The organism is Streptomyces sp. NPDC002044, from assembly GCF_040296725.1.
Taxonomy (GTDB): Bacteria; Actinomycetota; Actinomycetes; order Streptomycetales; family Streptomycetaceae; genus Streptomyces; species Streptomyces antarcticus.
In genome coordinates this window covers 1-44,202 of record NZ_JBEOXU010000044.1, presented here as the reverse complement: position 1 = coordinate 44,202, position 44,202 = coordinate 1, and the positions used below count along the sequence as shown (strand labels likewise).

Here is a 44,202-nt window from a genome sequence, read left to right as displayed (position 1 = left end):
ACACGGCCCAGCTCCGCGCACGCACGAGGCACACCATCCAGCCCCGCCGGCGTTTGAGGCGCCACCCCCAGCCCCGCCGGCGTTTGAGGCGCGGGGTCCGGGGCGGAGCCCCCGGCAACGGCGCCGCACCACCCCAGTCCCGCCACACACACGGCCCAGCTCCGCGCACGCACGAGGCACACCATCCAGCCCCGCCGGCGTTTGAGGCGCGGGGTCCGGGGCGGAGCCCCTGGCAACGGCGCCGCGGGTCGGGCGTCAGCGCCCGCTCGGACTCGGCTCCGGCGCCGGGGGCGGCCCGGGAACGGCCGCGGACTCCCCCTCGGCAGGCGCCGGAAGCATCCCGGCAGCCCCCACCGACGCCGAGCCCGAGACCGGGCCCGAAGCCGACACAGGCACAGGCCCCGGCACCGGCACCGGCACCCCACCCCCCGGCCGAAGCCGCCCGGCCCGCGCCCCGAGCCACACCAGGAACGCGGTCGGCAGGAACACCGCGTCAGCGGTGATCATCGCCAGCGAGAAGAACGGCAGGCCCAGCAGCACCGCGATCCCGGCGTGCTCCAGCATCATCACCGCCAGCAGCACGTTCTTGATCCGCCGGTTGAACAGCGTGAACGGGAACGCCACCTGCACCGCCACCGTCCCGTACGACAGCAGCATCACCAGCGTCCCACTGCCCGCCACCAGCGCCGACAGCCCCGGCCACGGCGCGAAGTAGTCCAGCCCCAGCGGGTAGTACAGCGCGGTCCCGTCCTGCCACCGCGAGCCCTGGATCTTGTACCACCCGGCCGTCGCGTAGATCAGGCAGACCTCCGCCATGATCACCAGCATCCCCGCGTTGTGCAGCAGGTTCGCCAGCACGTCCAGCGCCGCCCGGCCCTCGCCCTCCGCCTCGTACCGGTCGACCAGCCACCACAGCGCGGTGGCGACCCACAGCGTCGCGAAGGCCGCCAGCCAGCCGTAGCCGAACCGCCCGGTGGCCGCGCCGTAGGCGAGCGCCGCGCCCAGGACGCCCCACAGCACCGGCCCCGCGGCGCCGGCCGACGCCGAGCCGCGCGTACGGGCCCTGCGTGCGTCCAGCGACCACACCTGGGCGCACCGCGTGAGCACCAGGTAGATCGCCATCAGGTGGATGACGTTGTCCCCGCCGTCCCCCATGAAGACGCTGCGGTTCTGCAGCGACAGCACCCCGATCATGAACACCACGGAGGTGCCCCTGGTCCGCCACCCCAGCATCAGCGCGACGCTCGCCAGCGCGGACACCGCGTAGACGATCTCGAACCAGAGGGTGGAGTCGGACCACATCAGGACCGTGAAGGCCCGGTTCGAGGCGATCAGCCGCTCCGCCAGCCCGAAGCTCCACGGCCCGTCCGGCCCGTACAGCTCGGCCCGGTTCGGGAACTCCCGGAGCAGGAAGAAGAGCCAGGTCCCGGCGAAGCCGATCCGGATGACGGCGCTCTGGTACGGGCCCAGGGCCTGCCCGGACACCTTCGCCAGCGCCCGCCCCGCCGAAGCCCTGAAACGCCCGGCCGACGCCCTCAAACGCCCCGCCGAGGCGCCGAACCGCCCACCCGAGCCCCCGCCCGAGCCCCCGCCCCGCCCCGCCGGGGCCTGCGGCCTCACACCGTCCACCACGGCAGCTCCCGGTAGTACGTCTGGGTGTCGGTCGTCTCGGTGCTCCACTCGGGCGCGGGAACCGCCCGCGTCGCCGAGCGCAGCTGGATCCGCAGGACGTGCCCGTCCCGATGGTCCCGGCCGATCCGGTCCATCGCGATGCGCCGCAGGTACTCCTCGGACAGCTCGCCGCGCTCGCCGCTCGGCACGTTGTCCGCGTCGTGTGAGCCCGTGAAGAAGTCCCAGGCCCGCCGCAGCTCGTTCTGCTCCGTGTGGCTCGGGAGCAGGCTGTGGCGGATCGCCGCGCCGTCCTCGGCGGACAGGTCGCGCCAGCCGGTGGTGATCAGGTCGCCGCCGCCGGTACGCACCTGTGCCCGTACCTCGACCGCGATGTTCTGCTGGAGCGGGTTGGGCGCGAAGAGCTTCCAGTTCTGTTCGAACTCGGGGTAGATCCAGCCGTCGACCGTCCGCGCGTGCTGCCGGCTGACCGTATTGGCGGGGGCCACGTGCAGGAAGACCAGAGCCAGGTGGGAGCAGGCGGCCACGGCGACCGCCCCGAGGGCGAGGGCCGCGACGACCCGGTACGGGGTGCTCAGACCGGCGATTCCGGGAGCTCTCGGAGGGGGCGGGAGCGGAGGCTGAGGAGGGGGCGGGAGCGGAGGCTGAGGAGGGGGCTGAGCAGCGCCCTCGGCGGGCTCTCGCTCGTTCGAATCCATCCCGCCCCGATCATCGTCCGTCCACAGGGTTCACCACAGAGGTTGACACCCTACGGCCCGCCGTCTCACCATTGAAGAGGATGAACCGAACGATCGGTCGGTCGGGCGGACGGCAGACTCAGACAGGGAGCCGGGATGACGGCAGTGACCCCGGACACGGGCCACGGCACGGGACGCGACACGGACCTCGGGCGGCTCGCCGCCGCCTTCGACGCCGCCGTGGCGGCGGACGAGCGCGTCGAGCCGCGCGACTGGATGCCCGAGGAGTACCGCGCGACCCTGGTCCGCCAGATGGCCCAGCACGCCCACTCCGAGATCATCGGCATGCAGCCCGAGGCGAACTGGATCACCCGCGCGCCCTCGCTGCGCCGCAAGGCGATCCTGATGGCCAAGGTCCAGGACGAGGCGGGCCACGGGCTGTATCTGTACAGCGCCGCCGAAACGCTGGGCACCAGCCGTGACGAGCTGCTCGACAAGCTCCACGCGGGCAAGCAGAAGTACTCCTCGATCTTCAACTACCCCACCCTGACCTGGGCGGACGTCGGCGCGATCGGCTGGCTCGTCGACGGCGCGGCGATCACCAACCAGGTGCCGATCTGCCGCTGCTCGTACGGGCCCTACGCCCGCGCCATGGTCCGGATCTGCAAGGAGGAGTCCTTCCACCAGCGCCAGGGCTTCGAACTGCTCATGGCCCTCTCGCAGGGCACCGAGGCACAGCACGCGATGGCGCAGGACGCGGTCGACCGGTGGTGGTGGCCGTCCCTGATGATGTTCGGCCCGCCGGACGACGCCTCGTCGCACTCGGCGCAGTCGATGGCCTGGCGCATCAAGCGCCACTCCAACGACGAGCTGCGCCAGCGCTTCGTGGACATCGCCGTCCCGCAGGCCGAGTCGCTGGGCCTGACCCTGCCCGACCCGGACCTCACGTGGAACGAGGAGCGCGGGCACCACGACTTCGGCGCGATCGACTGGGCGGAGTTCTGGGACGTGCTCAAGGGCAACGGCCCCTGCAACGCGGAGCGGATCGGCCGGCGGCGCGCGGCGCACGAGGAAGGCGCCTGGGTGCGCGAGGCGGCGGCGGCCTATGCGGACAAGCAGGCCGCGAAGGACAACGGACAGACCGAGGAGGCACGGGTATGACGCGGAACTGGCCCCTGTGGGAGGTGTTCGTGCGTTCGCGGCGCGGCCTGTCGCACACGCACGCGGGAAGCCTGCACGCCCCCGACGCGGAGATGGCCCTGCGCAACGCCCGCGACCTCTACACCCGGCGCGGCGAGGGCATCTCCATCTGGGTGGTGCCCTCCACCGAGATCACCGCCTCCTCGCCGGACGAGCGGGACCCGTTCTTCGCGCCGTCCGCCGACAAGCCCTACCGGCACCCCACCTTCTACGACGTCCCGGAGGGGCTGAGCCACCTGTGACCGGTACCGACACCACCCGCGCGACCGCCCCCGACACCACACGCGGCACCGCCCCCGGCACCGGCACCGGCCGCGAGACCGTCCGCGACATCCCCGCTGCGGCGGCCCTGGCCCTCGGGGACGACGCGCTGATCCTCTCCCACCGCCTCGGCGAGTGGGCGGGCCACGCCCCCGTCCTGGAGGAGGAGGTCGCGCTCGCCAACATCGCCCTCGACCTGCTCGGCCAGGCCCGCGTCCTGCTGTCCCTGACCGGCGACGAGGACGAGCTCGCGTTCCTGCGCGAGGAGCGCTCCTTCCGCAACCTCCAGCTCGTCGAGCAGCCGAACGGCGATTTCGCCCACACCATCGCCCGCCAGCTCTTCTTCTCCCTCTACCAGCACGAGCTGTACGGGGAACTGGCCCTGGGAGACGGCCCGTTCGCCCCCCTCGCGGCGAAGGCCGTCAAGGAGACCGCCTACCACCGCGACCACGCCGAGCAGTGGACGCTGCGGCTCGGCGACGGCACCCCGGAGAGCCGCGCCCGCATGCGGGCCGCCCTCGACGCGCTGTGGAGGTACACCGGCGAGATGTTCCAGCCCGTGGAGGGCCTCGGCGACCTGGACTGGGCCGCCCTGGAGGCCCGCTGGCTGGCCGCGGTGACCGCCCTGCTGGAGCGGGCCGGGCTCGCGCTGCCCGAAGGACCGCGCACCGGGGCGTGGGCGGCCGGAGCCGGCCGGCAGGGCCTGCACACCGAACCGTTCGGCCTGCTCCTCGCGGAGATGCAGCACCTGCACCGCAGCCACCCGGGGGCATCGTGGTGACCGGCGCCGGGACGGCCGCGACGACCCGCCTCGAAGCCGAACTGGCCGAACTGGCGGGCTCCGTCCCCGACCCCGAGCTGCCCGTGCTCACGCTCACCGAACTCGGCGTCATGCGCGGGGTGCGAATGTGCGAGGACGGCCACGTCGAGGTCACCCTGACCCCCACCTACACCGGCTGCCCGGCCATCGAGGCCATGTCCGCCGACATCGAGCGGGTTCTGAACGACCACGGCATCCCCGAGGTGCGCGTCACCACCGTCCTGGCACCCGCCTGGTCCACCGACGACATCACCGCCGAAGGACGCCGCAAGCTGGCCGAGTTCGGCATCGCCCCGCCCCGGCCGCACGCGGCCGGCGGACCCGTCCCGCTCACCCTCTCCGTGCGGTGCCCGAACTGCGGCTCCACCGACACCGAGCTGCTCAGCCGCTTCTCCTCCACCGCGTGCAAGGCCCTGCGCCGCTGCGTCACCTGCCGCGAACCGTTCGACCACTTCAAGGAGCTGTAGATGGCCGAGGCACCCCGGCCGGCCGCCCGGCACGGCGCGTTCCACCCGCTCACGGTGGCCTCGGTCGAGGGCCTCACCGAGGACGCGGTGGCCCTGGTCCTCCAGGTGCCGGACGGGCTGCGCGCCGAGTACCGGCACGCCCCCGGCCAGCACCTGACCCTGCGCCGGACCACCCCCGAGGGAGTGCAGGTCCGGCGCACGTACTCGATCTGCTCCGCCGCCCCGGCGCCGGACGGCCCGGGCCCCGAGCTGCTGCGGGTCGGGGTGCGGCTGGTGGACGGCGGTGAGTTCTCCACGTTCGCCCACAAGGAGATCACCGCCGGCGACGTGCTCGACGTGATGGTCCCGGCCGGCCGGTTCGTCCTGGACCCGGCCGCCGCCCCGCCCGGCGGGCATTACGCCGCGATCGTCGGCGGCAGCGGGATCACCCCCGTGCTGTCGATCGCCGCCAGCCTGCTGGCCGCCCGGCCCGACGCCCGGTTCTGCCTCGTGCGCGGTGACCGCAGCGCCGCGTCGACGATGTTCCTGGAGGAGGTCGCCGACCTCAAGGACCGCTACCCCGCGCGCTTCCAGCTCGTGACGGTCCTCTCCCGCGAGGAGCAGGAGGCCGGGCTGCCCTCCGGACGCCTCGACGAGGAGCGGCTCGCGGCGCTGCTGCCCGCCCTGCTGCCGGTCGCCGAGGTGACGGGCTGGTACCTGTGCGGGCCCTACGGCCTGGTGCAGGGCGCGGAGCGGGCGCTCGGCGCCCTCGGCGTCGCCCGGAACCGGGTCCACGAGGAGATCTTCCACGTCGAGGACACGGCGGCGCCCGCCCGTCCGCCGGCCCCGGACGCACCCGCCCACGGGCGGGTCACCGCCCGGCTCGACGGCCGCTCGGGCACCTGGCCGGTCCGCGACGGCGAATCCCTGCTGGACGCGGTGCTGCGCAACCGCGCCGACGCCCCGTACGCCTGCAAGGGCGGCGTGTGCGGCACCTGCCGGGCCTTCCTCGTGACGGGTGAGGTACGGATGGAACGCAACTTCGCCCTCGAAGCGGAGGAGACCGAGGCCGGCTTCGTCCTGGCCTGCCAGTCGCACGCCGTGACGGAGGAAGTGGAGATCGACTTCGACCGCTGACCCGCACCCCTCCCCGCCCCCGGTCAGCAGGTCCGGCACCAGGCTGTGCATTTTCAAGAACTTGTTCTATCTTGACGCACCGTCAGGACAGGATGGACCGGGTGCGCGCGGGAGGACAGGCAGTGGACTTCACCTTCACCGAGGAACAACAGGCCGCCGTCGAGGCGGCGAAGGCCGTGTTCGCGGATGTCGCGCCCGACAGCGTGCCGAGCCCCGCGCTCACCCCCCGGGCCGTCGCACAGGACTTCGACCGCCCGCTGTGGGCCAGGCTCGCCTCGTCCGACCTGCTGAGCCTGGTTCTCGCCGAGGAACACGGCGGCGCCGGTCTGGACGCCGTCGCCCTGTGCCTGGTGCTGCGCGAGGCCGCCGGGGTGCTGGCCCGCGTACCGCTGCTGGAACACTGCGCCACCGCCATGGCCGTCCAGGCCCACGGCAGCCCCGAACTGGCCGCCGCCCTGCTGCCCGGCGCCGGGAACGGGACGCTCGTCCTCACCGCCGCCGCCCACGGCCGCACCGGCCACGACCCGGCCGAACTGGCCGTCACCGCCCGCCGGGACGGCGCCGACTGGACCCTGGAGGGCAGCCAGACGGCCGTCCCCTGGGCGCAGAACGCCGACTGGATCGCCGTACCAGCCCACACCGGCGAGGGAGAGGCCGTCCTCGCGCTCGTCCCGCGCACCGCAGATGGCCTGGTCCTCGCCGAGCAGTACTCCACCAGCGGGGAGCGCCTCGCCGAACTGGCCCTGGACGGCGTACGGGTGCCCGCCACGCACCTCATCGAGACCCCCGGCGCCTGGGAGCGGCTCCGCCAGCTCCTCGCCACCGGGACCTGCGCGCTCGCGCTCGGTCTCGGCGAGCGCGTGCTCACCATGACCAGCCAGTACACCGCCAAGCGCGAGCAGTTCGGCTTCCCGGTCGCGACCTTCCAGGCCGTCGCCGTCCAGGCCGCCGACCGCTACATCGACCTGCGGGCCATGGAGGTCACCCTCTGGCAGGCCGCCTGGCGCCTCGACGCCGCGACCGGCACGGCCGGCGGGCCGCTGCCGATCGCCGGCGACGTGGCGGTCGCCAAGATCTGGGCTTCGGAGGGAGTGCGCCGGGTCGTGCAGACCGCACAGCACCTGCACGGCGGATTCGGCGCCGACACCGACTACCCGCTCCACCGCTACCACGCGTGGGCCAAGCAGCTGGAGCTCCAGCTCGGCCCGGCCGCCGCGCACGAGGAGGCCCTGGGCGACCTGCTGGCCGCCCACCCCCTCACCTGAGGGCCGGGGGCGGCCCGGGGACGGGCACGATCCGGAAGGGACGGCCAAGGGCGAAGCCCGGCCTAGAGCACGAAGGCCGGGTTCCCGGTGTCCGTCACCATCGGGCGCCCCGCCCCGTCCCAGGCCTGCATCCCGCCGTCGATGTTGACGGCGTCGATGCCCTGGCGGACGAGGTACTGGGTGACCTGCGCGGAACGCCCGCCCACGCGGCACATCACGTGCACGCGGGCGCCGTCCGGGGCGGCCTCCGTCAGCTCGCCGAAGCGGTGCACGAAGTCGCTCATCGGGATGTGCAGAGCGCCCTCGACGTGGCCGGCCGCCCATTCGTCGTCCTCGCGGACGTCGAGGACAAAGCCTTCGGAGGGCACCGCGGCGGCGTCCACCGAGGGAAGCGGTCCGAAGTTCATGCGTCGCCTTCTCTCATCACAGATGGGGATGCCAACCTATCGGACCGGACCCCTTCCGCCCGCCGGGGCCGTGACCCCGCCGGACCCCGCCGGCGCCGGGCCGAAGACCCGGCCGCCACCGGGCAGCGCCGCGTCACGCGTCCTCAGGGAGCGGCGAGACCGGCGAGCTCCGCCTCGCGCTCGGACACCTGCGCCAGCAGCTGTTCCGCGATCTCCTCCAGCAGCCGGTCCGGGTCCTCCGGGGCCATCCGCAGCATCGAGCCGATCGCGCTGTCCTCCAGGTCCTTGGCGACCAGCGACAGCAGCTCCTTGCGCCGCGACAGCCACTCCAGCCGTGCGTACAGCTCCTCGCTCTCGCCCGGCTCCGCCCGCTCGGGCGCCGGACCGGCCGCCCACTCCTCGGCCAGCTCGCGCAGCTGCTGCTCCTCGCCCCGCCCGTACGCGGCGTTCACCCGCGCGATGAACGTGTCCCGCCGCTCCCGCTCCGCCTCGTCCTGGGCGAGGTCCGGGTGGGCCTGGCGGACCAGCTCGCGGTACAGACGGCGCACCTCCTCCGAGGGACGCACCCGCTGCGGCGGCCGCACCGGCCGGTCGGTGAGCATCGCACCGGCGTCGTCGGAGATCCCGTCGGAATCCATCCAGTCGTGGAACAGCTCGTCCACGCCCGGCATCGGCATCACCAGCGCACGTGCCTCCTTGGCCCGCCGCAGGTCCTCCGGATCGCCGGTACGGGCCGCCTTCGCCTCGGCGATCAGCGCGTCCAGTTCGTCGAGCCGCGAGTACATCGGCCCGAGCTTCTGGTGGTGCAGGCGGGAGAAGTTCTCGACCTCCACCCGGAAGGTCTCCACCGCGATCTCGAACTCGATCAGGGCCTGCTCGGCGGCCCGCACGGCCCGCTCCAGGCGTGCCTCGGGACGGTCCGCGCCGGAATCACCGGGGGCCGCCGGCACGGGCTGCTCAGGCTGGTCGGTCTGTTCGGTCTGCTCGCTCACGCGGCCAGCCTACGGCCCGCCCGGCCGGGCGGTGTTTCACGTGAAACACCGCCCACCCCGCGAAGCCCCCTGCCCCGAAGCCCCACCCCGCCGGCCCCGCGCCGTCAGACCCCTGTCTCCGCCGCGATCCGCCCCGCCCGCACCGCCGCGACCAGGTCGGCGTGGTCCGCCTCGGTCCGGTCGGCGTAGGCCACGGCGAAGGCGGCCACCGCTTCGTCCAGCTCCTCGTTCTTCCCGCAGTACCCGGCCAGCAGCCGGGGGTCGGCGCTGTGCGCGTGGGCCCGCGCCAGGAGCGCCCCGGTCATCCGCCCGTAGTCGTCGAACTCCTCGGCGGTCAGCGCCGCCGGATCCACGCTGCCCTTGCGGTTGCGGAACTGCCGTACCTGGAAGGGCCGCCCCTCGACCGTGGTCCAGCCCAGCATGATGTCCGACACCACCTGCATCCGCTTCTGGCCGGCCACCACCCGGCGGCCTTCGTGCTCCTGCGGCGGGGCGGGGAACCCCAGGGCCGGCAGGTGCGGCAGCAGGACCGAGGGCCGCGCCTCCTTCACCTGGAGCACCAGCGGCTCGCACCGGTGGTCCATGAGCAGCACCACGTACGAGCGTGTGCCGACGCTCCCGGTCCCCACCACCCGGAAGGCCACGTCGTGGATCGCGTACCGGGCCAGCAGCGGCAGCCGGTCGCCCGTCAGCGTCTCCAGGTAGGGGCCCAGCGCGGCCGCCACGGCCGCCGCCTCCGCGTCCCCGACCCGGCGCAGCACGGGCAGCGCGTCCACGAACCGGCAGCTGCCGTCCTCCGCGGCCGCGGTCGACCTCGCGGCGAACCGGGCGGAGGTGTTGTTGCGGGCCTTCCGCGACACCCGCTCCAGCGTCCCCAGCAGATCCCGGGCATCGGCGTGCGAGACGAGTTCCTCGTCCGCGATGGCGTTCCAGGCGTCCATGGCGGGCAGCTTGGCCAGCAGCCTCATGGTCCGCCGGTAGGCGCCCACCGTGTCCCGCGCCGCCGCCCGGCAGGTGTCCTCGTCGGCTCCGGCCACCCGTCCGGCCAGCACCAGCGAGGTCGCCAGCCGCTTCACGTCCCACTCCCACGGGCCGAAGACGGTCTCGTCGAAGTCGTTCAGGTCGATGACCAGCCGGCCGTGCACGTCCCCGTACAGCCCGAAGTTCGCCGCGTGCGCGTCCCCGCAGATCTGTGCGCCGATCCCGGTGACCGGGCCGCCGGACAGGTCGTGCGCCATCAGCCCGGCCGCCCCGCGCAGGAACGCGAACGGGTTCGCGGCCATCCGCCCCACCCGTATGGGAGTCAGCTCGGCGACCCGGCCGGCGTTGGACTCCTCCACCGCCCGCACCGCGTCCGGGCGGTCGCCCGGCGCCTCGAAAGCGGCGTGCGCCGAGCGCGGCACCCGTCCGCGCAGCGCCTTGCCGTGCTCCTTCGGCGATCCGTCCGCCACCCTCGGCGCGAACCCCTCCACCTGCGGTATCCGCTGCCCCGCTGCCGCCGTCATGTGCGCCGCCCCACCAGTCCATTCGATCGCCAGAACGGGCTGACCGTACCGACAGCCCGGTGCCCCTGGCCAGCATCTCCACGCCGGCGCCCGGCCGGGGACCCGTCAGGGCCCTACAGCCCGGCGTCCCTGGCCAGCAGCGCCGCCTGCACCCGGTTCTCGCAGCCCAGCTTCGCCAGGATCCGGCTCACGTACGTCTTCACCGTGGCCTCGCTCATGTGCAGCCGCCGGCCGGCGTCCGCGTTCGACAGCCCCTCCCCGAGCAGCGCCAGCACCCCGCGTTCCCGTTCGCTCAGCTCCGCCACCTGCCGCCGGGCCTCCTCGCCCCGCACCGCCGCCCGCCCCGAGGACAGCTGGTCCACGACGTGCCGCGTCGCGCCCGGCGAGAGGTACGCGTCGCCGGCCGCGGCCGCCCGCACCGCCCCGATCAGCTCGCCCGGCGCCGAGTCCTTCAGCAGGAACCCCGCGCCGCCCTGGCCCAGGGCCCGCAGCACGTTCTCCTTCTCCCCGAAGGTCGTCAGGATCAGCGCCCGCACCGCCGGAACCGCCCGCTTCAGTTCCCCGAGCGCGGTCAGCCCGTCCATCACGGGCATCTGGATGTCCAGCAGCACCACGTCCGGCGCGTGCGCGCGGGCCAGGTCCACCGCCTCCCGCCCGTTCGACGCCTCCGCCACCACCTCGATGTCCGGTGCCGAGGTCAGGATCATCCTGATCCCGGCCCGGATCAACGGCTCGTCGTCCGCGATCACCACGCGGATCACTTCGGCTGTCACCCGAACTCCTACTGCTTGACCTGGTAGGACTGCTTGTCGACGAGCTTGCCGTCCTTGAAGCAGAAGCGGAACGCGATGTCGGTGGTCAGGTCCGGCGCATCCTCCGTCGACAACAGCACCAGACAGTTCGACCCCTCCGGCCGCGGCGGTCCCTTCCGGTCCATGCCGCCGGTGAAGATGCTGTCCCCGTCGGGCAGCCGGTCGCGGACCGCCTGCTCCGTCTCGCCCAGCCGCACGGCGTCGTACTCGCCCCGGTCGATCATCGCGTTGTTCACCGACCCCACCAGCATCACCACACCCGCCACCAGCGCGATCAGCAGCACCACCACGGCCGCGGCCGTGATCCCGCAGCCCAGCGCTATGCCGCCGGTCCGGCTGTGGGCCCGTACGGCCAACTCCCGGTCCACCACCGACCAGTCCATCGGGGAGTCGCCCTTCGGGCCGCCCGCCAGGACCCCCTGCCCGAAGTCGTCGGCCACCTCCGCCGCCCCGGCCGGCCCGGCACCGTACGGGAGCACTCCCGCGACCCGGAACCCGCCGCCCTCGACCGCGCCCGCGTGCACCATCCCGCCGACCAGCCGGGCCCGTTCGCGCAGCCCCGTCAGCCCCTGCCCACCGGACACGACCTCGCCGGCCCCCGGTCCGGCCGCGACGCCGTTGGCGATCTCCACCACCAGCGAGTCGTCCTCGTACCGCAGCTCCACCGCGATCGACGCCCCCGGAGCGTGCTTGTACGCGTTCGTCAGCGCCTCCTGCACGATCCGGTACGCCGCGTGGTCACAGGCCGCGACGAGCTCCCTCGGCTGCCCCGACGTCGTCAGCCGTACGTCGGTCCCCGCGCCCCGCGCCGCCTCCACGACCCCCGCGATCCCGGCCACGCCGCGCGCCGGGGACTGCGCCTCCTCCAACGGCACCGGGGCCTCCACCCCGTCGCGCATGATGCCGACGACCTCACGCAGCTCGTGCATCGCCGCCACCGACGCCTGCCGCAGCACCCCCACCACCTCGCGCTGGCGATCGGTCAGCTTCGGATCCACCTCCAGCGCCCCGGTGTGCACCGAGATCAGCGCCAGCTGGTGGCCCAGGCTGTCGTGCATGTCCTGCGCGATCCGCTGCCGCTCCCGCAGCCTCGCCTGCCCCGCGACCATGGCCCGCTCCCGCAGCAGCTGCCCGTTGCGCTCCTGGAGCGCCCGCAGCAGCGTCCGGCGCTGGGACCAGTACCGGCTCGCCAGACCCGGCACCACCGTCGCCACGAGGAACATCAGCGTGGAGAAGACGATCACGAGCAGCGGCCGCATCTCGTCCCACTGGGACAGCACGCTGAAACCGGCCGCCGCGAGGAAGGCGAGGGTGAAGGCGGCCAGCGCCCGGCCCACCCCGACGATCCGGCGCCCCGCGGACCAGCCCAGCAGGATCGTGACCAGGAACACTCCGGGCAGCACGCTGCTCGCCGCCGAGCCGACGACGAGGGTGGTCCCGGGGAACCGCCGGCGCAGCAGGGTCAGCACCACGACGACCACGGCGCTCACCAGCATCCGGCGCCCGGACCCGTTGTCGAGTTCCTCGATGCCCAGTCCCAGCACGGCCAGGACACCGGCCAGCGCCAGATCGCCGGCCACCATCCGCCGGGTCCAGGGCTCCGGTCCCCTCAGCCGGTCCCAGCCGGCCCGCGTCTTCCCCATGACATCCACCCGACGACCCTAGACACCCGTGTCCGCCGCCGACCGCCCTCTTTCGTCGCGCCCGCCACGACGAAAGTCTGAAGTCCGGACGGACGACGGGGGGAAAGAAAGTCCGGGCCCCGGGGAAACACGAAACGGCCGCCACCGCTTTCGCGATGACGACCGTTTCGCCGATGTGGGCGAGGGGGGATTTGAACCCCCACGTCCCGAAGGACACTGGCACCTGAAGCCAGCGCGTCTGCCGTTCCGCCACTCGCCCGAGCAGCACCCCAGTGGATCTTCCCTTGCGGGCCGTTCCCCTGGCGACGTCGAAAGATTAGCACGTGGAAGGGGGTGGATTCACATCCCTTTCCCCGGCCCCCGGGACCCCGCCGGGGACGGCCCCTCCCGCACTCAGCCCCCGGTGCGGGACACTGTCCCTGGCACGCCCCTACGATCGCTTGTGAGGACCAACACTCCTCCACACAGGACCGATGGGGAACCAGCCGAATCCGCCACGCGTGGATACGATCAGTAAGCAGTACAGGGCGACAACGACGGAGGAGGTGCCCCATGGGAGTCCTGAAGCGGTTCGAGCAGCGACTCGAAGGTCTGGTGAACGGCACCTTCGCCAAAGTCTTCAAGTCCGAGGTCCAGCCGGTGGAGATCGCCGGCGCCCTCCAGCGGGAGTGCGACAACAACGCCACCATCTGGAACCGCGAGCGGACCGTCGTCCCGAACGACTTCATCGTGGAGCTGAGCGGCGGCGACTACGACCGCCTGAGCCCCTACTCGGGGCAGCTCGGCGACGAGCTCGCGGGCCTCGTCCGCGACTACGCCAAGCAGCAGCGCTACAGCTTCATGGGCCCCATCAAGGTCCAGCTGGAGAAGGCCGACGACCTCGACACCGGGCTCTACCGGGTCCGCAGTCGCACCCTCGCCTCCAGCACCTCGCAGCCGCAGGCCCCCCAGGGCGGCCCGGCAGCGTCCCAGAACCAGCAGCAGGGCGGCTACGGGTACCCCCCGGTCGCCGCCCCGCCCATGCCCGCGGGCCCGCCTCCGGGCGGCGCCGCAGGACGGCGGCCCGCCTCCGGCGGAGCCGCTCCCGCGCCCTCCCCGGGCGGCTCGCGACGGCACTGGATCGAGATCAACGGCACCCGCCACCAGATCTCGCACTCCACGCTCGTACTCGGCCGAAGCACGGAAGCCGACGTGCGGATCGACGACCCCGGCGTCTCGCGCCGGCACTGTGAGATCCGGACCGGAACGCCCTCGACGATCCAGGATCTAGGGTCCACCAACGGCATCGTGGTGGACGGGCAGCACACCACCCGCGCTACGCTCCGCGACGGCTCGCGGATCGTCGTGGGCAGCACCACCATCATTTACCGGCAAGCCGAAGGGTGAAGCGGGGGCAATGTCAGAGCTGACCCTGACGGTCATGCGGTTGGGTTTCCTAGCCGTTCTGTGGCTGTTCGTCATCGTGGCCGTCCAGGTCATCCGCAGCGATCTCTTCGGTACGAGAGTGACGCAACGCGGCTCCCGCCGAGGCGGCGCCGCCGCCGGTGCCCCGCAGCAGGGGGGCCGCCAGGCGGCGCCACCCCAGCAGCGCCAGCGCCGTGGTGCGCCGACCAAGCTCGTCGTCTCCGAGGGCACCCTCACGGGCACCACGGTGGCCCTCGCGGGCCAGACGATCACGCTGGGCCGCGCCCACGACTCGACGATCGTGCTGGACGACGACTACGCGTCCAGCCGTCATGCCAGGATCTACCCGGACCGTGACGGGCAGTGGATCGTCGAGGACCTCGGCTCCACCAACGGCACGTATCTCGACCGGAACCGGCTGACCACTCCGACGCCCATTCCGCCGGGAGCGCCGATCCGCATCGGCAAGACCGTCATCGAGCTGCGGAAGTAGTACGAGAATGAGCGAGCGGAGCGAGCGAGCCGCGGAGATCCGTCCCACTGTGGAAACGGACCCGCGCGCGCTCCCGACCGGAGGGTGGGCAGTGTGGCTCGAGACCGGTTGTACCCGGAGGCAGCGTCGACAGGGCAGGTGCGCATGAGTCTGTCCCTGCGGTTCGCTGCCGGATCGCACAAGGGCATGATCCGCGAGGGGAACGAGGACTCCGGCTACGCCGGCCCACGTCTCCTCGCGATCGCCGACGGCATGGGCGGCCAGGCCGCCGGCGAGGTCGCCAGCTCCGAGGTGATCTCGACCCTCGTGCAGCTCGACGACGACGTCCCGGGCTCCGACATCATCACCTCGCTCTCCACCGCCGTGCAGCGGGCCAACGACCAGCTGCGCGCGATGGTCGAGGAGGATCCCCAGCTCGAGGGCATGGGCACCACCCTGACCGCCCTGCTGTGGACCGGCCAGCGCCTCGGTCTCGTCCACGTCGGCGACTCCCGGGCCTACCTGCTGCGCGACGGCGTCCTCACGCAGATCACCCAGGACCACACCTGGGTGCAGCGCCTCGTCGACGAGGGCCGCATCACCGAGGAGGAGGCGACGACCCACCCGCAGCGCTCCCTTCTGATGCGCGCGCTCGGCAGCGGCGACATCGTCGAACCCGACCTCTCCATCCGCGAGGTCCGGGCCGGCGACCGCTACCTGATCTGCTCCGACGGGCTGTCCGGCGTGGTCTCCCACCAGACCCTGGAAGAGACCCTCGCCGACTACCACGGCCCCCGCGAGACCGTGCAGTCCCTGATCCAGCTCGCGCTGCGCGGCGGCGGTCCGGACAACATCACCTGCATCGTCGCCGACGTCCTCGACACCGACAGCGGCGACACGCTCGCCGCCCAGGTGAGCGACACCCCGGTCGTCGTCGGTGCGGTCGCCGAGAACCAGCACCAGCTCTTCGACGGCGGCAACGCCATGCACACCCCGGCCGGCCGCGCCTCCGGGCTCGGCCGTCAGGCCCCCCCGCCCGCCGGCTCCTTCGGCCCGCCCGGCAGCGGTGAGGCCCCCGGCTACGGGTACGCGGACCCCGGCCAGGGCGGCGGCGGCTACGGCAGCTTCGGCGAAGCCGACGGCTACGACTCCGACTCCGGGTACGAGGACACGTACGACAAGCCCCGCAGGCGCCGCAGCAAAGGGCGCAGGTGGACCACCCGTACGCTGATGCTGCTGCTCGTCGCGGGAGTCGTCGGCGGCGGCCTCTACGCCGGCTGGCGCTGGACGCAGACCCAGTACTACATCGGCGTCAAGGGCGACCACGTCGCGCTGTTCAAGGGCATCAGCCAGAAGCTCGGCCCGGTGGAGCTCTCCAAGGTGGAGACCGACCGGCCCGACATCGAACTGAAGTACCTGCCGCCCTTCAAACTGAAGCTGGTCCAGGCCACCATCAGCGAGAGCAGCCTCGACGGCGCACGCGAGAAGATCGACGACCTCGGTCTCCAGGTGTCCGCCTGCAAGAAGGACGAAGAGCGCCGCAACGCCGAGGCGCAGAACCAGACACCCGCCGCCGGCCTGACTCCCGCGGAGCAGCAGCTGGTCGGCCTGTGCGGAAAGCAGTAGACACACGCGGGCGCAGGGGGCCTGCCACACCATGAGCGTTGTCACCAACACGACCACCATCGGCGCCATCGAGCTGCCGAGCCGGCGGAACACCGAGCTGATGCTGCTCGGTTTCGCCGTGGTCATCCCGATGTTCGCCTACGCCAACGTGGGTCTCGCGATCAACGGCAAGCTGCCGCCCGGCATGCTGGCCTACGGCCTCGGCCTCGGCGCGCTCGCCGGGGTCGCGCACCTCGTCGTGCGCCGCTACGCGAAGTACGCCGACCCGCTGCTGCTGCCGCTGGCCACCCTGCTCAACGGACTCGGGCTCGTCTTCATCTGGCGCCTGGACCAGTCCGAGCGGCTGCAGAACCTCGCGAAGCGCTCCTTCGGCGCCTTCTCCCCCTCCGCGCCCAACCAGATGCTGTACACGGCCGTCGGCATCGCCCTGTTCGCCGCCGTCCTGCTGCTGCTCAAGGACCACCGCGTCCTGCAGCGGTTCACGTACATCTCGATGGCCGGCGCCCTGGTCCTGCTGATCCTGCCCGTCATCCCGGGTCTGGGCGCGGACGTCTTCGGCGCGAAGATCTGGATCAGCGTCGGCGGGTTCTCCATCCAGCCCGGCGAGTTCGCGAAGATCGTCATCGCGATCTTCTTCGCCGGCTACCTGATGGTGAAGCGCGACGCCCTGGCCCTGGCCAGCCGCCGCTTCATGGGCCTCTACCTGCCGCGCGGCCGCGACCTCGGACCGATCCTGATGATCTGGGCGATGAGCCTGCTCGTCCTGATCTTCGAGAACGACCTCGGCACCTCGCTGCTCTTCTTCGGCATGTTCGTGATCATGCTGTACGTGGCCACCGAGCGGACCAGCTGGATCGTCATCGGCCTGCTGATGTCGGTGGGCGGCGCCGTCGTGGTCGCCTCCTTCGCCAGCCACGTCCAGGCCCGCGTCACCGCCTGGCTCGACCCCTTCGCCTGCTACACCACCTCGGGCGCCTGCGAGCAGGTCGGCCAGTCCCTGATGAGCTTCGGCTCCGGCGGCGTCCTCGGCACCGGCCTCGGCCAGGGTCACTCCGACCTGATCCTCTTCGCCGCGAACTCCGACTTCATCTTCTCCACCGTCGGAGAAGAGCTCGGGCTCGCCGGCGTGATGGCCTTCCTGCTGATCTACGGGCTCATCATCGAGCGCGGCGTCCGCACCGCCCTCGCCGCCCGCGACCCCTTCGGCAAGCTCTTCGCCATCGGACTGTCGGGCGCCTTCGCCATCCAGATCTTCGTCGTCGCCGGCGGAGTCATGGGCCTCATCCCCCTCACCGGCATGACGATGCCCTTCCTCGCGTCCGGCGGCTCCTCCGTCCTCGCCAACTGGGCCCTCATCGGGATCCTCATCCGGATCAGCGACACCGCACGCCGACCCGCCCCGGCTCCCGCTCCGTCCCCCGACTCCGAGATGACCCAGGTGGTCCGCCCGTCATGAACAAGCCCCTGCGCCGCATCTCGCTGTTCTGCGGGCTGCTCGTCCTCGCCCTGCTGATCCGGACCAACTGGCTTCAGTACGTGCAGGCCGAGGAGCTCAGCACGCGCAAGGAGAACCGCCGGGTCCAGATCGCCCAGTACGCGACCGAGCGCGGCAACATCATCGTGAAGGGCAAGCCGATCACCGGATCGGTCGCGACGAACGGCAGCGACTTCGAGTTCAAGCGGACCTACGAGGAAGGCCCCCTGTGGGCCCCCGTGACGGGCTACGCCTCGCAGGCCTTCGGCGCCACCCAGCTCGAATCGCTCGAGGACGGCATCCTCACCGGCAACGACGACCGGCTCTTCTTCGACCGCACGGTCGGCATGTTCACCGGAGAGAAGAAGCAGGGCGGCAACGTCATCACGACGCTCAACCCCGACGCCCAGCGGGCCGCCTTCAAGCAGCTCGGCAAGAACAAGGGCGCGGTCGCCGCGATCGACCCGCGCACCGGCGCCATCCTCGCCCTGGTCTCCACCCCCTCGTACGACCCGTCGAGCTTCGCCGGCAACTCCAAGGACGACGAGAAGGCCTGGGTCTCGCTGAAGGACGCCGAGGACAAGAACCTCGTCAACCGCGCCCTGCGCGAGACCTACCCGCCCGGCTCCACCTTCAAGGTCGTCACCGCCGCCGCCGCCCTCGAGCACGGTGTCGTCACCGACATCAACGCGCCGACGGACACCCCGGAGCCGTACATCCTGCCCGGCACCAAGACCCCGATGGTCAACCACGCGAGCGGCTGCGAGAAGGCCCCGCTCAACGAGGCCATGCGCGTCTCCTGCAACTCCGTCTTCGCGAACCTCGGCAACAAGGTCACCCGCGACAAGATGGTGGAGACCGCGGAGAAGTTCGGCTTCAACAACGACAAGATCGACATCCCGGTCCGCGCCTTCGCCAGCGTCTACGACAAGAAGATGAGCCCGGACGGCAACGCCCTGAGCTCCATCGGGCAGTTCAACACCGCCGCCACCCCGCTCCAGATGGCCATGGTCACCGCCGCCATCGCCAACGACGGCAAGCTGATGAAGCCGTACATGGTGGACCAGCTGACCGCGCCCAACCTCGACCTCATCGAGAAGCACGAGCCGCAGGAGATGAGCCGCCCCCTCTCCGCCGCCAACGCGCAGAAGCTCCAGGAGATGATGGTCAACGTCGTCGAGAACGGCACCGGCTCCCCGGCCAAGATCAACAACACCACGGTCGGCGGCAAGACCGGAACCGCCCAGCACGGCGAGGGCAACAAGAAGCGCCCGTACGCCTGGTTCATCTCCTACGCCGAGAACCCGGACAAGAGCTCGCCCGTCGCCGTCGCCGTCGTCATCGAGGACAGTGGCGCGGACCGCGAGAACATCAGCGGCGGCGGCCTCGCCGCGCCGGTGGCCAAGGCCGTGATGGAAGCCGTGCTGAAGGGCCGGGGATGAGCCGGTGCGCGCCGGACACGAACCGCGAACGGCGGGTGCCCCCACGTGATCCGCGTCACTGAATCCGGGCGGGTGCGAGCGTACGGTACCGGTCCGGTATCAGCCTGTGGCCACGAACCGATCACCGACGATCGGCCGGTAGCCTTTGCGCGAACAGCACACCGCCGGACCACACACAGGTGCGGTCGGGACTGACGGAGAGGGCTGGAACGTTATGGAAGAGCCGCGGCGCCTCGGCGGCCGGTACGAGCTGAGCCACGTGCTCGGCCGTGGTGGCATGGCCGAGGTCTACCTCGCCCACGACACCCGGCTCGGCCGTACCGTCGCCGTCAAGACCCTGCGTGCCGACCTCGCCCGCGACCCGTCCTTCCAGGCCCGGTTCCGGCGCGAGGCCCAGTCGGCCGCGTCCCTGAACCACCCGGCGATCGTCGCCGTCTACGACACCGGCGAAGACTACGTCGACAACATCTCCATCCCGTACATCGTGATGGAGTACGTCGACGGGTCCACCCTGCGCGAGCTCCTGCACTCCGGCCGCAAGCTGCTGCCCGAGCGCACCCTGGAGATGTGCATCGGCATCCTCCAGGCGCTGGAGTACTCGCACCGCGCCGGCATCGTGCACCGCGACATCAAGCCCGCCAACGTGATGCTGACCCGCACCGGCCAGGTCAAGGTCATGGACTTCGGCATCGCGCGCGCCATGGGCGACTCCGGCATGACCATGACGCAGACCGCGGCGGTCATCGGCACGGCCCAGTACCTCTCGCCCGAGCAGGCCAAGGGCGAGCAGGTCGACGCGCGCTCCGACCTGTACTCGGCCGGCTGCCTGCTCTACGAACTCCTCAGCGTCCGGCCCCCGTTCGTCGGCGACTCCCCCGTGGCCGTCGCCTACCAGCACGTACGGGAAGAGCCCCAGCCGCCGTCCAACTTCGACTCCGAGATCACGCCCGAGATGGACGCGATCGTGTTGAAGGCGCTGGTCAAGGACCCCGACTACCGCTACCAGTCCGCCGACGAGATGCGCGCGGACATCGAGGCCTGCCTCGACGGCCAGCCCGTCGCCGCCACCGCCTCGATGGGCGCGGCCGGCTACGGCTACCCCGACCAGGGCCACGGCTACGGCCACCAGGGCTACGACCAGCCCACCACCGCGCTGCGCTCCGCCGAGCACGGGCAGACCGCGATGATGTCGCCCATGCCCCCGGGCGGGGGCGACGGCGGGTACGGGTACGGCGACCAGGGCGGCTACGACCAGGGCCCGCACCGCCGCCAGAAGAAGAGCAAGGCGTCCACGATCCTCCTCGTGGCGGCCGGCATCCTCGTCCTCGTCGGCGCGATCCTCATCGGCCGCTCCCTCTGGGGCGACAGCGCCGACAACCGCCCCGCGGTGCCCAAGCTCATCGGCCAGACGCTGGAGCAGGCGCAGAAGAGCGGTGCCAACGCCGGGGTCAAGGTCGAGAAGGGGGCCGACGAGCCCTGCGAGGGCCAGGCCAAGGGCAACGTCTGCTCGCAGAGCCCGGAGGCCGGCCTCAAGGTCGACAAGGACTCCACCGTCACGGTGAAGATCTCCTCGGGCGCGCCCCCGGTGGCGGTGCCCGACGTGCTCCGGGTCCCGTTCGAGGAGGCGGAGGCGGCGCTCAAGGCCAAGGGCTTCCAGGTCGAGCGCAAGACCCAGGAGTCCGACAGCACCCCCGGCGTCGTCCTGGAGCAGAACCCCAAGGCCGGCACCCAGGCCCAGAAGAACGACGTCATCACGCTGACGGTGGCCAAGGAGCAGTCCAAGGCCACGGTCCCGGACCTGCTGGGCAAGTCGCGGGAAGAGGCGATCAGGCTCCTCACCGCCGCCAAGCTCAAGCTGGGCAGCACGACGGAGAACGAGTCCCCCGGCGCCACCCCCAAGACGGTCATCGCGCAGCAGTTCGCGGCCGGCGAGACGATCGACATCGGCAAGACGGTCAGCATCACCATCGCCAAGGCGGCGCAGACGGTGCAGGTGCCGAACCTGGCCGGCAAGACCGTGGACCAGGCCAAGGACGAGCTGAAGCGGGCCAACCTGGTGTTCGGCTCGGTCCTGTCGGGTCCGACCGACGACAAGGCGACGGTGATCCTCTCCGACCCGCCGGCGAACACCGCGCTCCCCAGCGGTTCCGCGGTCAACGTCCGCACCGTCCCGGGCCAGCAGGACGGCGGCAACAACAACGGCGGGAACAACAACGGCGGGAACAACGGCAACAACGGCGGCGGCGGCTTCATCGGCGGTCTGGGCGGCCGCTAGCGGCCCGCCGCCGGTGCCGGCACCGGCACCGGCACGGACAAGGTCCGGCCCCTCCCTGAGGAGGGGCCGGACCTTCGTCGTGCCGCCCCCGTACGAGCGGCCCCAACAGCGGCCCGTACGAGCCCCTGTACGGGCCGTGGCGAGGCCGTGAAGGGGGCGAGGGCCTCCGGGGCTCCCGGTGTTCCTCCGGGTGCCCGTGAGGCTCCAGGGGCGCCCGGTGGGGCGCCCGGTGCGCGGCGGCCTCGGCGCGGGGCGGCCGGCCCGCTCAGCGCAGTTCCGCCGGGAGGCTCCGGTCGGCGTTCACCTTCTCCGTCCGGACCAGCTCGCCCCAGACGACGTAGCGGTACTTCGAGGTGTACACGGGCGTGCAGGTCGTCAGCGTGATGTACCGGCCGGGGGCCGTGCGGCCCGATTCCTTCGGAACCGGGCTGATCACGTCCACGTTGTACTTCGAGGTCTGCCGCAGCTCGGCGAAGACCTTGTAGACGTACCAGGTGTCACGCGTCTCGAAGACGATCGCGTCACCGTTGCGGACCTTGTCGATGTTGTGGAACTTCGCCCCGTGGCCGTCCCGGTGCGCGGCGAGGGAGAAGTTCCCGGACGCGTCCCACGGCAGTGCCGACTTCACCGGTTCGGTGTAGTAGCCGGCCACGCCGTCGTTCAGTACGTCCGGCGCCGTGCCCCGCTTGACCAGCACCTCGCCGTTCTTCATCGCCGGCACGTGCAGGAAACCGACGCCGCCCCCGGTGTCCAGTGCTCCCGGCTCCGCGGACTTGGAGGGCTCCGCCGCGGGGGGAGCGAGCCACTGCTGGCGGATCTCGTCGCCCCGCGCCGACGCCTGCCGGTCCGCGAGCACGTTCGTCCACCAGAGGGAGTACGCGACGAACAGGCCCAGCACCAGTCCCACGGTGATCAGGAGCTCGCCCAGCAGGCTCAGGAACCCGGCGAGGACACTGCGTCGCCCGGCCGGCCGGCCGGCGTCGCGAGAGGCGTCGTACGAGGCGGCGGCAGCGCCGGCGGGACGGCGGCGGTGGCGGGAAGGTGACACTGCGGATTCGTCCTTCGGGCGGCTACGAGCTGGTCAGCGCGGGTGGCGGGCCCTCACTGCGGGGGCGTTCTCCGGTCATCCTGCCCCATACGATCATCCGGTAGGTGCTGGTGAACTCCGGGGTGCAGGTGGTCAGCGTGATGTACCGGCCGGGAGAAGTGAACCCCGAGCCCTCCGGCACCGGCTTCAGCACCGCGACGTTCGTCGGCGGGGTCTGCGCCAGCGCCGAGGTCATCTCGTACGTGTAATAGGCGTCCCGGGTCTCGACCACGACCGGATCGCCCGGCACCAGCCGGTTGATGTAGCGGAACGGCTCGCCGTGCGTGTTCCGGTGGCCCGCCACCGCGAAGTTGCCCTGCGCGTCCGAGGGCATCGCCGTCTTCAGCGAGCCCTCGCCGTAGTGCCCGGCCATCCCGCGGTCCAGCACCTTCGGCTTGCTGATCCCCTCCGCCACCGGCACCTTCACGTCCAGTTTCGGGATGTGCAGGATGGCGAAGCCCTGCCCCGGCTCGAACGCCGACACCGCCGGGGCGCCGGCCCCGGTCTCCGGCGCCCGTTCCCAGGTCTGGCGGAGCGAGCCCGCGGCGCCGTTCGCCGTCCGCTGGGCGAGGAGGTTCGTGTACCAGAGCTGGTAGGCGACGAACAGCAGCATCACCAGGCCCAGCGTGATGAACAGCTCGCCGCCCAGCCTGCTCGCGACGATCAGCGGACCGCCCGACGCCGGCCGCCTGCGCCGTCGTCCGCCGCGCCGCCGTGTCTGGCGCGCGGACCGTTTCGCCGCCTCCTGCGCGGCCCTGCGTCGCGCGGCCCGGCCCTCCGTGGGCGCGGACGGCGCGAGCGTGGTCACGCGACGGCCTTGCCCACCACCGGGGCCAGCCCCACCGACCGCTCCACGGCTCCGGCGTCACCGCAGCGCACCAGCCAGTTCGCGAGCATCCGGTGCCCCCACTCGGTCAGCACCGACTCGGGGTGGAACTGCACGCCCTCGACGTCGTGCTCCCGGTGGCGCAGGCCCATGATGATCCCGTCCTCCGTGCGCGCCGTGACCTCCAGCGTGTCCGGGAGGGTCAGGGGCTCGGCGGCCAGCGAGTGGTATCGGGTCGCGGTGAACGGCGACGGCAGCCCCTCGAACACCCCGAGGCCCTCGTGCACCACGGGCGAGGTCTTGCCGTGCAGCAGCTCCGGGGCCCGGTCCACGACCCCGCCGTACGCGACCGCCATCGACTGCATGCCCAGGCAGACGCCGAAGACCGGGACGGCGGTGTCCGCGCAGTGCCGGACCATGTCGACGCAGATCCCGGCCTCCTCGGGGGTGCCCGGGCCGGGGGACAGCAGGACGCCGTCGAATCCGTCCTGCGCGTGCTTGAGGGCGACCTCGTCGTTGCGCAGCACCTCGCATTCGGCGCCGAGCTGGTAGAGGTACTGGACCAGGTTGAAGACAAAGCTGTCGTAGTTGTCGACAACCAGAATGCGCGCGCTCACGGAGTCGCTCCCGATCCCTCGTCCACCGTCACGTCGTTGAACGGAAGGAGCGGCTCGGCCCACGGGAAGACGTACTGGAACAGCACGAACACCACCGCGAGGACCAGTACGAGCGAGATCAGCGCGCGTACCCACGCGTTTCCCGGCAGATGCCGCCAGACCCAGCCGTACATGCCGTCTGATTCCTTTTCGTCCACGATCGTTCCACGCACCGCGGAGGCGGTACGCGAACAGCCTAAAGGCAGCGGCCCGGCCGGGTGGGTCACCTCGGCAAACCCCCGGATCCCACCGGTCCGGACGTCCGGGTACCGGTCAGTTCGGCCCACACCACCAGCCGGTGGCTGTGGCCCCACTCGGGGTCGCAGGTCGTCAGCGTGAGGTACCGGCCGGGGACGGTGAAGGGCGACTTCCGGGGCACCGGGTCGACCACGGCGACGTCGGTGGGCAGGGTGCGGACGGGGCCGCCGCGGATCGTGTAGGTGTACGTCGTCGTCGCGTCCTTGAGGATCACGGCGTCCCCGGGACGCAGCGCGGGGAAGTCCTTGAAGGGGTCGCCGTACGTGCGCCGGTGGCCCGCGACCGAGAAGTTCCCGGTCGCGCCGAGGCGGGCGGTGCCCGCGTAGTGCCCGAGGCCCTTCTTGAGGAGCTCGGTGCCGGTGCCCTCCAGGACGGGCTTCCTCCAGTCCGGCCCGAAGCGCGGGACGGACATCTCGGCGAAGGGCCGTCCGGCGGGGTACGCGGCGGGCTCGGGCTCCTTCGCGGGCGCGGCCGGCGGCGCCGCCGGCCGCGCGGGCGTCCCGGACGGGCCCGGGTGCGGGGACGGGGACGGGGACGGGGACGGGGGCGCCTGCCGGGGGGCTCCGGCCGCCCAGCCGCCGCGCAGCCGGGCCATCTCGCCGTCCATGGCCCGGTCGGCCTTCACCCCGGTCCAGAGCAGGACGTACGCCACGAAGAGCACGATCAGCGTGCCCGCGGTCAGGCACAGCTCGCTCAGCGTCCGTACCACCAGGCGCAGGACGACATCGGCGCTGACCCGCTCAGGCCGTCGGTTCCACCGGCTTCGCATAGTGGAGGTCCACTGTGCCGGAGTAGCCGGGAAGTGTCAGCGCCTTGTGCTCGTCCACTTTCCAGCCGAGCCCGTACGCGTTCACGTACAGCTGGTAGTTCTGCAGCGCGGGGGAGGCCGCGAGGGCCTTGCGGAGCGCGCCCGGGTCGCCGACCGCCGAGATCTTGTACGGGGGTGAGTACACGCGGCCCTGGAGGATCAGGGTGTTGCCCACGCAGCGCACCGCGCTGGTGGAGATGAGCCGCTGGTCCATGACCTGGATGCCCTGGGCGCCGCCCCGCCAGAGGGCGTTCACGACGGCCTGGAGGTCCTGCTGGTGGATCACCAGGTCGTTGGGCTGCGGTTCGGGCACGTTGGGGATGCGGGCGGTGGCGCCCGGCGGGGCGTCGTCGAGCGTGACGGTCAGGCCCTTGCCGGACAGCTCCTCGGTGCCGGAGGCTTTGCGCAGGGCGGCCATCCTGGCGTCCTCCGCCCGGGTCCTGCCGTCGTCGCGCTCGGCGAGGGTGTCCACCCGGCGGCGCACGGCTCCGGTGCTCTGTTCCAGCGCCGCGTTGTTCTGGCTGCGCTCCTGGATCAGGTCCGACAGCCGCAGGAGCGAGGCGTCGGTGCGGATGTTCGTACCCTTGGAAGTGTTGAAACTGGTGACGAAGATCAGACCGGCCAGAGCGAAGACCGCGGCCGTCAGCAGCCGGACCGGCCTGGCCCGGCGACGGGGACCCGCGGAGGAGTCGTCGGAATCGCGCAACGTACCCTTCTCCTTCAACGCCACAGGTCCACTACGCTAACGGACGCCCGGGGCAGGCAAGGTCCCCAGCCCATCGACAGGAGAGCCCCTCGTGCCGAAGTCACGCATCCGCAAGAAGGACGACTACACGCCGCCGCCGGCGCGGCAGCCGCAGGTCATCAGGCTGACGAACCGCAGCTGGGTCGCCCCGGTCATGCTGGCCCTCTTCCTGATCGGACTCGCCTGGATCGTCGTCTTCTACGTGACCGAGACCCAGCTGCCGGTCGAGGCGCTGGGCAATTGGAACATCGTGGTCGGTTTCGGTTTCATCGCGGCGGGATTCGGCGTCTCCACCCAGTGGAAGTAGCACCTCTCGCCCCGTGAGGGAAGCTCTCCCCATGAGTTATCCACAGCGTCATCCACACCTGAGGAAAAGACAGAAGATCTGTGGATAACCCTGTGGAGAGTTGACGCCGGTGTGATCAGGTGAGTTCGGCGGTCCGCAGCACGACGACCCCTGCGGCCAGCAGGAACACCACCACACAGGTACCCCACTGAATGAGGGTGCGGCTCCTGCCCGCGGCGGGCAGGAGCATCCCCAGAGCCACCAGTGCCCCGGTGACCAGGCCGCCCATGTGGGCCTGCCAGGACACCCGCAGGCTGCCGAACGACACGAAGCTCAGGAGCAGCATCAGCCCGACCATCACGAGCACCGGCCGCATCTCGTACCGCAGCCGCCGGGCCAGGACGACGGTCGCGCCGAGCAGGCCGAAGACGGCCCCGGACGCGCCGATGGTCGGTACGTTCGGCGCGGTCAGCAGATAGACGAGGGCGCTGCCGCCCAGGCCGGACAGCAGGTAGACGGCGAGATAGCGGGCCCGGCCGAGTGCCGCCTCCAGCGGGCCTCCGATCACCCACAGGGCGAGCATGTTGCCGATGACGTGCCACCACTCGGCGTGCAGGAACACCGAGGTCATCAGGCGGTGGTACTCGCCGCTGGAGACGCCCTGGACCGGCGCCCCGTAGTAGTCGGCGTACCGGCCGAGCAGTTCCAGCGGGCGGGCGGCCGACGGCACGGCCAGGCAGAAGAGGAACACCGCGGCGTTGAGACCGATCAGGACCTTCGTGACCAGGTGGGGGTCGGCGGCTACCACCCCGCCGGCGATGGTGCGCGGCGCGTTGGCGGAGGACCGGTGTCCGGTGCCGGAACCGTCGCGCACGCATTCGGGGCACTGGAAGCCGACCGAGGCACTGATCATGCACTCGGGGCAGATGGGGCGCTCGCAGCGGGTGCAGCTGATCCCCGTGTCGCGGTCCGGGTGGCGGTAGCAGCCCGGCAGGCGGTCCGTGTCCATCGGTCCCCTCGGTCGGCGGCGGGGCGCGGGGGGCGCCCCGCCGATCCGGTACGTGTATCCAGGACGGACGGGCGGGGCGGAAAGGTTCCCCGCGGGTGGAGGTCCCGCTCGGTCAGCGCTCGTCCGCAGCGGCGGATCAGCGCTTCTCGATGACGACCGACTGGATGATCACGTCGTCCAGGGGGCGCTCGGTGCGCGGATTGGTGGCCAGCCCGGCGATGGTGTCCACGACCTGCCGGGACGCCTTGTCGTTGATCTCGCCGAAGATGGTGTGCTTGCGCGTCAGCCACGCGGTGGGGGCGACGGTGACGAAGAACTGCGAGCCGTTGGTGGCCGGGCCGGCGTTGGCCATGGCCAGCAGGTAGGGCTTGGTGAAGGCCAGGTCCGGGTGGAACTCGTCCGCGAACTGGTAGCCCGGGCCGCCCGTGCCGTTGCCGAGGGGGTCCCCGCCCTGGATCATGAAGCCGCTGATGACACGGTGGAAGACGGTGCCGTCGTACAGCGGGTCCGTGGTCTTCTGACCGTCGGTCGGCCGGGTCCACTCGCGGGCGCCCGTGGCGAGCTCGACGAAGTTCCGGACGGTCTTCGGAGCGAAGTTCGGCAGCAGCTCGATCTCGATGTCGCCGTGGGTCGTCTTCAGGGTGGCGTAGAGCTTCTCGGCCACTGATCTGCCTTCCTTAGTCATCACTGTCGGTCCAGATAGTCGCACGGAGCGCTGCGCCGCACAGAAAATCGTCCACCCGTATGCCCTGTCACACATGCTCGCCGGCGTGATCGCAGGCATGATCCGACCAAGGGTGGAAAGGTGAACTGTGTCCGCCACCGAGGAGGAGGAATCCCGTGACCCGCAAGGACAGCGTGCGCCTGGCCGCCGAGAGCGCCAGGGAGACTGTGCGGCACGCGTCGGAAGTGGTGGCGCCGTACGCAGAATCCGCCAAGGATGCCGCGGTGCACTACGCGCATGAGGCGAACGAGCGGCTGGCGCCCAAGGTGTCGTACGCGGCCAACGAGGCCGCCAAGCAGGCACGTACGACGTATGACCACCATCTGCACCCCCGGCTCAAGTCGGCGCGCGCCCATGTGCCGCCGAACGTGGACCGGGCGGCGACGCGAGCCGTGAAGCAGACGCGCCGGGCCGCGCGACAGGCGGCCGACTACACGCAGCCGAAGTTCGAGAGCGCGCTCGCGGCGGCCACCCCGGTCGCCGAGGAGGCCGCCTCGCGGTCGACCGCCGCCTTCGCCGCGCTGCGCGGCCAGGTGTCGGCGAAGGAGGTGCAGCGGCTGGTGCGACGGCACGAGCGCCGGGCGCGCACCGGCCGGGTGCTGCGCGGTGTGGCCCTGGTCGGCCTGCTGGCCGGCGGTGCCTTCGCGGCGTGGAAGTGGTGGGACCAGCAGTCGAACCCGGACTGGCTCGTAGAGCCGCCGGCGGCCACCGAGCTGTCGGCGCGCGATGCCGGGCCGGCGAGCTTCGACGACGAGCTGGCGGAGAAGGAGCGCGACGCGGACGCGGGGCCGACCGCCGAGGGCGAGCGTCCCTGAACCGCGGATCACCCGTAGGCCGAAGGGGCCCGCATCCTGTCGGATGCGGGCCCCTTCGGCGTGTGCCGGGCGGTGTCAGCCCGGCAGGGTGAGGACCATGCCCGGGCGGATGAGGTCGGGGTTGGAGCCGACGACGCCCTTGTTCACCGCGTACAGCTCGCGCCAGCGGCCCTCGTTGCCGAGTTCGCGGCGGGCGATCAGGGAGAGCGAGTCACCGGGCCGGACGGTGTACGTGCGCTTCTTGGCCGCGGGCGCGGGCGCCGGCCTGGGCGCCGCCGGAACGGCCTTGTGCGCCGCCGAGGCGGGCGACGGCGTGTGCGGCGCGCCGGGCCCGCGCGTGGGAGCGACCGGGCGCGGCGGCACGGCGGCGGGCTTGGGGGCCACGGGGACGGCCTTGTGCGCGGCGGACGCCGGGGTCGGCGCCGCGGGCTTGGGCGGCGCGGTGGCCGCCATCCGCTCGGCGGCCGCACGGGTGGCCGCGGCGGCGTCGGCCGCGGCGCTCGCGGGTGGTGCGGCGGGCGCCGCCGCCCGCTGCTGGACCTGCTCCGTCACCTTCTCGGCGGCCTCTTGCTGCTTCTTCTTGTCGGACTTCAGGAAGTCGAAGAGTCCCATGTGTGTACGCCTCCGGCGTGGTGGTGCCCCCCTGGGCGGTACGCCTGCCCCCACTGTCCGGCACCGGGCCCCGGACGGCCGCACGGCGGGGCCGTCCGGGGGACGCGCGGGCCGGGCCCGGCGCCGGTCACCGGCCGGCCCGGCGCACTCTCACTGGCGGGCCCGGCGGGCCGGCCGGGGGCTCTCGGACGGGGTGCCCAGATCGCCTTCGGCGAGCAGGCCGAGGACCCGCAGCAGGACGGCGCGGTCGGGGCCGGGGAGGGAGGCGAGGGCGTCGGCGTGCACCCGGTCGACGATCCGGGTGCTCTCGACGGCGACGGCGGCTCCGGCCTCCGTGACGGCGATGATCCGGGCCCTGCGGTCCGTGGCGGAAGGGCGGCGCTCGGCCAGTCCGGCCTTCTCCAGGGCGTCCACCGTGACGACCATCGTCGTCTTGTCCATGTCGCCGATCTCGGCGAGCTGAACCTGGGTGCGCTCCTCTTCCAGGGCATGGACGAGGACGCAGTGCATGCGGGGGGTCAGCCCGACCTCGTCCAGGGCCGCTGCCATGCGGGTGCGCAGCACGTGACTGGTGTGGTCGAGGAGGAAGGAGAGGTCGGGCTCGGTGCGGGCGGGGGCCATGGCGGTCATGACACCACTCTAAATCTTCGATCCGAAGAAAACCGTCTGCAACAAAACTATCCGCTACGGTCCAATCAGTCGCCCTCACTGACCGGAGAGACCGATGCCCGCCACTCCCAGCCCCGCCCCCGTCTCCGCCACCGACCCCGGCGGCTCCGCCGTTCACGGGTCCGCCACTCACGGATCCACCCCGGCCCTCGCCCCGCAGGGGCTGCGCTCCCGCTGGACCGCCCTCACCGTGCTCTCCACCGGCATGCTGATGACGATCCTCGACGGCAGCATCGTCACCGTGGCGATGCCCGCCATCCAGCACGACCTGGGCTTCACCTCCGCCGGGCTCAGCTGGGTGGTGAACGCCTACCTGATCGCCTTCGGCGGCCTGCTGCTCCTCGCCGGGCGCCTCGGCGACCTTCTCGGCCGCAAGCGGATGTTCCTCGCCGGGACCACCGTCTTCACCGGAGCCTCGGTACTCGCCGGATGCGCGTCCTCCCCGGGGCTGCTGACAACCGCCCGGTTCCTGCAGGGAGTCGGCAGCGCGATGGCCTCCGCCGTCGCCCTCGGCATCCTGATCACGCTGTTCACCACTCCCCGGGAGCGCGCCAGGGCGATCGCCGTCTTCTCCTTCACCGGAGCGGCCGGGGCCGCACTCGGCCAGGTGGTGGGCGGGGTCCTGACCGACGCCCTCGACTGGCACTGGATCTTCTTCATCAACCTGCCCATCGGAGTCGCCACCGTGCTCCTGGCCCTGCCCGCGCTTCCCGCCGACCGGGGTCTCGGGCTCCGGTCGGGCGCCGACGTCATCGGCTCCCTGCTCGTCATCTCCGGGCTGATGCTGGGGATCTACACCGTGATCGAGGTGGAGCGGTACGGCTGGACCTCCGGGCGGACCCTTGGCCTCGGGGGCCTCTCCCTGGCCCTCCTCGCCGCGTTCACCGTGCGGCAGGCGAAGGCGCGTACTCCGCTCGTACCGCTGCGGATCTTCAGGTCCCGGACCGTGGTCGGCGCCAACCTCGTCCAGATGCTCATGGTGGCCGCCCTGTTCGCCTTCCAGGTCCTCGTGGCCCTCTACCTCCAGCGGGTGCTGGGCTACGGCGCCGCCGCCACCGGCGTGGCGATGCTCCCCGCCGCGCTGGCGATCGGGGCCGTCTCGCTCGGTGTCTCGGCCCGCCTGAACGCCCGGTTCGGGGAGCGCAGCGTCCTGCTGGCCGGCCTCGTCCTGCTGCTCGCGGCCCTCGGCCTGCTGACGCGGCTGCCGGTCGATGCCGACTACGCCACCGACCTGCTGCCCGTGATGCTGCTGGCCGCCGGCTTCGGCCTGGCCCTGCCGGCCCTCACCACGCTGGGCATGTCCGGCGCCGACGACGCCGACGCCGGCCTCGCCTCGGGCCTGTTCAACACCACCCAGCAGATCGGCATGGCCCTCGGAGTGGCCGTCCTCTCCACCCTCGCCGCCTCCCGTACGAAGTCCCGACAGGCAGCGGGCAGTTCTCCGGCCGAAGCCCTGACCAGTGGCTACCACCTGGCCTTCGGGATCGGAGCAGTCCTGCTCCTGGCGGCGGTCGCCCTCGCCGCGACCCTCCTGCGCAGCGCTGTTTCACGTGAAACAACGGCCCGGGAGTAGCGGTGCACCCCGCCGGACCGCACACAAAACTCCGCAAAGCCCTTGTGGGCGCACCCGGTAACGTCTCATGGCCCGGCCAACGGAGGTAGCAGCACACTGATGAACACCGTCAAGGCCCCACGAACGCTATGCGCAGTGCTGCTCAACCCAGCGTTGAAGCCGCCCACCGAAACCATCACGTTCCGCAACCTGACGTCAGCGCTTCCACTCACCGGCTGCGACCGCTTGCAGCTGGCGAACCTCCTGGACACGCCCACGAAGGATCAGAAGGAGCTCAGCAGACGAGACATCACCAAGAACGATGCAGGACGCTCGCGATTGCTGCTGCAGCAGGCTGTCGACGAGGCCGATGAAGTTCTCTTCGCCTGGGGCTCCGGCCCGACTCCAGGGGTAGTCGGCGCCACACTGCGGGAGCAGGAAGCCTGGCTGAGGCAGTACCTACAGGTCAGCGGGATTCCTCGTATCTGGATGATCGCAGGGGCCCCACGACACCCCTCAAGGTGGCGTCAGTATGTAGGGCCGGAGAAGCAGCGCGTCCACGGTGCCACCTTCGAGGAACGGCTGGCGAAGGTGCTGGCGGTCCACTTCCTCACCAGCGGCGACATGGAGCCCATCTGAGTAGCGGGGCGGCAACAGGGACAGGACCCGAGGGCGAGGCTTAGTAAAAGAACCTCCGCGCTGGCGAGCGGTACCCCTACATACGGCCAAAGCGCAGCGCGCTGTCGGCCCAGCGTGTTATCCATGCGGCATGAACTACGAAGCGACCGATCGAGTGCGCCCCACGGATCTGCCAGGGCTGGCCTTCCTCATCTTGTCCGAAAGGTTCTTCGACGAGGATGGCAGACCTGTCCCATTCCGTCTCCGCGACAAGTTGAAGACCCAGGACGATCCGTTCGACGAGTACGTGGCAGACGTCCTAAAGGACAAACTCCAGGACGGCATACTCGTTCTCAGGGCCGACAAACCCCTCGTGAGCCCTGACGTGGTCATTGCCCGGCCTGACGAATACCACCTCTTGGAGAGTGGCGGCGCGGACTACGACACCCGTGCGATCTTCGGGATCGAAGTGAAGAAGGTGGATCTCGGAAAGAATGGGAAGCCTGCACGTGCGGCTGGTCTCGACTTCAACAGCACACCTCCCTGCGAGACGATCCGGGTCTACTCCGCAACCGGAGCGCCTCTGCGCATCCCTTCTTACTATCTCTTCGTGACTCTGGCCAAGGGCACGGCCGAAGGAACCGTATACGTTCACTCTCTTGTCCTGGTAGCCGGTGGCGCTCTCAACAAGGACGTCCAGCTATACGAGCGCATCACTGGTACCCGCAAGAAGCAGATTGGCCTCGGTACCTATGGGGACGGAGCGGACCGGCAGCGTCCCATGCTGCTGTTCTCGAATCCTCTCGGATGGGATTGGCTTTCCCGCTCCGCGACGCTCATCAGCGAGCGCGGTGATCTTTCCAGCGAGCACCCACTTACCCATGTACGCGAGATGACCCGATCCGTATCCGATGGGGTCGGTGAACTGTTCCACTGCTACCGCCCTTCAAAGCTGTCCCCCGAGCGTGAGCAGCCAGCTACGGACCCCTTTCCTCAGCCCGCGAATCGCAAGGAGGAGACGGCCCAGCGAGGCCGTTTCGAAATCGATCTGAGCACACTCACGATCGGTTAGAGCGCACTTCAAGGGCAGCGGCAGCCCGCGTCACGGCCTCGTCGGCAGCCGCTGCCAGGCAGTCCATCGAAATCGAGTTGCCCGGGAGCGTATGCAAGGCCAGCACCGACCCCCGCAACACCGACTCCACATCTGAAAAGCCGACCTTCACGCCCGCCACCTGGCATTCCCGAAGGCTGACTACTGCGCGTGACTCCACATCTGCAACCGTTGTCGCCGACGGCACACTGTGGCCGATGAGGCGGCAGACCACAATCGAGTCCAAGTTGGAGGGGTCCGCAGCACTGGACTTGATCGTACTCGTGCTCATCTCCGCCTTCACTGGTTGGATCGCGGTAACCACCAGCCCCGCCGACTCAAGCGCTTTGACCAGTTCCACCCATCCGGTGATCCGAGCTTGGTGGAAGGTGAAGGCCAGCAGCCCTTGGGGTTTGAGCAGACGAGCACACTCCTTCCAAACCGCACCGATTGCCTCACCAAAGTCGACAGGGTTAACGGACTGCACCTCTTCGACATGGCGCGTCGTGGTGAATTCGGTTGGGTAACCGTCAAAAGGTTTGATCTCACGCAACCATGCGTGGAAGAAGTCTGCAAGCTCACTGTAGTGAACATTATCCATAAACGGCGGATCAGTAACCACTAGGTCCACTGAAGAATCCGGAAGATCAAACGAAGCCGAAGACCCGTGGTTGATATAAGCAGTCACCTCACCGTCTACGAAATCCTGCGCACTACCGAGATCACGCTTCAAGGATTCCGACAATCCAAATTTTCTTTCGAAACCCCCATGAGATGAAATCAAATCATGCGGCTCATCTTTGTAGTCCAACGCCCGGATAATTCTGGACCGGTATAGCGTAGAAAAGGCTCCCGACGATGACGGCGTTCCCCAAGGGTGAGCCTCCAGCGGAGTTCGCTCAGGCTTCAACACATGGTTGGAGAACATGTGCCGAACCGCTCCGGTTCCCTCTCCCTTGAATGAGCAGAAGAGATTGTTGAACTCCAAGACGCCCGAAAAGAGGGCAGCCAGGGCCTCGCGCTCCGGACTCACGTCCAGATCACGGATAGCAGCTCCGAGCAGGCCAAGGCTGTACAACTGGCGTGCGTTGAAGAACTGAGCCCATCTTTGATAGTTCCACCTGAGGGCCTGCCGGGTGTTGTGACCGTCTTCCAGCCCGCCGGCTGGCAGGACCAAGTCCGTCTTTTCATCCGCAAGGCACCGTTCTGCCTTTGCATACAGAGCTTCGTCGAAGTCGTCGATCGGCTCATAGCGCCGCGTGCCGTCCGGGGCCAGGACTTGCTTGGCGTACATACGCAATGCGGGTGGGTGATCACCAAGCGCGTCGAGCACCTTTGACGCGTGACCACTCGGGCAGGTCATCGTGGCCCGGTTCACAGGACCCGAGAGGCTTGAGGTCTGGCCGCACCCATGACACGTGAGCTTGCTGTCCTCAATGACGTTCACAACGACGACAGCATGACAATGCGGGCAGGTTGCGCGACTCGTCGGATACTTCTTCGGATACGCGTGTTGCGCGAAGACATAACGACTAAACAGTTCGACTGGTGCGGCCTCGGCCGGACATTGCGGACATGAGGCCAACCCCACCCAGAAGTAGTAGAGGACCGGCAAGCCGTCTTTGTTCCGATGGAGTGCATCGATCTGCTCTCGTACCTGCGACTCGACTTTCTTGAAAGCCGCGTCCAAGAGCGTTCGATCCCAGGACGCCAAGGCTTGCCTTTGAACAAGGGTGGCGACAGGGTTGATATCCCTACCGACAATTTTGGCACCTAGCTTGGCGGCCTCGACCAACGTCGTACCCGAGCCGGCAAAGGGGTCGCAAACTACCAGACCGGGAAGCCGTAGCACGTTGCTGTAACAGTCGATTGCGTCCTGCTTGTCTTCAGCAATAGCGGCTGCCAAGATCCCACGGAATACAGATCCGAGACGCTGCGCCCACCACTTGTGAGTGTGCGTGGCGGGGCGGTGAACCTCCTTGCGCCATGACTCACGCTCAGCAGCTGCGGAGATCATTTCAGCTGGGAATCCTACTTCCAGCGCCGACACGGCAGGCACCACGCTACGACTAATGCGTCGCGGCGCATCTCCCATAGCGTCGAGCATGCCCTGCGGTTCGAAGATCATCATTTGCTCCTCCCGATCGCGGACAAGTATCCACGCTGGCGACTGGCCTACGCCCCTTGCGAGCTGACACACCCCTCAACGCCCATCACGGCCCGGGCAGCCCAAGACAAGCAGCCGATCCGCATACCCTATTGACATAGGTCGACCTAAGTCAGCTACGGTCAGACTTATGGAGCTAAGCCCTGACGACCCTCGCCCGCCGTACCTGCAAGTCGCTGCGGCACTGCGCGACGGCATCGCCGAAGGGAAATATCAGCCAGGGAGCCGGCTGCCTTCGGGGAGGCAGCTGGCGAAGGAGTTCGGTATCGCGCTGATGACTGCACAGAACGCACTCCGCGTACTTCGGGAGGAAGGTGCGGTGACCTCGCATCAGGGTCGCGGCGTCTTCGTTCGAGACCCTTCGGCACCCCCCACCACCGCAGATGAAAAGGGCCCGCCATCTCTAGGTCTCGCACAGGAACTGGAGGCCATCCGCGGGGAGCTCCAGCATGTCAACGACCGACTCGCTCGTCTCGAAGCTCAGGCAGGCAGCAGCAGCAGCAGCAGCACGAAAGATCCCATTGATCGCTGCGAGTCCGCCAGTAAGAGGTCTTGAGCAATCGTTGCCGTCCTCATTGACTCCTGAGTCGTCGTGGACCCGCCGAGTCGGGCATCGAATGCCGGGGCGAGGGATTCCAGGCCCGGGTTGGCGAGGAAACCGTGATCACCATCCAGGTTGTAGGGCGGAAGGACGGCGGCTTCCGCCGGACCTGGGCACGAGCAGACGCCCCGCCGCGCGAGGTTCCGATCTGCGCCGTCGTTCCGCGTCGCTGGGTGGTCGAGCGCAGTTTCCGCCTGGCTGGGCCAGGACCGGAGGCTGTCCAAAGATCACGAGTACCCGGCTGTCAGCCACGAGAACGCCCCCCCCGGCCGCAGTCACGCTCCTGCCGCACCGTGTCGGAAGAACCTCACCCTGAGCGGGACTTCGGCATGCTCGCTGGGGAGCGCGTACGACCAAGTAGCGGTGGGCGAACGCCCCTCACCTGGTGGTAACCCTCTCCCGCCAACGGGAATGCGTCCTGGCGCGCCAAGGCCCGTCGGCACCGCAGGGCAAGACGCTGAGCCCGCCGCAGGATCCATGGGTGATGCATGCTCGCAGCTCGGCCCGCCCCTGGTCAGCCGTCATCGCGGGCCTGCCGGCCCCTGGGAGCCGCCGGGCCGAATCTCCCCGAAGAGCCTGGCCTCTGAGACCTGTCGGCAACGCGTACGTGCCAACATCGAAAATCGGGACAAAATAGTCCCCTGAGCTGCGTTTCCGCAGGTCAGGGGACCGTGATTTTGTGGAGCCTAGGAGATTCGAACTCCTGACATCTGCCTTGCAAAGGCAGCGCTCTACCAACTGAGCTAAGGCCCCGAGCATGTGGACGCACCCGTCCCCCGTACGAGGAGGGGTCGTTCCGCAGAACAGAGTACCGGGTGTACCCCCTCATCTCGCAAAATGATAGGGACTCCCGCCCCGCGACCACTCTCCGTAAGATGCTCGCGAGGTTCGCACCAGCGAAGGGGAGTAGTAAGAGTGGACGCAGTACAACAAGAGGCCACGGCCAGAGCCAGAGAGCTTCAGCGCAGTTGGTACGGGGAGCCGCTCGGCGCGCTTTTCCGACGACTCATAGATGACCTCGGTTTGAACCAGGCCCGCCTCGCTGCCGTCCTCGGACTGTCGGCGCCCATGCTGTCCCAGCTGATGAGCGGCCAGCGCGCCAAGATCGGCAACCCTGCCGTGGTGCAGCGGGTGCAGGCCCTCCAGGACCTCGCCGGCCAGGTGTCCGACGGGAGCGTCAGCGCCGGGGAGGCCGCCGACCGGATGGACGAGATCAAGAAGACCCAGGGAGGCTCGGTCCTCAGCAACAGCGGCCAGACCGCGACCAACTCCGGCGCCCCCACCGTGAAACGGGTCGTCCGGGAGATCCAGTCACTGCTGCGCTCGGTCTCCGCGGCCGGTGACATCATCGACGCAGCCGACACCCTCGCCCCCAGCCACCCGGAACTGGCAGAGTTCCTCCGGGTGTACGGCGCGGGCCGTACCGCGGACGCGGTGGCCCACTACGAGGCCCATCAGAACTGACGCGCACGGCAGCGGACGAGGGTGACGGGGACGGGGGACGGGCACAGCGTGGGTGAGATCTTCGCCGGTCGGTACGAGCTGATCGATCCGATCGGGCGCGGTGGCGCGGGCGCCGTATGGCGGGCCTGGGACCACAGGCGTCGACGGTACGTCGCCGCGAAGGTCCTCCTGCAGAGCGACGCCCACACCCTCCTGCGCTTCGTGCGGGAACAGGCCCTGCGGATCGACCACCCCCACGTACTGGCGCCGGCCAGCTGGGCGGCCGACGACGACAAGGTCCTCTTCACGATGGACCTGGTCGGCGGCGGCTCGCTCGCCCACGTGATCGGCGACTACGGACCGCTCCCGCCCCGCTTCGTGTGCACGCTGCTCGACCAGCTCCTGTCCGGGCTGGCGGCCGTGCACGCGGAGGGAGTCGTGCACCGCGACATCAAACCGGCCAACATCCTGATGGAGGCCACCGGAACCGGGCGGCCGCACCTGCGGCTGTCCGACTTCGGCATCTCCATGCGCAAGGGCGAGCCCCGGCTGACCGAGACCAACTACGTCGTCGGCACCCCCGGTTACTTCGCGCCCGAGCAACTGCTCGCCGCCGAGCCCGACTTCCCGGCCGACCTCTTCGCCGTCGGACTGGTGGCCCTGTACCTGCTTCAGGGGCGCAAGCCCGACTCCCAGGGCCTGGTGGAGCACTTCCTCGCCCACGGCACCCCCGGCGCCCCCGAAGGCGTCCCCGCGCCGCTCTGGGACGTCCTCTCCTCCCTCCTCCAGCCGGACCCCCACAGCCGGTTCCGGACGGCCACGGGCGCGCGCAAGGCGCTCGCCGAGGCCGTCGAGCTCCTCCCGCCTCCGGGTCCCGACGAGGAACCGGTGGAGGTGTTCGACCAACTCGGCCCGGTCCCCGCCGGTTTCGGCCCCCAGGGGCCGCTGAGCACCTCCGCCGCGCCCCCCGGGGCACCCGCGGTCACCACCGCCCCGCCGGACGGCCACACGGCCGTTCCCCGGGCCCCGTCCCCGTCGCCCCGCACCGCGCCACAGGCCGTGCCCGCCGATCCGCGGGGCACCGCCCGTACGGTGGCCGCAGCCACGGCCGCCGCCATACCCGTCCCCGTACCCGTACCGCCTGCCACGGGGGCCACCGCCGCCCCGTACCCGGCCTCTCCCGCCCGGGCGGGAGGCCCTTCGGAAACCGGGAGCTTCCACCTGCCGCCCCCGGCCCCGCACGCGACACCCGCCCCGGCCCCGTACCTGGCAGCCGCCGTACCCCCGGCAGCCACGGCCCCCGCGCCCACGGCCCCGGCGGTCCGCACCGGCGGCGTCGCCCCGCCCCCGGCGCGGGTGGCGGCCGCGATCCTCCTCGCGGCGCTGCTCTGCTTCGCGGTCGGCGTCTGGGCCGTCATCCGGCAGTAGCGCCCCGGCTGCCCCGGCCCCGCCGGGCGAGCAGCACCCAGCCGCCCAGGACGAGCAGCAGCAGCGTTCCGGTGCCGAAGCCCGCCCCGGCCACCAGCCGCATCGCCGAGCGGTTCGCGGCGTCCTCGTTCGCCTCCGGAGCGGTCAGCCCGTCCCGGGCCGCCGTCCGTTCCGCGGCCCCGACGCCGAATCCGCCCGCGGCCGGGTCCTCCCGGTAGGCGGGTGCCTTCGCCGGGCCGCCGATGACGTCCGTCCGCAGGGTCAGCGGCACGGGCGCGGCGTCCTGCGTGAACTCGGCGACCTTGCCGCCCATGGTGACGCCGACGTAGTACCAGCCGGCGATCCCCACCGCCTGGACGTCCCGGTCGCCGGAGAAGCGGTTCTCGTAGGCGACGGGCGGGGTCTTCTCCAGCGTGACCCCGGCCTGTCTGCCGTCGTACGAGCCGCTCTCGTCCGAGACCAGGGCCCGGTACGGGCTGTACAGCGCGACGGTGAGCCCGTTCGAGGCGGAGCCGTACTCCTTCGTCATCCGGGCGGCGGCCAGCTCGGCGCCCACGCCCAGCTGTTGCCCCCAGTCCAGCGGGACCCGGTAGTACCGGGTCTCCCCGGGCCGCAGTTCGTCGCGCCACACCCCGGCCGTCACGGCCCGGGCGTCGTTGAAGCCGGTCCCGCCGGCCCGGGGCACCGGCTCGGTCCCGGGCAGCGAAGGCGTCCCGGAGGGCCAGGCACTGGGCGCCGCGGTGGGGCCGCCCGCGCCGGTGCCCGGCTCGCGCTGGACCCGGAGCTCCAGCGGCCAGGGGCTCTGGTCGGATCCTTTCGCGGCGGTGCGGGTGACTTTGGCGTAGTAGACCCCGCCCGGCGCGCAGTCGTGGTCCTCCGCGCCCCGCCGGACGCCCGCGGCGCTGATGGGGAGCGGGTCGTGGCCGAAGGAGGCCCGGCCGGAACTGCCGGGGCAGGTGCGCCCGGTGGTGGTCATGACCTCCACCGCGATGCCGTCGCTGTAGCCGACCTTGGCGCCGGCCCCCGGCCGCGCCACCGCGGAGATGTACACGTCGGACCGGTCCTGCTCCAGGACGAGCCGGTAGACCCGCTCCCCGGGCGCGAGGGTGTCCGCGTACGTGTGACCGGCCTCCAGCAGCGGGGCGTCCGCGGTGGAGCGTGTGCCCTCGACCGCCCTGGCGCCCTCCGCGGCCCGGTACGTCGGCACGGGCCGCGGGGCCGCCCCCTCGGCGCGCGCCGCCGCCGGCGCGCCGGCCGCGAGGCCCACGACCGCGGCTCCGAGGAGCGCGGTCCCGCGAACCCGCGGAGTCCGGCGTACCCGCACCCGATCCGTCCGACGTACCCGACCCATCACGCCCACCCCGAGTTTGCTAGCGCAAGCCAAATCTTTGCATAAAGCAATTTTTCGTCACAGAACAGCACAAAGCCCCGGCAGCAGCGGCAGCCGGGGCTTCATGGGATCAACCGTGGGTCTCACACACCGGAACCAGAGGGCACGGAGTCAGTTGCCTCCGTCCACAGGTCCTGCTCGGCGCGGTCCGCCTGGATCTGGCGGTACACGAGGAGCCCGCCGATGGCGGCCAGTGCGACCAGGAGCAGCTTCTTCACCGCGCGACCTCGTCTTTCGTTGACGTAGGGGACTTCTGGCGCCCAACAATACACACCGGCCGATACCGATCGGTGACCTGGCAACCCACCAACTGGCCCAACGACGAAGACCCCCAGGCCAAGGGCCTGGGGGTCTTCGACACTGTGGGGCTAACAGGATTTGAACCTGTGGCCTCATCCTTATCAGGGATGCGCTCTAACCAACTGAGCTATAGCCCCATCCGCGCTGCGCGCTGACTCCTGAAGATTAGCGCACAGACGCGGTAGCTCCAAAACCGGTTCCGACCGCGCGTCTGCGCAGGTCACTCGTCCTCGGCGAGCGTCAGCTCGACACCGCCGACGAAGCCCGCGGACAGGTTGTAGATGAAGGAACCCAGCGTCGCCAGCGCGGTCGCGAGCACCACGTTGATGACCGCGATCACCGACGTGAAGACCAGCACGCGCGGCAGCGACAGGAACGACTGGAGGTCGAAGCCGTTGCTCTCGTTCGAGCCGGTCGCCTCGCTGATCGTGCCGCCGACGGTCGAGAAGACGCCCATCGCGTCCATGACCATCCACAGCACCACCGCGGCGACGATCGTGCAGATGCCCAGCGCGATCGACAGCAGGAAGCTGACCTTCATCACCGACCACGGGTCGGCCTTGGCCACCCGCAGCCGCGCCTTGCGCGTCCTGGGAGCCGTACGCGACCCCGTACGCGGCGCGCGCTGCGCGGCCGCGCCCCCGCCGCCCCGCGCCGCCCCCTGGCCGGGGGGCGCCGCGTAGGCCTGCGGCGGCTGGTAAGGCTGTGCGGGCCGCTCCTGGCCCGCGCCGGCGCTGGTACCCGTTGCGGTACCGGCGCCCGTACCGGTCTTGGACTGCGGTCCTCGGGTGTCCGTCACGGTTCCCCCCTGGGAGTCCGCGGCGGGGCCACGGGCACCGTTCGCTCCAGTCTTGGCCGGTCCGGCGCCCGTGGCTCCACTCACGACTTACTCCTCGTGCTCCCCGGCCGGAGGCTGCGTGCCCCCGGCGGCCTCGGCGGCCTGTCCGTCGGCTGCCTCGGTCTCGATCTCTGTCTCGATCTCGTCGACCTCGTCAGCTTCCTGACCGGCCTCGGCGTTACGAGCGATGCCCACCACTGCATCGCGCTTCCCCAGGTTGATCAGCTGGACACCCATGGTGTCACGGCCGGTCTCCCTGACTTCGTTGACGCGCGTACGAATCACACCACCGCTGAGCGTGATGGCGAGAATCTCGTCCGTTTCGTCCACTACGAGCGCCCCTACGAGCGACCCGCGGTCCTCCACGATCTTCGCGGCCTTGATGCCCAGACCGCCACGGCCCTGGACGCGGTACTCATCGACCGGCGTGCGCTTGGCGTAGCCCCCGTCGGTCGCTGTGAACACGAACGTACCGGGCCGGACCACGCTCATGGAGAGCAGCTCGTCCGCGCCGCGGAAACTCATGCCCTTCACGCCCGAGGTCGCACGGCCCATCGGGCGCAGCGAGTCGTCGGTCGCCGTGAAGCGGATCGACTGCGCCTTGCGGCTGATGAGCAGCAGGTCGTCGTCGGCGGACACCAGCTCCGCGCCGATCAGCTCGTCGTCGCTACCGTCCTCCGTCTCCCGGAGGTTGATCGCGATGACGCCACCCGAACGGGGCGAGTCGTAGTCCTTGAGCGCCGTCTTCTTCACCAGGCCGCCCTTGGTGGCCAGGATCAGGTAGGGCGCCGCCTCGTAGTCGCGGATCGCGAGGATCTGGGCGATCTTCTCGTCCGGCTGGAAGGCCAGCAGGTTCGCCACGTGCTGCCCGCGGGCGTCACGGCCGGCGTCCGGCAGCTCGTACGCCTTGGAGCGGTAGACGCGGCCCTTGTTCGTGAAGAACAGCAGCCAGTGGTGCGTGGTCGAGACGAAGAAGTGGTCGACCAGGTCGTCCTGCTTCAGCTTCGTGCCGCGCACGCCCTTGCCGCCGCGCTTCTGCGAGCGGTAGTCCTCGGTCTTGGTCCGCTTGACGTAACCGCCGTGTGTGATCGTGACGACGATGTCCTCTTCGGCGATCAGGTCCTCCATGGACATGTCGCCGTCGAAGGGGACCAGCTTGGAGCGCCGGTCGTCGCCGAACTTCTCGACGATCGCGGCCAGTTCCTCGCTGACGATGGTGCGCTGTCGCGACTCCGAGGCGAGGATCGCGTTGTACTCGTTGATCTTGGACTGGAGCTCGTCGTGCTCGGCGACGATCTTCTGCCGCTCCAGGGCCGCCAGGCGGCGGAGCTGCATCTCCAGGATCGCGTTCGCCTGGATCTCGTCGATCGACAGCAGGCCCATCAGGCCCTCGCGCGCGATCTCGACGGTGTTGCTGCGCCGGATCAGCGCGATGACCTCGTCGATCGCGTCCAGCGCCTTGAGCAGGCCGCGCAGGATGTGCGCCCGCTCCTCCGCCTTGCGCAGGCGGAACTTCGTGCGCCGGACGATGACCTCGATCTGGTGCGTCACCCAGTGGCGGATGAACGCGTCGATCGACAGCGTGCGCGGCACGCCGTCCACCAGCGCCAGCATGTTGGCGCCGAAGTTCGTCTGCAGGTCGGTGTGCTTGTACAGGTTGTTCAGCACGACCTTGGCGACGGCGTCGCGCTTGAGGACGATCACCAGCCGCTGGCCGGTCCGCGAGGACGTCTCGTCGCGGACGTCGGCGATGCCGCCGACCTTGCCGTCCTTGACGAGGTCCGCGATCTTCTGCGCGAGGTTGTCGGGGTTGGTCTGGTACGGCAGCTCCGTGACCACCAGGCACTGGCGGTTCTGGATCTCCTCGACCTCCACCACCGCGCGCATCGTGATGGAGCCGCGTCCGGTCCGGTACGCCTCCTCGATGCCCTTGCGGCCCACGACCAGGGCGCCCGAGGGGAAGTCGGGGCCCTTGATGCGCTCGATGAGCGCGTCCTGGAGCTCCTCGTGCGAGGCGTCCGGGTGCTCCAGCGCCCACTGGGCACCGGACGCGACCTCGCGGAGGTTGTGCGGCGGGATGTTGGTGGCCATGCCGACCGCGATGCCGGCGCTGCCGTTGACCAGCAGGTTCGGGAACCGCGCCGGCAGGACGGTGGGCTCCTGGTTACGGCCGTCGTAGTTGTCCGTGAAGTCGACGGTCTCCTCGTCGATGTCCCGGAGCATCTCCATGGCCAGCGGCATCAGCTTGCACTCGGTGTAGCGCATCGCGGCCGCCGGGTCGTTGCCCGGTGAGCCGAAGTTGCCGTTGCTGTCCACCAGCGGCATCCGCAGCGACCACGGCTGGGCCAGGCGGACCAGCGCGTCGTAGATCGAGGAGTCGCCGTGCGGGTGGTAGGTGCCCATGACGTCACCGACGACGCGGGCGCACTTGTAGAAGCCCTTCTCGGGCCGGTAGCCGCCGTCGTACATCGCGTACAGCACGCGGCGGTGGACCGGCTTGAGGCCGTCCCGCACGTCCGGCAGGGCGCGCGAGACGATGACGGACATGGCGTAGTCGAGGTAGGAGCGCTGCATCTCCGTCTCGAGCCCGACGGGCTCGATACGCATGACGGGCTCCTCCGCGGAGTTCTCCGCGGTGGGAATGGTTTCGTCGGCCATTGCTGGTCAGAGGTCCTTTCAGGCAGTCAGCTGAGCCGACTCAGATGTCGAGGAAGCGGACGTCCTTGGCGTTGCGCTGGATGAAGGAGCGCCGGGCTTCGACGTCCTCACCCATCAGCACCGAGAACAGGTCGT

The 44,202-nt window shown here is 70.6% G+C and carries 41 protein-coding genes, 3 tRNA genes and 1 pseudogene; 20 read left to right on the top strand and 25 right to left on the bottom strand.

Annotation, left to right across the window (positions count from 1 at the left end; genetic code table 11):
- Window positions 1–255: 255 nt before the first annotated feature.
- Together ABT106_RS14205 and ABT106_RS14200 are read right to left on the bottom strand one after the other, a co-directional pair.
- Window positions 256–1,539, bottom strand: coding sequence for an HTTM domain-containing protein (locus ABT106_RS14205; protein WP_351276426.1), 1,284 nt, complete (start codon window positions 1,537–1,539; stop codon window positions 256–258).
- A gap of 77 nt (window positions 1,540–1,616) precedes the next feature.
- A complete protein-coding gene (locus ABT106_RS14200) occupies window positions 1,617–2,156 on the bottom strand; it encodes a DUF5819 family protein (RefSeq protein ID WP_351276424.1) in 540 nt (179 codons plus the stop codon).
- 306 nt (window positions 2,157–2,462) lie between these two features.
- On the opposite strand from ABT106_RS14200, the gene paaA reads away from it, so the two are divergent.
- From paaA to ABT106_RS14170, 6 genes are all read left to right on the top strand, one after another.
- On the top strand, window positions 2,463–3,467 hold the full coding sequence (paaA, locus tag ABT106_RS14195; RefSeq protein ID WP_351276422.1) for a 1,2-phenylacetyl-CoA epoxidase subunit PaaA: 1,005 nt from the start codon (window positions 2,463–2,465) through the stop codon (window positions 3,465–3,467).
- On the top strand, window positions 3,464–3,748 hold the full coding sequence (gene paaB, locus ABT106_RS14190) for a 1,2-phenylacetyl-CoA epoxidase subunit PaaB (RefSeq protein WP_351276420.1): 285 nt from the start codon (window positions 3,464–3,466) through the stop codon (window positions 3,746–3,748). The genes paaA and paaB overlap by 4 nt, the downstream gene beginning before the upstream one ends.
- Before the next feature lie 89 nt (window positions 3,749–3,837).
- On the top strand, window positions 3,838–4,548 hold the full coding sequence (paaC, locus tag ABT106_RS14185; RefSeq protein WP_351276434.1) for a 1,2-phenylacetyl-CoA epoxidase subunit PaaC: 711 nt from the start codon (window positions 3,838–3,840) through the stop codon (window positions 4,546–4,548).
- Window positions 4,539–5,054, top strand: a complete 516-nt coding sequence (gene paaD / locus ABT106_RS14180; protein ID WP_502979358.1) for a 1,2-phenylacetyl-CoA epoxidase subunit PaaD — start codon at window positions 4,539–4,541, stop codon at window positions 5,052–5,054. Before paaC ends, paaD begins: the two co-directional genes overlap by 10 nt.
- Window positions 5,055–6,170, top strand: a complete 1,116-nt coding sequence (locus ABT106_RS14175) for a 2Fe-2S iron-sulfur cluster-binding protein (RefSeq protein ID WP_351276416.1) — start codon at window positions 5,055–5,057, stop codon at window positions 6,168–6,170.
- A gap of 122 nt (window positions 6,171–6,292) precedes the next feature.
- Window positions 6,293–7,435: an acyl-CoA dehydrogenase family protein gene (locus ABT106_RS14170; protein ID WP_351276414.1), complete on the top strand. Its 1,143-nt coding sequence runs from the start codon at window positions 6,293–6,295 to the stop codon at window positions 7,433–7,435.
- A gap of 62 nt (window positions 7,436–7,497) precedes the next feature.
- Here the strand turns inward: ABT106_RS14170 and ABT106_RS14165 are convergent, their stop codons facing one another.
- The 6 genes from ABT106_RS14165 to ABT106_RS14140 all read right to left on the bottom strand — a co-directional run bounded on the left by ABT106_RS14165 (window position 7,498) and on the right by ABT106_RS14140 (window position 13,053).
- Window positions 7,498–7,842, bottom strand: coding sequence for a rhodanese-like domain-containing protein (locus tag ABT106_RS14165; RefSeq protein WP_351276412.1), 345 nt, complete (start codon window positions 7,840–7,842; stop codon window positions 7,498–7,500).
- Between the two features lie 143 nt (window positions 7,843–7,985).
- Window positions 7,986–8,792 (bottom strand): J domain-containing protein, encoded by an 807-nt coding sequence (locus tag ABT106_RS14160; protein ID WP_351276432.1) that lies wholly within the window; start codon window positions 8,790–8,792, stop codon window positions 7,986–7,988.
- Between the two features lie 146 nt (window positions 8,793–8,938).
- The gene (locus ABT106_RS14155; RefSeq protein WP_351276410.1) at window positions 8,939–10,339 is read right to left on the bottom strand and encodes a DUF2252 domain-containing protein; all 1,401 of its coding nucleotides are present in this window, start codon (window positions 10,337–10,339) and stop codon (window positions 8,939–8,941) included.
- A 113-nt stretch (window positions 10,340–10,452) separates the two neighbouring features.
- Window positions 10,453–11,112: a response regulator transcription factor gene (locus ABT106_RS14150; RefSeq protein WP_351276408.1), complete on the bottom strand. Its 660-nt coding sequence runs from the start codon at window positions 11,110–11,112 to the stop codon at window positions 10,453–10,455.
- A gap of 8 nt (window positions 11,113–11,120) precedes the next feature.
- On the bottom strand, window positions 11,121–12,794 hold the full coding sequence (locus ABT106_RS14145; protein ID WP_351276406.1) for a sensor histidine kinase: 1,674 nt from the start codon (window positions 12,792–12,794) through the stop codon (window positions 11,121–11,123).
- Window positions 12,795–12,970: 176 nt separating this feature from the next.
- Window positions 12,971–13,053, bottom strand: a tRNA-Leu gene (locus tag ABT106_RS14140).
- Between the two features lie 293 nt (window positions 13,054–13,346).
- On the opposite strand from ABT106_RS14140, the gene ABT106_RS14135 reads away from it, so the two are divergent.
- The 6 genes from ABT106_RS14135 (at window position 13,347) to pknB (ending at window position 21,487) form a co-directional block, all read left to right on the top strand.
- The gene (locus ABT106_RS14135) at window positions 13,347–14,180 is read left to right on the top strand and encodes an FHA domain-containing protein (RefSeq protein ID WP_351276404.1); all 834 of its coding nucleotides are present in this window, start codon (window positions 13,347–13,349) and stop codon (window positions 14,178–14,180) included.
- Window positions 14,181–14,190: 10 nt separating this feature from the next.
- A complete protein-coding gene (locus ABT106_RS14130; protein WP_267726964.1) occupies window positions 14,191–14,691 on the top strand; it encodes an FHA domain-containing protein FhaB/FipA in 501 nt (166 codons plus the stop codon).
- Window positions 14,692–14,835: 144 nt separating this feature from the next.
- A complete protein-coding gene (locus ABT106_RS14125) occupies window positions 14,836–16,296 on the top strand; it encodes a Stp1/IreP family PP2C-type Ser/Thr phosphatase (RefSeq protein ID WP_351276402.1) in 1,461 nt (486 codons plus the stop codon).
- 31 nt (window positions 16,297–16,327) lie between these two features.
- The gene (locus ABT106_RS14120; protein WP_351276400.1) at window positions 16,328–17,752 is read left to right on the top strand and encodes an FtsW/RodA/SpoVE family cell cycle protein; all 1,425 of its coding nucleotides are present in this window, start codon (window positions 16,328–16,330) and stop codon (window positions 17,750–17,752) included.
- The gene (locus tag ABT106_RS14115; protein ID WP_351276398.1) at window positions 17,749–19,212 is read left to right on the top strand and encodes a peptidoglycan D,D-transpeptidase FtsI family protein; all 1,464 of its coding nucleotides are present in this window, start codon (window positions 17,749–17,751) and stop codon (window positions 19,210–19,212) included. Before ABT106_RS14120 ends, ABT106_RS14115 begins: the two co-directional genes overlap by 4 nt.
- Window positions 19,213–19,426: 214 nt before the next feature.
- Window positions 19,427–21,487, top strand: coding sequence for a Stk1 family PASTA domain-containing Ser/Thr kinase (pknB, locus tag ABT106_RS14110; RefSeq protein ID WP_351276396.1), 2,061 nt, complete (start codon window positions 19,427–19,429; stop codon window positions 21,485–21,487).
- 265 nt (window positions 21,488–21,752) lie between these two features.
- On the opposite strand, the gene ABT106_RS14105 is transcribed toward pknB, so the two are convergent.
- The 6 genes and pseudogenes from ABT106_RS14105 to ABT106_RS14080 all read right to left on the bottom strand — a co-directional run bounded on the left by ABT106_RS14105 (window position 21,753) and on the right by ABT106_RS14080 (window position 25,828).
- Window positions 21,753–22,535, bottom strand: a complete 783-nt coding sequence (locus ABT106_RS14105; protein ID WP_502979356.1) for a class E sortase — start codon at window positions 22,533–22,535, stop codon at window positions 21,753–21,755.
- Between the two features lie 22 nt (window positions 22,536–22,557).
- A pseudogene (locus ABT106_RS14100) lies at window positions 22,558–23,238 on the bottom strand (class E sortase); the annotation flags it as partial.
- A gap of 140 nt (window positions 23,239–23,378) precedes the next feature.
- Window positions 23,379–24,017, bottom strand: coding sequence for an aminodeoxychorismate/anthranilate synthase component II (locus tag ABT106_RS14095; RefSeq protein ID WP_351276394.1), 639 nt, complete (start codon window positions 24,015–24,017; stop codon window positions 23,379–23,381).
- Window positions 24,014–24,214 (bottom strand): hypothetical protein, encoded by a 201-nt coding sequence (locus ABT106_RS14090; RefSeq protein WP_267727009.1) that lies wholly within the window; start codon window positions 24,212–24,214, stop codon window positions 24,014–24,016. Before ABT106_RS14090 ends, ABT106_RS14095 begins: the two co-directional genes overlap by 4 nt.
- A gap of 65 nt (window positions 24,215–24,279) precedes the next feature.
- A complete protein-coding gene (locus tag ABT106_RS14085; protein WP_351276392.1) occupies window positions 24,280–25,083 on the bottom strand; it encodes a class E sortase in 804 nt (267 codons plus the stop codon).
- Window positions 25,055–25,828 (bottom strand): DUF881 domain-containing protein, encoded by a 774-nt coding sequence (locus ABT106_RS14080; RefSeq protein WP_351276391.1) that lies wholly within the window; start codon window positions 25,826–25,828, stop codon window positions 25,055–25,057. Before ABT106_RS14080 ends, ABT106_RS14085 begins: the two co-directional genes overlap by 29 nt.
- A 91-nt stretch (window positions 25,829–25,919) precedes the next feature.
- Here ABT106_RS14080 and crgA point away from each other — a divergent pair, with 91 nt between their 5' ends.
- Window positions 25,920–26,174 carry a cell division protein CrgA gene (crgA, locus tag ABT106_RS14075; RefSeq protein WP_351276390.1) on the top strand — a complete coding sequence of 85 codons (255 nt, stop codon included), beginning with the start codon at window positions 25,920–25,922 and terminating at the stop codon, window positions 26,172–26,174.
- Between the two features lie 115 nt (window positions 26,175–26,289).
- Here the strand turns inward: crgA and ABT106_RS14070 are convergent, their stop codons facing one another.
- Window positions 26,290–27,162: a rhomboid family intramembrane serine protease gene (locus tag ABT106_RS14070; RefSeq protein WP_351276388.1), complete on the bottom strand. Its 873-nt coding sequence runs from the start codon at window positions 27,160–27,162 to the stop codon at window positions 26,290–26,292.
- Between the two features lie 136 nt (window positions 27,163–27,298).
- Complete coding sequence (locus ABT106_RS14065) at window positions 27,299–27,826, bottom strand: peptidylprolyl isomerase (RefSeq protein WP_351276386.1); 528 nt, start codon at window positions 27,824–27,826, stop codon at window positions 27,299–27,301.
- A gap of 176 nt (window positions 27,827–28,002) precedes the next feature.
- On the opposite strand from ABT106_RS14065, the gene ABT106_RS14060 reads away from it, so the two are divergent.
- On the top strand, window positions 28,003–28,701 hold the full coding sequence (locus tag ABT106_RS14060) for a DUF5324 family protein (RefSeq protein ID WP_351276384.1): 699 nt from the start codon (window positions 28,003–28,005) through the stop codon (window positions 28,699–28,701).
- A 75-nt stretch (window positions 28,702–28,776) separates the two neighbouring features.
- On the opposite strand, the gene ABT106_RS14055 is transcribed toward ABT106_RS14060, so the two are convergent.
- Both ABT106_RS14055 and ABT106_RS14050 read right to left on the bottom strand, forming a co-directional pair.
- The gene (locus tag ABT106_RS14055) at window positions 28,777–29,313 is read right to left on the bottom strand and encodes a LysM peptidoglycan-binding domain-containing protein (protein ID WP_351276382.1); all 537 of its coding nucleotides are present in this window, start codon (window positions 29,311–29,313) and stop codon (window positions 28,777–28,779) included.
- A 150-nt stretch (window positions 29,314–29,463) separates the two neighbouring features.
- Window positions 29,464–29,943: a MarR family winged helix-turn-helix transcriptional regulator gene (locus ABT106_RS14050; protein WP_351276380.1), complete on the bottom strand. Its 480-nt coding sequence runs from the start codon at window positions 29,941–29,943 to the stop codon at window positions 29,464–29,466.
- 244 nt (window positions 29,944–30,187) lie between these two features.
- On the opposite strand from ABT106_RS14050, the gene ABT106_RS14045 reads away from it, so the two are divergent.
- From ABT106_RS14045 to ABT106_RS14035, 3 genes are all read left to right on the top strand, one after another.
- Window positions 30,188–31,555 carry an MFS transporter gene (locus ABT106_RS14045; RefSeq protein ID WP_351276428.1) on the top strand — a complete coding sequence of 456 codons (1,368 nt, stop codon included), beginning with the start codon at window positions 30,188–30,190 and terminating at the stop codon, window positions 31,553–31,555.
- A 99-nt stretch (window positions 31,556–31,654) separates the two neighbouring features.
- Window positions 31,655–32,173 (top strand): DUF1643 domain-containing protein, encoded by a 519-nt coding sequence (locus ABT106_RS14040; protein ID WP_351276378.1) that lies wholly within the window; start codon window positions 31,655–31,657, stop codon window positions 32,171–32,173.
- A gap of 130 nt (window positions 32,174–32,303) precedes the next feature.
- A complete protein-coding gene (locus ABT106_RS14035; protein WP_351276376.1) occupies window positions 32,304–33,224 on the top strand; it encodes a hypothetical protein in 921 nt (306 codons plus the stop codon).
- Here ABT106_RS14035 and ABT106_RS14030 read toward each other — a convergent pair.
- Window positions 33,211–35,373, bottom strand: a complete 2,163-nt coding sequence (locus ABT106_RS14030; protein ID WP_351276374.1) for a DNA methyltransferase — start codon at window positions 35,371–35,373, stop codon at window positions 33,211–33,213. The two genes, ABT106_RS14035 and ABT106_RS14030, sit on opposite strands and share 14 nt — an antisense overlap.
- 166 nt (window positions 35,374–35,539) lie before the next feature.
- Between ABT106_RS14030 and ABT106_RS14025 the strand changes: the two genes are divergently transcribed.
- A complete protein-coding gene (locus tag ABT106_RS14025) occupies window positions 35,540–35,965 on the top strand; it encodes a GntR family transcriptional regulator (protein WP_351276372.1) in 426 nt (141 codons plus the stop codon).
- 725 nt (window positions 35,966–36,690) lie between these two features.
- Here ABT106_RS14025 and ABT106_RS14020 read toward each other — a convergent pair.
- Window positions 36,691–36,763 (bottom strand) — tRNA-Ala (locus tag ABT106_RS14020).
- A 162-nt stretch (window positions 36,764–36,925) separates the two neighbouring features.
- Here ABT106_RS14020 and ABT106_RS14015 point away from each other — a divergent pair.
- Both ABT106_RS14015 and ABT106_RS14010 read left to right on the top strand, forming a co-directional pair.
- Window positions 36,926–37,474 carry a helix-turn-helix domain-containing protein gene (locus ABT106_RS14015; RefSeq protein WP_351276370.1) on the top strand — a complete coding sequence of 183 codons (549 nt, stop codon included), beginning with the start codon at window positions 36,926–36,928 and terminating at the stop codon, window positions 37,472–37,474.
- A 48-nt stretch (window positions 37,475–37,522) separates the two neighbouring features.
- A complete protein-coding gene (locus ABT106_RS14010; RefSeq protein WP_351276368.1) occupies window positions 37,523–38,881 on the top strand; it encodes a protein kinase domain-containing protein in 1,359 nt (452 codons plus the stop codon).
- On the opposite strand, the gene ABT106_RS14005 is transcribed toward ABT106_RS14010, so the two are convergent.
- From ABT106_RS14005 to gyrA, 5 genes are all read right to left on the bottom strand, one after another.
- Window positions 38,868–40,148, bottom strand: coding sequence for a hypothetical protein (locus ABT106_RS14005; protein ID WP_351276366.1), 1,281 nt, complete (start codon window positions 40,146–40,148; stop codon window positions 38,868–38,870). The genes ABT106_RS14010 and ABT106_RS14005 overlap by 14 nt on opposite strands.
- A gap of 206 nt (window positions 40,149–40,354) precedes the next feature.
- Window positions 40,355–40,489, bottom strand: a complete 135-nt coding sequence (locus ABT106_RS14000; RefSeq protein ID WP_208809277.1) for a DLW-39 family protein — start codon at window positions 40,487–40,489, stop codon at window positions 40,355–40,357.
- A 145-nt stretch (window positions 40,490–40,634) separates the two neighbouring features.
- Window positions 40,635–40,708, bottom strand: a tRNA-Ile gene (locus ABT106_RS13995).
- 83 nt (window positions 40,709–40,791) lie between these two features.
- Window positions 40,792–41,370 (bottom strand): DUF3566 domain-containing protein, encoded by a 579-nt coding sequence (locus tag ABT106_RS13990; protein ID WP_502979354.1) that lies wholly within the window; start codon window positions 41,368–41,370, stop codon window positions 40,792–40,794.
- Window positions 41,371–41,457: 87 nt separating this feature from the next.
- Window positions 41,458–44,067 (bottom strand): DNA gyrase subunit A, encoded by a 2,610-nt coding sequence (gene gyrA / locus ABT106_RS13985; protein WP_351276362.1) that lies wholly within the window; start codon window positions 44,065–44,067, stop codon window positions 41,458–41,460.
- Window positions 44,068–44,202 lie beyond the last annotated feature (135 nt).

Coding starts and splice junctions, on each gene's coding strand:
- paaB (WP_351276420.1), top strand. CDS start 3,464: ATGACGCGGAACTGGCCCCTGTGGGAGGTGTTCGTGCGTTCGCGGCGC.
- ABT106_RS14135 (WP_351276404.1), top strand. CDS start 13,347: ATGGGAGTCCTGAAGCGGTTCGAGCAGCGACTCGAAGGTCTGGTGAAC.
- ABT106_RS14050 (WP_351276380.1), bottom strand. CDS start 29,943: ATGACCGCCATGGCCCCCGCCCGCACCGAGCCCGACCTCTCCTTCCTC.
- ABT106_RS14025 (WP_351276372.1), top strand. CDS start 35,540: ATGGAGCTAAGCCCTGACGACCCTCGCCCGCCGTACCTGCAAGTCGCT.
- ABT106_RS14175 (WP_351276416.1), top strand. CDS start 5,055: ATGGCCGAGGCACCCCGGCCGGCCGCCCGGCACGGCGCGTTCCACCCG.
- ABT106_RS14040 (WP_351276378.1), top strand. CDS start 31,655: ATGAACACCGTCAAGGCCCCACGAACGCTATGCGCAGTGCTGCTCAAC.
- ABT106_RS14165 (WP_351276412.1), bottom strand. CDS start 7,842: ATGAACTTCGGACCGCTTCCCTCGGTGGACGCCGCCGCGGTGCCCTCC.
- ABT106_RS14055 (WP_351276382.1), bottom strand. CDS start 29,313: ATGGGACTCTTCGACTTCCTGAAGTCCGACAAGAAGAAGCAGCAAGAG.
- ABT106_RS14045 (WP_351276428.1), top strand. CDS start 30,188: ATGCTGATGACGATCCTCGACGGCAGCATCGTCACCGTGGCGATGCCC.
- ABT106_RS14155 (WP_351276410.1), bottom strand. CDS start 10,339: ATGACGGCGGCAGCGGGGCAGCGGATACCGCAGGTGGAGGGGTTCGCG.
- ABT106_RS14145 (WP_351276406.1), bottom strand. CDS start 12,794: ATGGGGAAGACGCGGGCCGGCTGGGACCGGCTGAGGGGACCGGAGCCC.
- ABT106_RS14125 (WP_351276402.1), top strand. CDS start 14,836: ATGAGTCTGTCCCTGCGGTTCGCTGCCGGATCGCACAAGGGCATGATC.
- ABT106_RS14120 (WP_351276400.1), top strand. CDS start 16,328: ATGAGCGTTGTCACCAACACGACCACCATCGGCGCCATCGAGCTGCCG.
- paaA (WP_351276422.1), top strand. CDS start 2,463: ATGACGGCAGTGACCCCGGACACGGGCCACGGCACGGGACGCGACACG.
- ABT106_RS14130 (WP_267726964.1), top strand. CDS start 14,191: ATGTCAGAGCTGACCCTGACGGTCATGCGGTTGGGTTTCCTAGCCGTT.
- ABT106_RS14035 (WP_351276376.1), top strand. CDS start 32,304: ATGAACTACGAAGCGACCGATCGAGTGCGCCCCACGGATCTGCCAGGG.
- ABT106_RS14085 (WP_351276392.1), bottom strand. CDS start 25,083: ATGCGAAGCCGGTGGAACCGACGGCCTGAGCGGGTCAGCGCCGATGTC.
- ABT106_RS14115 (WP_351276398.1), top strand. CDS start 17,749: ATGAACAAGCCCCTGCGCCGCATCTCGCTGTTCTGCGGGCTGCTCGTC.
- ABT106_RS14030 (WP_351276374.1), bottom strand. CDS start 35,373: ATGATGATCTTCGAACCGCAGGGCATGCTCGACGCTATGGGAGATGCG.
- ABT106_RS14070 (WP_351276388.1), bottom strand. CDS start 27,162: ATGGACACGGACCGCCTGCCGGGCTGCTACCGCCACCCGGACCGCGAC.
- gyrA (WP_351276362.1), bottom strand. CDS start 44,067: ATGGCCGACGAAACCATTCCCACCGCGGAGAACTCCGCGGAGGAGCCC.
- pknB (WP_351276396.1), top strand. CDS start 19,427: ATGGAAGAGCCGCGGCGCCTCGGCGGCCGGTACGAGCTGAGCCACGTG.